At 62.5% G+C, this 56,939-nt stretch carries 51 protein-coding genes and 1 pseudogene (2 of these 52 only partly in view); 24 read left to right on the top strand and 28 right to left on the bottom strand.

The features are described 5' to 3' along the window. Positions 1-170, top strand: the final stretch of a protein-coding gene (gene glpK / locus JP75_RS01715) for a glycerol kinase GlpK (protein ID WP_051960115.1). It extends 1,360 nt beyond the left edge of the window; only the last 170 of its 1,530 coding nucleotides appear in the window; its start codon lies beyond the left edge, outside the window; its stop codon occupies positions 168-170. 3 nt (positions 171-173) lie between these two features. On the opposite strand, the gene JP75_RS01710 is transcribed toward glpK, so the two are convergent. The 12 genes from JP75_RS01710 to nrdH all read right to left on the bottom strand — a co-directional run bounded on the left by JP75_RS01710 (position 174) and on the right by nrdH (position 16,297). Further along, positions 174-2,315, bottom strand: coding sequence for a hypothetical protein (locus JP75_RS01710; RefSeq protein ID WP_051960112.1), 2,142 nt, complete (start codon positions 2,313-2,315; stop codon positions 174-176). After that, complete coding sequence (locus JP75_RS01705) at positions 2,312-3,358, bottom strand: family 8 glycosyl hydrolase (protein WP_035078163.1); 1,047 nt, start codon at positions 3,356-3,358, stop codon at positions 2,312-2,314. The genes JP75_RS01710 and JP75_RS01705 overlap by 4 nt, the downstream gene beginning before the upstream one ends. Then, positions 3,355-5,595: a cellulose biosynthesis cyclic di-GMP-binding regulatory protein BcsB gene (locus tag JP75_RS01700; protein ID WP_035078161.1), complete on the bottom strand. Its 2,241-nt coding sequence runs from the start codon at positions 5,593-5,595 to the stop codon at positions 3,355-3,357. The genes JP75_RS01705 and JP75_RS01700 overlap by 4 nt, the downstream gene beginning before the upstream one ends. Next, positions 5,592-7,763, bottom strand: a complete 2,172-nt coding sequence (gene bcsA / locus JP75_RS01695; RefSeq protein WP_035078159.1) for a UDP-forming cellulose synthase catalytic subunit — start codon at positions 7,761-7,763, stop codon at positions 5,592-5,594. The genes JP75_RS01700 and bcsA overlap by 4 nt, the downstream gene beginning before the upstream one ends. 18 nt (positions 7,764-7,781) lie before the next feature. Then, entirely contained in the window at positions 7,782-8,651 is an 870-nt protein-coding gene (gene bcsN / locus JP75_RS25005; protein WP_051960110.1) for a cellulose biosynthesis protein BcsN, read from the bottom strand. A gap of 292 nt (positions 8,652-8,943) precedes the next feature. After that, on the bottom strand, positions 8,944-9,609 hold the full coding sequence (locus JP75_RS01685) for an epoxyqueuosine reductase QueH (RefSeq protein WP_035078157.1): 666 nt from the start codon (positions 9,607-9,609) through the stop codon (positions 8,944-8,946). 199 nt (positions 9,610-9,808) lie between these two features. Then, positions 9,809-10,723, bottom strand: a complete 915-nt coding sequence (prpB, locus tag JP75_RS01680; RefSeq protein WP_035078154.1) for a methylisocitrate lyase — start codon at positions 10,721-10,723, stop codon at positions 9,809-9,811. A 15-nt stretch (positions 10,724-10,738) separates the two neighbouring features. Continuing rightward, complete coding sequence (gene prpC, locus JP75_RS01675) at positions 10,739-11,875, bottom strand: bifunctional 2-methylcitrate synthase/citrate synthase (RefSeq protein WP_035078151.1); 1,137 nt, start codon at positions 11,873-11,875, stop codon at positions 10,739-10,741. Between the two features lie 600 nt (positions 11,876-12,475). Continuing rightward, complete coding sequence (nrdF, locus tag JP75_RS01670) at positions 12,476-13,450, bottom strand: class 1b ribonucleoside-diphosphate reductase subunit beta (protein WP_035078540.1); 975 nt, start codon at positions 13,448-13,450, stop codon at positions 12,476-12,478. 17 nt (positions 13,451-13,467) lie between these two features. Continuing rightward, positions 13,468-15,642, bottom strand: coding sequence for a class 1b ribonucleoside-diphosphate reductase subunit alpha (nrdE, locus tag JP75_RS01665; RefSeq protein ID WP_035078148.1), 2,175 nt, complete (start codon positions 15,640-15,642; stop codon positions 13,468-13,470). After that, complete coding sequence (gene nrdI / locus JP75_RS01660; protein ID WP_035078146.1) at positions 15,624-16,028, bottom strand: class Ib ribonucleoside-diphosphate reductase assembly flavoprotein NrdI; 405 nt, start codon at positions 16,026-16,028, stop codon at positions 15,624-15,626. Before nrdI ends, nrdE begins: the two co-directional genes overlap by 19 nt. A gap of 47 nt (positions 16,029-16,075) precedes the next feature. Next, positions 16,076-16,297: a glutaredoxin-like protein NrdH gene (gene nrdH, locus JP75_RS01655; protein WP_035078144.1), complete on the bottom strand. Its 222-nt coding sequence runs from the start codon at positions 16,295-16,297 to the stop codon at positions 16,076-16,078. 551 nt (positions 16,298-16,848) lie between these two features. Between nrdH and JP75_RS01650 the strand changes: the two genes are divergently transcribed. From JP75_RS01650 to JP75_RS01635, 4 genes are read left to right on the top strand one after another with little or no spacing between them, the layout of a single operon-like run. Next, entirely contained in the window at positions 16,849-17,757 is a 909-nt protein-coding gene (locus JP75_RS01650; RefSeq protein WP_035078537.1) for a metal ABC transporter substrate-binding protein, read from the top strand. Continuing rightward, the gene (locus JP75_RS01645) at positions 17,754-18,650 is read left to right on the top strand and encodes a manganese/iron ABC transporter ATP-binding protein (RefSeq protein WP_035078142.1); all 897 of its coding nucleotides are present in this window, start codon (positions 17,754-17,756) and stop codon (positions 18,648-18,650) included. The genes JP75_RS01650 and JP75_RS01645 overlap by 4 nt, the downstream gene beginning before the upstream one ends. After that, positions 18,651-19,508, top strand: coding sequence for a metal ABC transporter permease (locus JP75_RS01640; RefSeq protein WP_035078140.1), 858 nt, complete (start codon positions 18,651-18,653; stop codon positions 19,506-19,508). Next, on the top strand, positions 19,505-20,350 hold the full coding sequence (locus JP75_RS01635) for a metal ABC transporter permease (RefSeq protein WP_035078139.1): 846 nt from the start codon (positions 19,505-19,507) through the stop codon (positions 20,348-20,350). Before JP75_RS01640 ends, JP75_RS01635 begins: the two co-directional genes overlap by 4 nt. Positions 20,351-20,498: 148 nt before the next feature. On the opposite strand, the gene arr is transcribed toward JP75_RS01635, so the two are convergent. Together arr and JP75_RS01625 are read right to left on the bottom strand one after the other, a co-directional pair. Continuing rightward, positions 20,499-20,885 carry an NAD(+)--rifampin ADP-ribosyltransferase gene (gene arr, locus JP75_RS01630; RefSeq protein WP_035078136.1) on the bottom strand — a complete coding sequence of 129 codons (387 nt, stop codon included), beginning with the start codon at positions 20,883-20,885 and terminating at the stop codon, positions 20,499-20,501. 112 nt (positions 20,886-20,997) lie between these two features. Continuing rightward, positions 20,998-21,423 carry a MerR family transcriptional regulator gene (locus JP75_RS01625; RefSeq protein WP_035078133.1) on the bottom strand — a complete coding sequence of 142 codons (426 nt, stop codon included), beginning with the start codon at positions 21,421-21,423 and terminating at the stop codon, positions 20,998-21,000. Positions 21,424-21,490: 67 nt separating this feature from the next. On the opposite strand from JP75_RS01625, the gene JP75_RS01620 reads away from it, so the two are divergent. Continuing rightward, positions 21,491-23,731 carry a heavy metal translocating P-type ATPase gene (locus tag JP75_RS01620; protein WP_035078131.1) on the top strand — a complete coding sequence of 747 codons (2,241 nt, stop codon included), beginning with the start codon at positions 21,491-21,493 and terminating at the stop codon, positions 23,729-23,731. Positions 23,732-23,845: 114 nt separating this feature from the next. Here the strand turns inward: JP75_RS01620 and JP75_RS27325 are convergent. Then, a pseudogene (locus tag JP75_RS27325) lies at positions 23,846-25,479 on the bottom strand (alpha-glucosidase family protein). 116 nt (positions 25,480-25,595) lie between these two features. Here JP75_RS27325 and JP75_RS25000 point away from each other — a divergent pair. Continuing rightward, on the top strand, positions 25,596-26,060 hold the full coding sequence (locus tag JP75_RS25000) for a GNAT family N-acetyltransferase (protein ID WP_051960108.1): 465 nt from the start codon (positions 25,596-25,598) through the stop codon (positions 26,058-26,060). 63 nt (positions 26,061-26,123) lie between these two features. Then, a complete protein-coding gene (locus JP75_RS01605; RefSeq protein ID WP_035078129.1) occupies positions 26,124-26,462 on the top strand; it encodes a cupin domain-containing protein in 339 nt (112 codons plus the stop codon). A 160-nt stretch (positions 26,463-26,622) separates the two neighbouring features. Here the strand turns inward: JP75_RS01605 and JP75_RS01600 are convergent, their stop codons facing one another. Beyond that, complete coding sequence (locus JP75_RS01600; protein ID WP_035078127.1) at positions 26,623-27,552, bottom strand: 2-hydroxyacid dehydrogenase; 930 nt, start codon at positions 27,550-27,552, stop codon at positions 26,623-26,625. A 224-nt stretch (positions 27,553-27,776) separates the two neighbouring features. Between JP75_RS01600 and JP75_RS01595 the strand changes: the two genes are divergently transcribed. From JP75_RS01595 to JP75_RS01580, 4 genes are all read left to right on the top strand, one after another. Next, complete coding sequence (locus JP75_RS01595) at positions 27,777-29,198, top strand: circularly permuted type 2 ATP-grasp protein (protein ID WP_035078124.1); 1,422 nt, start codon at positions 27,777-27,779, stop codon at positions 29,196-29,198. A gap of 8 nt (positions 29,199-29,206) precedes the next feature. Then, complete coding sequence (locus JP75_RS01590) at positions 29,207-30,151, top strand: alpha-E domain-containing protein (protein ID WP_035078531.1); 945 nt, start codon at positions 29,207-29,209, stop codon at positions 30,149-30,151. Positions 30,152-30,160: 9 nt separating this feature from the next. Then, a complete protein-coding gene (locus tag JP75_RS01585) occupies positions 30,161-30,961 on the top strand; it encodes a transglutaminase family protein (RefSeq protein WP_051960107.1) in 801 nt (266 codons plus the stop codon). A 112-nt stretch (positions 30,962-31,073) separates the two neighbouring features. After that, positions 31,074-31,964, top strand: a complete 891-nt coding sequence (locus JP75_RS01580; RefSeq protein ID WP_035078121.1) for a LysR substrate-binding domain-containing protein — start codon at positions 31,074-31,076, stop codon at positions 31,962-31,964. 1 nt (position 31,965) lies between these two features. On the opposite strand, the gene JP75_RS01575 is transcribed toward JP75_RS01580, so the two are convergent. Next, on the bottom strand, positions 31,966-32,238 hold the full coding sequence (locus tag JP75_RS01575) for a CBU_0592 family membrane protein (RefSeq protein WP_035078117.1): 273 nt from the start codon (positions 32,236-32,238) through the stop codon (positions 31,966-31,968). 262 nt (positions 32,239-32,500) lie between these two features. On the opposite strand from JP75_RS01575, the gene JP75_RS01570 reads away from it, so the two are divergent. Genes JP75_RS01570 through JP75_RS01550 form a run of 5 tightly spaced genes read left to right on the top strand, consistent with a single transcriptional unit; the run spans position 32,501 to position 39,457 of the window. Continuing rightward, entirely contained in the window at positions 32,501-34,072 is a 1,572-nt protein-coding gene (locus JP75_RS01570; RefSeq protein WP_035078115.1) for an ABC transporter substrate-binding protein, read from the top strand. Further along, positions 34,072-35,019: an ABC transporter permease gene (locus tag JP75_RS01565; RefSeq protein ID WP_035078113.1), complete on the top strand. Its 948-nt coding sequence runs from the start codon at positions 34,072-34,074 to the stop codon at positions 35,017-35,019. The genes JP75_RS01570 and JP75_RS01565 overlap by 1 nt, the downstream gene beginning before the upstream one ends. Then, positions 35,016-35,843, top strand: a complete 828-nt coding sequence (locus JP75_RS01560) for an ABC transporter permease (RefSeq protein ID WP_035078111.1) — start codon at positions 35,016-35,018, stop codon at positions 35,841-35,843. Before JP75_RS01565 ends, JP75_RS01560 begins: the two co-directional genes overlap by 4 nt. Next, complete coding sequence (locus JP75_RS01555) at positions 35,840-37,447, top strand: ABC transporter ATP-binding protein (protein WP_035078109.1); 1,608 nt, start codon at positions 35,840-35,842, stop codon at positions 37,445-37,447. The genes JP75_RS01560 and JP75_RS01555 overlap by 4 nt, the downstream gene beginning before the upstream one ends. A 15-nt stretch (positions 37,448-37,462) precedes the next feature. Continuing rightward, positions 37,463-39,457 (top strand): CocE/NonD family hydrolase, encoded by a 1,995-nt coding sequence (locus tag JP75_RS01550; RefSeq protein WP_035078107.1) that lies wholly within the window; start codon positions 37,463-37,465, stop codon positions 39,455-39,457. Between the two features lie 55 nt (positions 39,458-39,512). Here JP75_RS01550 and JP75_RS01545 read toward each other — a convergent pair whose 3' ends face one another. Next, entirely contained in the window at positions 39,513-40,712 is a 1,200-nt protein-coding gene (locus JP75_RS01545) for a multidrug effflux MFS transporter (RefSeq protein WP_035078104.1), read from the bottom strand. Between the two features lie 184 nt (positions 40,713-40,896). Between JP75_RS01545 and JP75_RS01540 the strand changes: the two genes are divergently transcribed. Continuing rightward, the gene (locus JP75_RS01540; protein WP_051960160.1) at positions 40,897-41,547 is read left to right on the top strand and encodes a TetR/AcrR family transcriptional regulator; all 651 of its coding nucleotides are present in this window, start codon (positions 40,897-40,899) and stop codon (positions 41,545-41,547) included. A 56-nt stretch (positions 41,548-41,603) separates the two neighbouring features. On the opposite strand, the gene JP75_RS01535 is transcribed toward JP75_RS01540, so the two are convergent. The 8 genes from JP75_RS01535 to JP75_RS01505 all read right to left on the bottom strand — a co-directional run bounded on the left by JP75_RS01535 (position 41,604) and on the right by JP75_RS01505 (position 49,498). Next, positions 41,604-42,809: an MFS transporter gene (locus JP75_RS01535; RefSeq protein ID WP_035078091.1), complete on the bottom strand. Its 1,206-nt coding sequence runs from the start codon at positions 42,807-42,809 to the stop codon at positions 41,604-41,606. 58 nt (positions 42,810-42,867) lie between these two features. Then, entirely contained in the window at positions 42,868-43,836 is a 969-nt protein-coding gene (locus JP75_RS01530; RefSeq protein WP_035078087.1) for an AraC family transcriptional regulator, read from the bottom strand. A 44-nt stretch (positions 43,837-43,880) separates the two neighbouring features. After that, positions 43,881-44,834 carry an amidohydrolase family protein gene (locus tag JP75_RS01525; protein WP_035078084.1) on the bottom strand — a complete coding sequence of 318 codons (954 nt, stop codon included), beginning with the start codon at positions 44,832-44,834 and terminating at the stop codon, positions 43,881-43,883. Beyond that, a complete protein-coding gene (locus JP75_RS01520) occupies positions 44,831-45,931 on the bottom strand; it encodes an LLM class flavin-dependent oxidoreductase (RefSeq protein WP_035078081.1) in 1,101 nt (366 codons plus the stop codon). Before JP75_RS01520 ends, JP75_RS01525 begins: the two co-directional genes overlap by 4 nt. A gap of 21 nt (positions 45,932-45,952) precedes the next feature. Continuing rightward, the gene (locus JP75_RS26405; RefSeq protein ID WP_160194626.1) at positions 45,953-46,102 is read right to left on the bottom strand and encodes a hypothetical protein; all 150 of its coding nucleotides are present in this window, start codon (positions 46,100-46,102) and stop codon (positions 45,953-45,955) included. A 141-nt stretch (positions 46,103-46,243) separates the two neighbouring features. After that, a complete protein-coding gene (locus JP75_RS01515; protein ID WP_051960104.1) occupies positions 46,244-46,606 on the bottom strand; it encodes a c-type cytochrome in 363 nt (120 codons plus the stop codon). A 64-nt stretch (positions 46,607-46,670) separates the two neighbouring features. Continuing rightward, entirely contained in the window at positions 46,671-48,113 is a 1,443-nt protein-coding gene (locus JP75_RS01510) for an NHL repeat-containing protein (RefSeq protein ID WP_035078078.1), read from the bottom strand. Between the two features lie 98 nt (positions 48,114-48,211). Continuing rightward, on the bottom strand, positions 48,212-49,498 hold the full coding sequence (locus tag JP75_RS01505) for an imelysin family protein (RefSeq protein WP_152565698.1): 1,287 nt from the start codon (positions 49,496-49,498) through the stop codon (positions 48,212-48,214). A gap of 128 nt (positions 49,499-49,626) precedes the next feature. On the opposite strand from JP75_RS01505, the gene JP75_RS01500 reads away from it, so the two are divergent. The 4 genes from JP75_RS01500 to JP75_RS01485 are packed head-to-tail and all read left to right on the top strand — an operon-like array spanning position 49,627 to position 53,921. Further along, positions 49,627-50,292 carry a Fe2+-dependent dioxygenase gene (locus JP75_RS01500; protein ID WP_035078072.1) on the top strand — a complete coding sequence of 222 codons (666 nt, stop codon included), beginning with the start codon at positions 49,627-49,629 and terminating at the stop codon, positions 50,290-50,292. Positions 50,293-50,304: 12 nt separating this feature from the next. Beyond that, positions 50,305-51,300: an iron ABC transporter substrate-binding protein gene (locus tag JP75_RS26830; RefSeq protein WP_035078069.1), complete on the top strand. Its 996-nt coding sequence runs from the start codon at positions 50,305-50,307 to the stop codon at positions 51,298-51,300. Between the two features lie 6 nt (positions 51,301-51,306). Next, complete coding sequence (locus JP75_RS26825) at positions 51,307-52,890, top strand: ABC transporter permease (RefSeq protein WP_152565697.1); 1,584 nt, start codon at positions 51,307-51,309, stop codon at positions 52,888-52,890. Next, positions 52,887-53,921, top strand: a complete 1,035-nt coding sequence (locus tag JP75_RS01485) for an ABC transporter ATP-binding protein (RefSeq protein WP_051960099.1) — start codon at positions 52,887-52,889, stop codon at positions 53,919-53,921. Before JP75_RS26825 ends, JP75_RS01485 begins: the two co-directional genes overlap by 4 nt. On the opposite strand, the gene JP75_RS01480 is transcribed toward JP75_RS01485, so the two are convergent. Together JP75_RS01480 and JP75_RS01475 are read right to left on the bottom strand one after the other, a co-directional pair. Then, positions 53,910-54,551 carry a hypothetical protein gene (locus JP75_RS01480; RefSeq protein WP_152565696.1) on the bottom strand — a complete coding sequence of 214 codons (642 nt, stop codon included), beginning with the start codon at positions 54,549-54,551 and terminating at the stop codon, positions 53,910-53,912. The two genes, JP75_RS01485 and JP75_RS01480, sit on opposite strands and share 12 nt — an antisense overlap. Before the next feature lie 119 nt (positions 54,552-54,670). Next, positions 54,671-55,525, bottom strand: a complete 855-nt coding sequence (locus tag JP75_RS01475; RefSeq protein WP_035078064.1) for a LysR substrate-binding domain-containing protein — start codon at positions 55,523-55,525, stop codon at positions 54,671-54,673. 97 nt (positions 55,526-55,622) lie between these two features. On the opposite strand from JP75_RS01475, the gene JP75_RS01470 reads away from it, so the two are divergent. Then, entirely contained in the window at positions 55,623-56,510 is an 888-nt protein-coding gene (locus JP75_RS01470) for a PhzF family phenazine biosynthesis protein (RefSeq protein ID WP_035078062.1), read from the top strand. 98 nt (positions 56,511-56,608) lie between these two features. Next, positions 56,609-56,939, top strand: the 5' end (the start) of a protein-coding gene (locus tag JP75_RS01465; protein ID WP_201772889.1) for an epoxide hydrolase family protein. 902 nt of this gene lie beyond the right edge of the window; 331 of the gene's 1,233 nt are visible here — the first part of the coding sequence; its start codon is at positions 56,609-56,611; its stop codon lies off the right edge, out of view.

Raw genomic sequence — 56,939 nt, 5'->3', positions numbered from 1 at the left:
TCTGGCCCGAGGCAGACCGGTTCGGGGCGCGGCGGGATTTTCACCAGGAGTTTTTGCCGCGCATGGCGCCGGTCATGCGCAAGGCCAAGCTCAAGGGGTGGCGCCAGGCGCTGGGCAAGACGCTGACGGGGGCGGTGGCGTTCGAGAAGGCGCGGCGGCCGTTCGGCTGATTTTTACTGGCTTTGGGCGCTGCGGAGCGAGGCGCGGGCAGCATCGAGCCCGGAGACGGCATCGCCATAGCCGGTGGCGGCGACGGCTGCGAAGATGCGCTCGGCTTCGCGGAAACGGCGCAGGTGATAGTAGCTCCAGGCGCGCAGGGTCAGGAGATCGTTGCGCTCGGCCGCGTATTGGGCGCGGGCGTCGAGCATGGCGAGGGCGAGCTGATATTTGCCGATATTATAGGCGCTGGTGGCCTTTAGGGTGAGGATGGCGGTTTGCAATTCGACCACGCGCTTGTCCGAAAGGGGGGCGGCAGCGGCGGCGACGGCGGCTTCATCGGGAAGGCCGAGGCGGACAAAGGCGAGGGCGCGGCCATAGGCGGCGTCGCTGCGGGTCGCCTGATTGGCCGAGTCGAGGGCCCGACCAAAATGATCAACCGCCTGGGCGGGGCGGTTGAGATCCATCAGACACCAGGCATGGGTGAGAGCGCCGCCGGGGGAGAGGGAGTTTGGCGGCCGGAAGGTCTGGCATCCGCCGCCGCTGCCGCCACCACCACCTCCTCCGCCGGAGGGGGCTTCGGCTTGCTTGACTTGCCTTGGGGCTTCTTGCTGGGCCACACGCACGGTCTGGACCTGGGTGAGGTGGGCCGGGCGCGGTTTTGGCAGCGGGACGACGGAAGGGGGTGCGGTCAGCGAAGTCAGGTTGCCGAACTGGGCGATGCGAACGGAGCGGCCGCCCCAGGTGCGGCGGATTTCCTCGACGCGGGCGGCGTCGCCAAGAGCGTTGGCGGAGACCATGAGGCCATAGGCGGCGGGTTCGAGATCGGCCTGCCAGCCGAGGGCGGTCTGAAACCATTCGAGCGCGGTCTGGGGCTGGTTGAAGGCATAGGCGTACCAACCAAGTTCCTGGGCAAGGCCCGCGTCGCGGGTGGCGATCGTGGTTTCGACAATGCGGCCCAGAATGGTTTCGGAAATGGCGAGGCGGGGTTCGCGGGCGAGGGTTGCTGCGGCGGCGTCGCGATAGACTTTGGCGATGTCTTCGTTGTCATCGCGATATTCGGCGAGGGCCGCTTCGGCGGCAGCGGGATCGTTCAATTGCACGAGGGCGACGCCGAGGCCCTGGGCGGAGGCGGCGGAGGGGTCGGTGGCGTTGGCGGCTTCGAAGAAGCGGCGGGCTTCGCTCGGGCGGTTGCGGTCCAGTTCGAAATAGCCGAGGAGGCGCAGGTCTTCGGCATTCTTGTCGGCCATGGCGGATTTGGCGAGGAGGTCGACATCATCACTTGCCGGGGTGGCGCCGTCCTCTTCGAGCGCGGCAGCGACGGCGCGGCGGGCGAGATCGAGGCGGAGGGTCGTGAATTCGCCGTCCTTTTCGAGCGCGAGGAGCGGCGTCAGGGCGGCGCGGTCGAGAAGGTCGGTGGCCTTTTGCATGGTGGCGAAGCGCTCGGGCGCATCGGTGCAATTGGTGAGGATATAGGAATAGGCGTCGGTGCCGCGCTGGGTGGCATCAGTCTTGATGAAAGCTTCGGCGAGCCGCCAGAGATTGTCGACGCTGGCGCAGGTCAGGAGCTGCGGCGCATTGGCAGCAATGGAGATGACTTCGTCATATTGACCGGCGTCGGACGCGGCGCGGAGGCGCGTGCCGGCTTCGCCGCGCGCGATGGTTTCGGTGAGATCGGCGGTGGGCACGAAGCTGGGATCGGCGGCTTTCTTTTCGGCGATGGCGGCGCGGGCGCCGGCATAGTCGCCGGCGGTGACGAGATCCCAGATGCGCACGATGGACTGGTCGGGCACGAAATCGGTGGTCAGGGGATCGGCGGGCGGCTGCCAATTGGGATAGAGGGCGCGGAGGCGCTCGATTTCGCGTTGCAGGCGGACGGTGTCGCCCTGCTGGGCGAAATAGCGCAGGGCGGTTTCGTCGGGGCCGGAAGCGGAGGGCTGGGCGGGCGCCTGGGCGGTGAGGATGGGATCGGGGAGCGTGGTGCCGATCTCGGTCTGAACCGGCATTTCGGTCGCGAAGGGAGGCGGCGCGGGGACGGTGGAGGGCGCGGGTCCGGTTTCCGATACGGTCATGGGGTCGACGCCGAAGGGGGCGACGGACTGAGCCATGGCGGGCAGGGAGATGCCGATGAGGCAGAGGGTGAGGGCGAGGCGCTTCATGATTGCGCCCCAAGGCCAAGGCAGTTTGGGCGCTGGCGGCGCAGGTTGTCGAGCATCAGCAATTGCAGGGTCGCGGCGTAGTAGCTGGTGGTTTGCAGGGTGCGCAGCTCCTCGGGTACGGGCTGGCCGGTGGCGACGCATTCCATGGCAGCCTGAATGAGACGATAGCCCGGTTCTTCAATGGGCTCTATGGCATTGCCGGTCGCGAGATCGATCTTGAAGAGGCCGGCCGAAGAGGCCTTGGCGCGGAAGGGTTCGAGAAAAGCGGGATCGAGCCCGGCGCGCATCAGATAGAGCGGAATGCGGATGCCGTTATACCCGAACTCTGCGGGAAAATCGGGGGCTGGGCCGATGGCGCCGCCGGCCATGACGACCCAGTCGCCGGGAATGCCGGCGGGTGTCGTGGAGGCGCGACGGAGGAGTTCGAGACCGGTTTCGGCTACGGCATTCCAGTCGATGACGGGATCGAGGCTGTCGAAACGCGGCAGGGTTTCGAAAATCCAGTAGGAGGGATTGAGGATGGGCTGACCGGCGGTCGCGTCATTGCCGGCAAAGCCCTCCGTGCCGGGAAGAATGGCCGGCAGGCCATCGGCGGGGACGAGGAGATTGCGGCCCATGGTCCCGACCATGGCGGCGGCCTCGGTGAAGAAGGCGGTTTCGCCCCAGAGGTCACTGGCGAGCAGCAGGCCATAGGCGATGAGCATATCGCCGTCAGTGGCATTGTTCGTGTCGGTGACGTGCGGGTCGGCATCCGGCTCCCAGCGCCAGGCGGCAAGGCCATCGTCGCGGATCATGAGCTCGGTTTTGGTGAAATTGAGGATGCGGTCGAAACTGGGCCGGTCTTCCGCCAGTGCGGCAAGGACGAGACCATAGCCCTGGCTTTCGCTATGGCTGATATTGCCATTGCCGGTGTCGATGACCCGGCCTTCGGGGCTGACATAGGCATCGAGATAGCTCTGCCATTCCTCCGGCGTGATGGCGGGCGCGGCAAAGGCGGGAACCGTCATGAGGCCTCCAAGGAGGAGCGTTGCCAGGCGCTTCATGGCGAGGGTCTCCCGATCTTGGTCAGGACGCGAGAGGTGATCAGCATCAGGAGCACGGCACCGACCACGATGGCGAGGGCGAAGTACAAGATGTTGCCCGAGAACCAGTTGGCGGCGACGCGGCGCAGGTTGAAGGGGGAGGCGGGTTCCGGCGTGACGATGGACACCGCATTGGCGGGAACGACAGCGATGTCGTCTTCGCCCGGCGCCAGGGCGCTGACGCGGCCGGCAATGCTGCGCCATTTTGGGGTATCGATCAGTCTCTCGGTGCCGGCGTGAAGGGCCGGAGCGGTGGTGGAGGTCAGGACCGTCCATATGCCGCCCTCGGGCTGGCGGACCTGCGAGACGACGAGCGCTTCGGCGGCCGGGGCATAGGGCAGGTCGGGGGCGGGGACGAGCCTGAGATCGGCGAGGTCGAGTCCCACGGTCTCCTGGAGCCAGTTGGAAATGCCGGAAAGCGGGCCCTCGGGGCGGCTATTGCCGAACTGGTCGAGCAGGGTATCGTCGCTGCCCTGGACCGAAGAGGCGGTGCCGATGCCGGTACGGCCGAGATTGAGCGGCGACAGAGCCGTGGTGGGCATGACGAGGATGGCATTGGCCTCGGGGGCCAGATTGTCCTGCGGCACGATATCGAAGGTGATGACCCGGCCCGATGCCGTGGCGATACGGGCGGCGAACATCATGGCCGCGACCAGCGAATCCTGGTCCTGGCCGAGGGCCAGGGGCACGGCTTCATCATCGGCATAGGGCCAGGCCGAGCCGGTAAGCACCTGAAGATCGGGCACGGCAGTGGCGCGGGCGTAATCGGGCAGGCGCAGATAGCTGTTGCTGGAGAGAACGAAGCGGGCGGGCGCGGCGCCGGTCCAGCCGGGATTGCAGACCGCGTCGGACCGGGTCAGAAGGTTGACGGCCAGCGTTGCCTCATTGCGGCCGGGGCGCAGATTGGTCATGGGGATACGGATGCGCGTATCCTTGAGCGTGCCGCCATCGGTGCGCAGCAGGGGCGTTGCGGAAGCGATCTCGCCATTGGTGTAGATGTCGATCTCGCTGCCGGGCAGCACGTCGCTCGAATAGGCCGCATCGAGCACAAGTTCCAGTTCGCCATAGCGATAGGCGTAGAAATCGGGCGGCAGTTCGAACTGTAATTGGGTGGTAAAGCGCCGGCCGTTGAATTCGAGCCGGTCGATGCCGAGGCTGGCAAGGGTCGCCGTGGCGCCGCCTTGCAAGAGGGGCAGGGGATTTGGCAGGTCGAAGCGCGGCCGCTCGGGCGAGACGGGAGCGGCCGTGAGCAGGGCGTCGCCGGCGCGCACAATGGTGTCCCAGGTGGGGCCCGAAACCACGAGCGTATCGGCGCCGGAGGGCATGGGCAGCATGGCGGCGAGCGGGCCGGCGCTGGCTTGGGCTTGCGCGGCCTCAAAGGCAGGCGGCAGTTCTGCTGCGGGCATGATGGCGACATCAAGGACGCCGGGCAGGCGTTCCTCGGCGGGGGCCTCGGCGAGGATCACGCTGAGTTTTGGCGTGCGCAAAGCGAGGCCGATCTGCTGGACCAGATGCAGGGCCGCTGCCTGCGCCGCGGGGTCGGCCATGTCGGGCGCGATGAGACGCAGTGTGGTATTGCCGGTTTCATCGACGCCGACGGCGCCGATATCGGTCAGTTGCGTGATACGCTCTAGGTTTTCGCCCTCGAAGACGAGTTGGGCACTGTTGCCGGCTATTTCGGTCCAGAGCTGATAGGTCGATTCCACCGTGCAGTCGGTGCGGTGGCGCTGGGTGGCGCGGAATTCGACGATATTGGCGCCGGGGCGGAGGACGCCCGCGGGAACAGCGATGCTGACGGGGGTAGCGCCGGACGAGGAGGCGATGGGGGTTGCCGCGATCTCGGTCTGGTTGATGCGGACGCGCAGGCTTGAAATTTCGGGCGCGACGACGAGGGCATTGAGGAGCGAGAAATTAAGGGTGGCGGGGGCAGCGGCCTGGGCGTCGGTGAGATAGACGACGACGCCCTGCTGGGCCTCTTCGCCCACAAGGCGCAGACTGGCGCCGGGCACGAGAAAGCGCGAAAAGGCCGATGGCGCGACCTCTTCAACCGGCGCCGGAACGGTTTCGCCCGGCTCTGCCGGCGCCGGGGCGACGACGCGGTTGCTTTCGGGCGACATGTCGAAGGGGGCGGGCTGGGCCAGGACGGGGCCGAGCGTTGTGAGGAGCGCGACCGAGGCGAGAAGGGTGTGCCGCTTCATTTGCCGAGCACCCTTCCCGAACCGAAACGGAGCAGATAGCCGAGGCCGCGGCCGGTCTGGTAGAGGGCTATGCCGAGGAAGCGGATGGTGCCGCGGATGATGCCGATATTAACCTGACGGGCGCTCTGACGCGCCTGCCAGTTGCCCGAATTGGCATAGATGAGGTCGGCGATCAGACGATAGTGCTGACCGCGCTCGGGCATGTAGCGGCAGCCGAAGATGACGCCCTTGTTCTCCTGGGTGACGGAGCGGATGAAGACGGGCATTTCATCGATGCCGATATTGTCGGCGAGCGGGGTGAAGCGGACGGTGGTGGGCATGCCGCGGCCGAGGCCGGCGGCGCCATTGGGCATGCGCACGGCGACGCCGCCGCTCGAGACATTGACGAAGCCGGCCTTGACCCAATTGCCATCGGCGCCGCGCACTTCGCAGCGCCGTTCGACGGCGACCCGGCGGCTGCCCCAGCCCTCGCGGCGCTCGGAGACGACGCCGAGGGCGCAGCCGGCGAGGATGAGATTAAAAATGTTCCAGCCGCCGACGACCATGGTCACCTCGGCCTGATAGGGCTCGGCGCCGATCTTGTAGATGGTCATGGCGACGGCGAGGATGAGGAGCAGGAAGATAAGGTAAAAGGGGCGGGCGAGTTCGGAGAGGCGCGCGGTTTCGACGCTCTCGTCCTTGGCGGTGACCTTGAAGCTCGGTTTGTAGGGATTTCTCGCGACTGAAAAGAGCGCGCCCAAGAGGTGCACCGACTGGATATATTCGTAGAGTTCGGAAATCCACGGCCAGCGCCAGCGCCCGAAGAGCGAGTTCTGCATGACGAGATTCACTACCACATAGGTGAGGGTATAGGCGGCGAATTCGCCGGCCGAGGCGGTAAAGATTTGCAGGTCGAGGAAGAGATAAAAGAAGGGCGCAAAGAGAAAGATCATGCGCGGCAGCGGGAAGAGCCAGAACAGCGTCGAGGAAAGATAGCAGAGGCGCTGGGGGAGGCTGAGGCCGGACTTGAACAGCGGGAAGCTGAACAAGAGGATCTGCATCATGCCCTGGGCCCATCGGGTGCGCTGGCCGATGAAGCTGGCAAAGGTGACCGGCTGGAGGCCGGCAACGAGAGGCTTGTCGATATAGATCGAGTTCCAGCCGCGGCTATGGAGCTCGATGGCGGTTTCGCAATCCTCGGTGATGCTCTTGCCGGAAAAGCCATTATTGGTGGCAAGGGCCTCGCGGCGGAGGAGGGCGGCGGAGCCGCAGAAGAAAGCGGCGTTCCAGCGATCGAGCCCGCGCTGGATGATGCCGTAGAACATCTCGTTTTCCGACGGCATGACTTCGAAGGTTCTGAGGTTCCGTTCGAGCGGGTCTGGATTGAGGAAGAAGTGCGGCGTCTGGACGAGGAAGAGCTGATTGTCGCGGGCGAAGTGGGGAACCGTTTCCTGGAGGAAATCGCGGGCCGGGGCGTGGTCGGCATCGAAGACGGCGACGAATTCGCCCGTTGAATTGGCAAGGCCATTGTTGAGATTGCCGGCCTTGGCGTGCTCGTTGCGGGCGCGGGTGAGGTAGCGGCAGCCGAGTTCTTCGCAGAGCTGCTGGAGCTGTTCGTGCCGCTCCTGGGCCGATGCGGCCTGTTCGGGATCGGGGTGGTTGCGCTTGGCTTCGGTCGAGCCGTCGTCGAGCAGCCAGACGGTGAAGCGATCCTCGGGATAATCCATGTCGCGGGCGGCGGCGAGCGTGCCGGCGAGGAGCTCATAATCCTCGTTATAGCTGGGGATGAAGACATCCACCGTGGGCACCGGCTCGTCCTTGTTGAGGCGGATCGAGACGTGGCTGGGCATGGGCCGCACGACCACGAAGAGGCTGAGGAAGAGCATGAGAATGCAGTACATCTCAGCGAGATACAGGATCAGGCCGGGGATGAAGTCCATCCATTGTTCGATCGGCGGCAGGGTGCTGGTGGTGCGCCAGAAGGCATAGCGCAGCACGATGATGGTGCCGAAGGTGAGGAGCAGGAGGCGCCAATTGCCGTCGAGCCGCAGAATCTTGATGACCAGCATGGCGCCGAGCAGGATGGCGCCCATAACCAGATGTGCCTGGAGGCTCACGGGCACGGTGACAAGGAGCAGCACGATCGCCGAGATGGCGATCCAGATGACGACGGTGAGCGCCTTGTTCATCCTGGGCTCCTCTGGGCGTCAGTTTCCGCTCGCGCTCGGCGAGGGAACGATGACGGACGTGGTGGGCGGGCGCGGCACGATGGGTCCGGACTGGCCGCCGGTGCCGGTTGGGCCGGGGACGATGGGCGCGCCGGGGGGCGGTACGGGCATGGTGGTGACGGCGGGCGTTGCGACCGGGGCTGGGCGCGGCTGAGTGGCTGCGGGGCGGGGCGCGGGCTGGCTCGTGGGGATGACTTCGGCAAAGCCGGCGGCGCCGATGGGCTTTATCGGGGCTGCGATCCGGCCGATGGCGGCGGGGGCCTTTAGGGCGGGGAAGGCCTCTATGTTGAGGCGTAGATTATACATGGTGCTCAGCAGCGCCTCTTCAGAGACGCCGCGGCGGCAGAGCTGCAGGCGGATGATGATGGCGCCGCGATCCACAGCGCCGGAGGGTTTCAGGGCCGGCTCGATGCGCTGCCAGGCATAGAGGCAGCTATCGCCGTTGGGCGGCTTGGCGATGGCATAGCCGAAGGGGCCATAGGCGTTCTGCACATAATAGGGCGAGACGGCCATGCCCGAATTGGGCCAGGCGGCGAGCGCCTCCTCGGTCAGGTTGACCTGGGTGAAGGGAATGTCCTTGAGCGCCGCGTCGCTGCCATCGCCGCCTTTCCCAGTGAAGCGGATGATGCTGATCTTGTTTTCGCCGACGCTGCGCGCTTCCGTTGCGAGGGAAATGTCCTGGCGGATGGCATTGGGGAAACGCGTTTCGACCACGGTGACGATGGCCGGGCCGCCGGGCGGGGGCAGGATGAAGGAGGAGGAGGCGCGGACGATCTGGGCTTCGGAAGCCGGCATGTCGCTGGTGGTAGAACAGGCGGCAAGGAGGCACGCCGAAAGGCCGGCAAGCATGCCGTTTCGCAGCAGGTGGCCGGCTGCGCGCCAAAGTTTTCTCGTGTCCCGCATATGAGGTCAAACCCGATTCTAGCCCAGAAACGCTAGCAACGGCCCTCCGCCTGCTGATTAGCGATCACCAAGCTAGGCAATACAGGGTTAACGAAAACCTAATTTCATACCTTGTTAATTCACCAAGTCCGGTAACATTTTCAGTCAAATGTCCGAAGGGTGAATTAATGGTGCATATCCGCAGTGTTTCACTGCGGAACATCTTTTGGCCACAATTATTGACTTGCCGACGCCGCGACTATTCGGACGTCGTGTCCTTGCCATAGTAGTTCTGGCCAAGAACGATGCGCTCGCGGCCGGTCGAGACGCGGTGCTCGTTGGTATCGCGCAGCGAATAGACGCAGCCGCAATATTCCTGCTGGTAGAATTCTTCGCGCTTGGAAATCTCGATCATGCGGGCCGAACCGCCGCCCTTGCGCCAGTTGTAGTCCCAATAGGAGAGGCCCTCATAGGGCGCGACGGCGCGTTTGCCGCTCTCATTGATCTGAGCCATGTTTTTCCAGCGCGAAATGCCGAGCGAACTCGTCATCACCGGAAAACCGTGCTCATGGGCGTAGAGCGCGGTGCGCTCGAAACGCATGTCGAAGCACATGGTGCAGCGGATGCCGCGCTCGGGCTCGTGCTCCATGCCTTTGGCACGGGCGAACCAGTTGTCGCGGTCATAGTCCGCGTCGATGAACGGCACGTTGTTCTTCTCGGCAAAGCGCACATTCTCGTCCTTGCGCAGGAGATATTCGCGCTTGGGGTGAATGTTGGGATTATAGAAGAAGATCGTATATTCGACGCCCGAGGCCAGCATTGCCTCCATCACCTCGCCCGAACAGGGGGCGCAGCAGGAATGGAGCAGCACTTTTTTCTCGCCGGTGGGGGGCGTCAGGACGGGACGTTCAAATTCTTCGCTCATGGGCGGGTGCATAGCAAAAGCTGGGTGGGATTTCCAGTTTTTATGGCCGGGGATGTGCGCGCCAGCATCATCACAACCACCGTGCTGCCCTCGGGCTTGACCCGAGGGCCATTTGCCACACCCAAGTTGGGGGGCTCCCAAAGTGACCCTCGGGTCAAGCCCGAGGGCAGCGCGGTGGGTGGGGTAGGATGAGCGCCAACTAGTTAATCGGCTCCGGCACAATCGTCGCCACGATCGACGCATCCAGCGCCTCATAATCCGCCAGCCCGATGGTGGCATAAAGTTCTGCGCGGGTCTGCATTTCGGGGACCATGGCTTTGGTCGAGCCATCGGCGGCAAGGGTGGCGTAGAGCTTTTCCTGGGCCTTGTTGGCGACGCGCAGGGACGACACCGGCCAGATGACCATGCGGTAGCCCATGTCTTCGAACTCGGAGGCGGTAAAGAAGGGAGTCTTGCCGAATTCAGTCATGTTGGCGAGGAGCGGTACGCCGGGCATTCGGGAAGCGAATTCGCGGAACATTTCGGCGGTGTTCAGCGCTTCGGGGAAAATCGCGTCGGCGCCGGCTTCCATATACATCTTGGCGCGGGCGACAGCGCCATCGATGCCTTCGCTGGCGGCGGCATCGGTGCGGGCGATGATGTAGAGGTTTCTGCGGGCCTTGGCGGCGGCGTTGACCTTGGCGGCCATGTCGTGGGCCGTTGCCAGTTTCTTGTCGTTGAGATGGCCGCACTTCTTGGGGAGGAGCTGGTCTTCGAGATGCACGGCGCCAGCGCCGGCTTCTTCGAAGGCGCGGACCATGTGCATGACATTGAGCGCTTCGCCATAGCCGGTATCGCCATCGACCAGCACGGGAAGGCCGGAGGCGCGGGCCACCTGTTTGATGAAGAATGACACTTCATCGACGGTGATGATGCCCAGATCGGGCAGGCCCATGGAGGCGGTCATGGCGGCGCCCGAGAGATATAGGGCTTCGAAGCCGGCGGCTCTGGCCTGGAGCGAGGCCATGCCATTGTGCGCGCCGGGCAGGCGCAGAATGCCGCCGCGCTCGATCAGCGCGCGGAAACGCAGGCCTGCGGGTTCGGTCGGAAGGTCCGAGGAGAGGAGATAGGGCATGGCTGTTTTCCTGGATTAGCGCTGATCGATCGGCACGAAAGCCAGATCGTCGGGGCCGGTATAATTGGCCGAAGGGCGGATGATCTTGTTGTCTTGGCGCTGCTCGATGACATGGGCCGACCAGCCCGAGGTGCGCGCGATGACGAAGAGGGGGGTGAACATGGCGGTGGGCACGCCCATCATGTGGTAGGAGACGGCGCTGAACCAATCGAGATTGGGGAACATCTTTTTGGCATCCATCATGGTGCATTCGATGCGCTCTGCGATGTCGTACATCTTGGTCGAGCCGGCTTCTTTCGACAGCTCTTCGGATACGGTCTTGATGACCTCGTTGCGCGGGTCGGAGACCGTATAGACGGGGTGGCCGAAGCCGATGATGACTTCCTTGTTTTCGACGCGCTGGCGAATGTCGGCCTCGGCTTCGTCGGGATTGGCATAGCGCTTCTGGATGTCGAAGGCGACTTCATTGGCGCCGCCATGTTTGGGGCCGCGCAGGGCGCCGATGGCGCCGGCAAGGGCGGAATAGATGTCCGAGCCCGTGCCGGCGATGACGCGGGCGGTGAAAGTGGAAGCGTTGAATTCGTGCTCGGCGTAGAGGATCAGCGAGACATGCATGGCCTTGACGTGGCTCGGGCTCGGGGCCTTGCCGTGCAGCAGGTGGAGGAAGTGGCCGCCGACGGAGTCATCGTCGGTTTCGACCTCGATGCGGCGGCCGTTCTGGGAGAAATGATACCAGTAGAGCAGCATGGAGCCCTGGCTGGCGATCAGGCGGTCGGCAATGTCGCGGGCGCCGGCGTGGTTGTGGTCGTGCGCTTCGGGGAGAATGCAGCCGAGGGCCGAGACGCCTGAGCGCAGCACATCCATGGGGTGGGTGGCAGCGGGGAGGAGTTCGAGCGACTGGCGGACGGCGGCGGGGAGGCCACGCAGGGATTTCAGTTTGGCCTTGTAGGCGGCGAGTTCCGGGTGGGTGGGCAGGGTGCCGTGGACGAGGAGATGGGCGACTTCCTCGAATTCACAATTGCGCGCCAGGTCCAGGATATCGTAGCCGCGATAGTGCAGGTCATTGCCGCTGCGACCGACGGTGCAGAGCGCCGTATTGCCGGCGACGACGCCCGACAGGGCCACGGATTTCTTGGGCTTGAATTCGGCCATGCAGAGCTCTCCCGGCGCTTTTCTGTCAACAGATTTTTGTGTTTTTATTCCTTTGTGTCGGACTTTGCCCCAAATGGCATCAATGTGTCGACAGAAAAGTGGAGATGGCGGGGTGCTGGATTGTTCTGCCTTGGGCGCGAAACCCTGGGGGTGGCGACTGGAGGATTTGGGGGCACGCCTTCGTCCTTCGAGGCTACGCTGGCGCTTCGCACCTCACCATGAGGACTACTGGGACAGTCCACGGAACAATGGATTGCGGCAATTGGGAGTTTTGCCGAGTTGCGATTTTCCCCGAGCCCTCATCCTGAGGTGCGGAGCGCAGCGTAGCCTCGAAGGACGAGGGCGGCTTGCCGTGGTGCCTTGGCGGGCATCCGGGCACACCCTCGTGGTTCGAGGCTTTGCTTTGCAAAGCGCCTCACCATGAGGGTTACTGAGGGGTATTGGGGTTGCTGGGGGCCATCAGCGCTACTGGGCTATGAGGGGCCTGAGCTATGAAGATACTGGGCTATGAAGATACTGGGCTATGACGGGTACTGGTGCGAGCGCTAGAAAACAAAAGGGCGCCTTGTTGCGCCCTTTTGTATTCGATGGATCAAAAAATCAGAAATTCCAGTCTTCGTCTTCGGTCGCAATCGCCTTGCCGATGACGTAGCTTGAGCCTGAGCCCGAGAAGAAGTCGTGGTTTTCGTCGGCGTTGGGCGACAATGCCGAAAGGATGGCCGCGTTCACCTTGCAGGCTTCGGGCGGGAAGAGGGCTTCGTAGCCGAGGTTCATCAGCGCCTTGTTGGCGTTGTAGTGAAGGAATTTTTTGACGTCTTCGGCGAGGCCCACGCCGTCATAGAGGTCTTCGGTGTAGCGCGCTTCGTTGTCGTAAAGTTCGAGCAGGAAGTCGAAGGCAAAGTCTTTGATTTCCTGCTTGCGGGCCTCGGTCAGGCGCTCCAGCTCGCGCTGGAACTTGTAGCCGATATAGTAGCCGTGCACGGCCTCGTCCTTGATGATGAGGCGGATGAGGTCGGCGGTATTGGTCAGCTTGGCGCGGCTCGACCAGTACATGGGCAGGTAAAAGCCGGAATAGAACAGGAAGCTTTCGAGGAAGACGGAGGCGACCTTCTTTTTCAAGGGGTCGGCGCCGTCATACTGTTCCATGATCAGCCGGGCTTTTTGCTGCAGGAACTCGTTTTCTTCCGACCAGCGATAGGCGTCGTCAACGTCCGGCGTCAGGCACAGGGTCGAAAAGATCGACGAATAGGAACGGGCATGCACCGCTTCCATGAAGGAGATGTTCGAGAGAACGGCTTCTTCATGCGGGGTCTGTGCGTCATTCATCAGGCGAACGGCGCCCACGCCATTCTGGATCGTGTCGAGCAGGGTGAGACCGGTGAAGACGCGGATGGTCAGCTTCTGTTCGCTCGGCGTCAGCGTTGCCCAGGACGGGATATCGTTGCTGAGCGGCACCTTTTCAGGCAGCCAGAAGTTGGAGGTCAGCCGGTTCCACACTTCCAGATCTTTTTCGTCCTGAATGCGGTTCCAGTTGATCGCACGAATGCGGCTCAAGGGCTTTACGTGAACGTTCATGTTTGGCTTGCCCTTGGTCACAGCGCGCAGGAGACGCAGCCCTGCACTTCAGTGCCCTCAAGGGCCATCTGACGCAGGCGGATGTAATAGATGGTCTTGATGCCCTTCTTCCAGGCGTAGATCTGCGCCTTGTTGATATCGCGGGTGGTCGCGGTATCGCGGAAGAACAGGGTCAGCGACAGGCCCTGATCGACGTGCTGGGTGGCCGCCGCATAGGTGTCGATGATCTTTTCGGGACCGATCTCGTAGGCATCCTGGTAATAGTCCAGGTTGTCATTGGTCATGAAGGCAGCCGGATAATAGACGCGGCCGATCTTGCCTTCCTTGCGGATCTCGATCTTGGACACGATCGGGTGGATCGAGGAGGTCGAGTGATTGATGTAGGAGATCGAGCCGGTCGGCGGCACGGCCTGCAGGTTCTGGTTATACATGCCATGGGCCATGACCAGATCTTTCAGCTCCAGCCAGTCTTCGCGGGTCGGAATGTGGATGCCGGCTGTGTCGAAGAGGCCCTGGACCTTCTCGGTCGCTGGCTTCCATTCCTGCTGGATGTATTTGTCGAAATATTCGCCATTGGCATATTTCGACTTTTCAAAGCCCTTGAAGGTCTGGCCACGCTCGGTGGCGATCAGGTTCGAGGCACGGATGGCGTGATAGGTCACCGTGTAGAAATACATATTGGTGAAATCGACGCCTTCTTCCGAGCCGTAGAAGATGCGTTCGCGGGCGAGATAACCATGAAGGTTCATGGCGCCGAGGCCGATGGCATGGCTGTCGTCATTACCCTTGGCGATCGAGGGCACGGACGAGATATTGCTCATGTCCGACACGGCGGTCAGGGCGCGGATCGAGGTCTCGATGGTCTTGCCGAAGTCGCTGGAATCCATGGCGGCGGCGATATTGAGCGAACCGAGATTGCAGGAAATATCCTTGCCCATCTTGGTGTAGGAGAGGTCTTCGCTGAACTCGCTGGCTTCGCTGACCTGCAGGATTTCCGAGCAGAGGTTCGACATGGTGATGCGGCCGTCGATCGGGTTGGCCTTGTTCACCGTGTCTTCGAACATGATGTAGGGGTAGCCGGACTCGAACTGGATCTCGGCGATCACCTGGAAGAATTCGCGGGCCTTGATCTTGCGCTTGCGGATACGGCCGTCGGCGACCATTTCGCGGTACTTTTCGGTGACCGAGATTTCGCTGAACGGCACGCCATAGACGTTCTGCACGTCATAGGGCGAGAACAGGTACATGTCCTCGTTGTTCTTGGCCAATTCGAAGGTGATGTCGGGGATCACGACGCCGAGGGAGAGCGTCTTGATGCGGATCTTTTCGTCGGCATTTTCGCGCTTGGTATCGAGGAAGCGCATGATGTCGGGGTGGTGGGCATTGAGGTAGACCGCACCTGCGCCCTGGCGCGCGCCGAGCTGGTTGGCATAGGAGAAGGAGTCTTCCAAAAGCTTCATCACCGGGATGACGCCGGAGGACTGGTTCTCGATATGCTTGATGGGCGCGCCCATTTCGCGAAGATTGGTGAGGCTGAGGGCCACGCCGCCGCCGCGCTTGGAAAGCTGCAGGGCGGAGTTAATCGAGCGGCCGATCGATTCCATATTGTCTTCGATGCGCAGCAGGAAGCACGAGACGAGCTCGCCGCGCTGGGCCTTGCCGGCATTGAGGAAGGTCGGGGTCGCGGGCTGGAAGCGGCCGGCCATGATTTCGTCGACGAGATCGCGGGCAAGCTGTTCATTGCCGCGGGCGAGGGTCATCGCCACCATGCAGACGCGGTCTTCGTAGCGCTCGAGATAGCGCTTACCGTCGAAGGTTTTCAGCGTGTAGCTGGTGTAATATTTGAACGCGCCCAAAAAGGTTGGGAAGCGGAACTTCTTGTCATAGGCGTGATCGTAGAGATCCCTAACGAAGTTGAAGGAATATTGGTCGAGCACGTTCTGCTCGTAATAGCCTTCGACGGTCAGATATTCGAGTTTTTCCCGCAGGTTATGGAAGAAGACCGTGTTCTGATTGACGTGTTGCAGGAAATACTGGTGCGCAGCCTGCTTGTCCTTGTCGAACTGAATCTTGCCGGCCTCATCGTAGAGGTTCAGCATCGCGTTGAGCGCGTGATAGTCCAGGCTCTGGTCCTGGACCTGACCCTTGGAGGCCGGGCGATCTTCCGTGCGGTCTAGTGTGAGCGTGTCCAAAACCGTTCGAGTCCTTGCTTGACGTTTTCTACGTCCTCTTCCGTGCCGAGAAGCTCGAAACGGTAGAGGAGAGGCACGGCGCATTTCTGGCTGACGATCTTGCCCGCCTCGCCATAAGCTGCGCCAAAATTGGTGTTCCCGGCCGCAATCACGCCTCGAATGAGGCTGCGATTGGCTGGATTGTTCAAAAAGTGAATGACCGGCTTGGGTACGGTACCCTTGCCATTGGCGCCGCCATAAGTGGGAACCACCAGAACATAGGGTTCGTCCACCTGTGGTGGCTCGCTGCCGGCATCGACCGGCAGCCTTACGCTTGCAAGCCCAAGTTTCGCGACGAAACGATGGGTGTTTTCCGAGGTGCTGGAATAATAGACGATCTGGCCCATGCCTGCACCTCGTTCCTGTCGCGCGGCGCACCGCGCGACTTCGCTCCTCAGGCGAGGCTGCCGATCATGTCGGGACGGAAACCGGCCCAGTGCTGATCGCCGGCAACGACGACCGGAACCTGACGGTAGCCCATTTCTTCGACGCGCGCATAGGCGTCAGCGTCTTCGGAAATGTCGACCACCGTGTAATCAATGCCCTTTCGGTCAAGCGCGCGCGTGGTTGCGGTGCACTGGACGCAGGCAGGCTTGGAATAGACGGTGATAGTCATCGGATCCTCACGAGGGATGGTTCTAAAAACGGGGTTCAACGCTTTAAAACTACTAGAAACGCGCGCCGGTCTGTCGCCAGATATAACGGTTTCGACCGGCCTTGGGCTCCATCCCACTCTTTCGAATCGAACAAGCCCTGAACGCTATATGTAGTATGCGGCACCAATCCTTACTGCAAGGTATATGGTTTGTGTCAGTCCTGTCATCAATGGCTTGACAGGGCAATTGTGATCAAAAAATGCCGGAATTTAGCGTTTTTTAAGCCTGTCAGATTCGCGGGTCGCAGCGCACGCCCCCCAGTGTCAAAAATCGTTCAAATTTTGCTCTTGTGGAAAATGCTGGGGATGCTCCCCACGGTCAAAAGGGATTCGTCGTGGAGATATAGGGACATAGGCGGGGGAGAGGTTTTGTCCCCGTCAAACACACTTTGTTAACTGCCGCAAAGTGCCTCTTCGCAACCATGCTTTTTGCAAACCATTCCTACTTGCAACTTTTCCGGCGATCGATACATTGAGTGAAAATGCAAATCATTCGCAACAAGGATCGCTTTATGCTCTTCGGTACACGACGCCAGGCCCTTGGGACGCTGCTTGCTGTGGGTCTGTCGGTCGCGCTTCCCGCCCTGCCGGCCTTCGCCCAGGACAAGTTCAAGGCTGTCACCAGTTTTACCGTCATTGCCGATATCGCGCAGAATGTTGCCGGTGACGCCGCGGTGGTTGAATCCATCACCAAGGCGGGCGCCGAGATTCACAATTACCAGCCGACCCCGGGCGATATTCAGCGCGCGCAGGGTGCCGATCTTGTGCTTTATAATGGGCTCAATCTCGAACTGTGGTTCGAGCGCTTCTTTGCCAATCTGCATGATGTGCCCAGCGTCGTCGTGTCCGACGGTATCGAACCCATGGGCATTGCCGAGGGGCCCTATCAGGGCAAGCCCAATCCGCATGCCTGGATGTCGCCCAGCATTGCCATGATCTATGTCGACAATATCCGCGATGCCTTCGTGGAACACGATCCGGCCAATGCCGAGACCTATAAGGCCAATGCCGAGGCCTATAAGGCGAAAATCTCCGCGATGATCGAGCCGATCCAGGCCGAGCTCGCGTCCGTGCCCGAGGAGAAGCGTTGGCTCGTTACCTCGGAAGGCGCGTTTTCATACCTCGCGCGCGATTTCGGTTTGAAGGAGCTTTACCTGTGGCCGATCAATGCCGACCAGCAGGGCACGCCGCAGCAGGTGCGAAAGGTGATCGACGCCATGCGTGAGCATTCCATCGGCGTCATCTTCTCGGAAAGCACCATTTCCCCGGCACCGGCCGAACAGGTCGCCCGCGAGACCGGCGCCAAATATGGCGGCGTGCTCTATGTCGACTCCTTGACCGAAGCCGATGGTCCGGTGCCAACCTATATCGATCTTCTTCGCGTCACCTCCGAAACCATTGCCAAAGGCCTTACGGAATGAATGCCCCACTTCGCCATGCCGAGGTTGAGACCGGCACTGGCATCGCCGTGTCAGGCGCGACCGTCACCTATCGCAACGGCCTCACCGCCATTCGCGATGCGAGCTTTGCCATTCCCACTGGCACCATTGCGGCGCTGGTGGGCGTCAATGGCTCGGGCAAGTCGACCCTCTTCAAGGCCATCATGGGTTTCGTGCGGCTCGCCCGCGGCGACATCACCGTGCTCGGCATGCCGGTGGCGCAGGCGCTGCGAAAAAACCTCGTCGCCTATGTGCCGCAGGCCGAAGAGGTCGACTGGAATTTTCCGGTGCTGGTCGAAGATGTCGTGATGATGGGCCGCTATGGCCATATGGGCATGCTGCGCATTCCCAAGAAGGCGGATCATGACGCCGTGGAAGCCGCCCTTCGCCGCGTCAACATGAGCGAATTCCGCAAGCGCCAAATTGGTGAGCTTTCGGGCGGGCAGAAGAAGCGCGTCTTTCTCGCCCGCGCACTGGCGCAGGATGGGCGCGTTATTCTCCTCGACGAGCCCTTTACCGGCGTCGATGTGAAGACCGAGGACCAGATCATCACCCTTCTTCGCGAGCTGCGTGACGAGGGCAGGGTGATGCTGGTGTCCACGCACAATCTCGGCTCCGTCCCCGAATTCTGCGATCGCACCATTCTCATCAAGGGCACGGTGCTGGCCTATGGTCCGACCGAGGAAACTTTTACGCAGGAAAACCTCGAAAAGGCTTTTGGCGGGGTGCTCAGGCATTTCGTGATCAATCATGCGCCCAATGGCGGTGCGGATTCTGGCGTCCGCGTCTTTACCGATGACGAGCGTCCACTGCTCTTCGAGGGCGGCAAAGCGCGGCGGCATTCGCCCGACGAGAGCAAAGAGGAGCAGCCATAAATGGAGCTGCTGCTCGAACCCTTTTCCTATGGCTATATGACCAATGCCATGTGGGTCTCGGCCCTGGTTGGCGGGGTCTGTGCCTTTCTCTCCTGTTATTTGATGCTCAAGGGCTGGTCACTGATCGGCGATGCGCTGAGCCACTCCATCGTGCCCGGCGTGGCCGGCGCCTATATGCTGGGCCTGCCTTTTGCGGTGGGGGCGTTCTTTTCGGGCGGGCTGGCTGCGGCGGCCATGCTGTTTCTCAATCAGCGCACCAAGCTCAAGGAAGACGCAATCATCGGCCTCATCTTCTCGGCCTTTTTCGGGTTGGGGCTCTTCATGGTCTCGGTCTCGCCGGTCTCGGTGAATATCCAGACCATTGTGCTCGGCAATATCCTCGCCATCACGCCGGAAGATACGCTGCAGCTTGCCATTATCGGCTTCGTCTCGTTGGCGATACTCCTCGCCAAGTGGAAAGACCTGATGGTCACCTTCTTTGATGAGAACCATGCGCGGTCCATCGGGTTGAAGCCGACGGTTCTGCGGGCCGTGTTTTTCGTGCTGCTCTCGGCTTCGACGGTTGCGGCCATGCAGACGGTGGGGGCTTTCCTCGTCATCTGCCTCGTCGTCACCCCCGGCGCCACCGCCTATCTCCTCACCGACCGCTTCCCGCGTCTGCTTGTCATCGCCGTTGCCATCGGCACCGTGACAAGTTTCGTGGGCGCCTATGCCAGCTATTTTCTCGATGGCGCCACGGGCGGCATCATCGTGGTGTCGCAGACGGCGATCTTCCTGCTCGCCTTCTTCTTTGCGCCCAAGCATGGACTCCTTGCGGCCCGTCGTCGTGCCGCCGAAGCTCTGGAGGCCGGCCAATGAATTTTTGGGACTTTCTCATCCTCCCCTTCCAGTTCGAGTTCATGAACAATGCGCTCATCATCTCGGCGCTGGTCGCCGTGCCGATGGCGTTGCTGTCGTGCTTCCTGGTGCTGAAGGGCTGGTCGCTGATGGGCGACGCGATTTCCCATGCCGTGTTTCCCGGCGTGGTGATCGCTTACATTCTCGGTATTCCGCTCGCCATCGGCGCCTTTGTTGCCGGCATGTTTTCGGCCGTCGCCACGGGCTTTCTCAAGGACAATAGCCGTATCAAGCAGGATACGGTGATGGGCGTGGTCTTCTCCGGCATGTTCGGGTTGGGGCTGGTGCTCTATGTCAAAATCCAGTCGGACGTGCATCTCGACCACATCCTCTTCGGCGACATGCTCGGCGTCAGCATGGTCGATATCGTCCAGGCGCTGGTGATTGCGCTGGTGGTCGCTGGCATCATTGGCATCAAGTGGAAGGATTTTCTGCTGCATGCCTTCGATCCCGGACAGGCGCGGGCCGTGGGGCTGCGGGTCGGTCTGCTGCATTATGGGCTCTTGGCGATGATTTCGCTGACCATTGTGGGTGCGCTACAGGCGGTGGGGATTATTCTCTCGATTGCCATGTTGATTGCGCCGGGAGCGATCGCCTTTCTGCTGACCAAGCGGTTTTCGACCATGCTGGTGCTGGCGACGGTGATTGCGCTCGTGGGGTCGCTATTGGGCGTCTATCTGTCCTTCTTCATGGATAGTGCGCCGGCGCCGACGATCGTGCTGTTGCTGACGGTGGTTTTTGTCTGCGCGTTTATCTATTCGACGGGCAAAGCGGCGCGGGTGGAAAGTCAGGAGATGGCTTAGCCATTCGCTCCCAGTCCGCCGGTCACCCCACCCTCATTCCCTCCCCATCAAGGGGAGGGAGGCGCAAGCCACAGTCGTCACGGTTCCTTCGTCTCCCTCCCCCTTGTGGGGAGGGAACAAGGGTGGGGGTGAGATGCGTCAACGAGATCTAGTCTATCGCCTCGATGCCCGCTTGCCGCATTCGCTCCACGCCGTCCTTCATGGCTTGCAGTTTTTCAGGCGGATGCCCCACCCATTCCGCCACTTCACCGACAATCCGCAGCGGCTGCCGGCTGCGGTAGGATTTGGTCGGATTGCCCGGAAATTTCTTGTCGGTGAGGTTGGGGTCATCGAAAAATTCCCCGGTCGGCTCGACGATGTAGATGCGTTGGTGGGCTTCGCCTTCGGCCAGTTCGGCGCCCCAGATGGCGACGTCCAGCGTGGCGGCGAAGTAAATCCATGAGGCTGGCTTGCGCCGGCCGAAATTGGAATTGTAGCCGGGCGACAGCAGGTCGCCGGTTTTGAGGTCGGCGCGGGTGCCGTGGTAATAGGTCATCCAAAACTCCCTTGGCTCGGTGGGAGTGCGGTTATAGTGGAGCCGGCCGGGCTTGAAGCAAGCCCCTTGTGCTCCATATCTAAGAAGTGCGGGGCAGACTTGTTCGCGGCGACTAGTCGCCGTGGAACCTGCATTTTCCGTGATCGGCTAAAATGTCGATGACCTTGCAGGTCTCGACGCGGCCATGCGAGCAGCCTTCCACCATTCGTTCCAGTTCATGCTGCAAAGCCGTCAGGCTTGCGATCTTTTGCTTCACATCGGCCAGGTGCCGGCTGGCGATGGCGTCGGCGTCTTCGCAGGAGACGGTCGGCTGATCCTGCAATGAGAGCAGCGTGCGGATTTCATCGATTTCGAAACCGAGCTCGCGCGAGTGGCGGATGAAGGTCAGGCGTTCGAGGTCCGTGTGGTCATAGCTGCGCCGATTGCCCTCGGTGCGGGGCGGAGAAGGGAGGAGGCCGATCTGCTCGTAATAGCGGATGGTGGGTACTTTTACCCCGCTTGCCTGCGACACATTGCCGATGGTGATGCCCTGCTGCATTTTGCGCTTGCTCCTCTAGTCACTAGAGGATGTACGCCGGTCCCAGATAAAATCAAGGAGCCGAAAGATGAGCGCCGAGGAAACCAGCACACGCTTCCGTGTCGAAGGCATGGATTGCGCCGGCTGTGCCAGCAAGATCGACACCGCCGTGCGGCGTCTGCCTGGTGTTGAGGATGTTTCCGTCTCGGTTGTGGCCGGCACCATGACTGTTGGCCATAAGGGTGCTGATCTCGCGCAGGTACAGAAAAAGGTGACTGATCTCGGCTACCGCATCGCCCCGCTGGCCGGCGCCGCGCCAAAGCCTGCGAACAAACCGCACGATCACAATCACGATCATGGGGATCATGACCACGACCATGATGATGATCGTGGTCATGATCACGCGGACAAAAAGCCCGACGCGCTTGAGGGCATGCATGGGCATGACCATGGCAGCGAAGACGGGCCTTGGTGGAAGACCGCCAAGGCGCAATTGACCATTTTCTGCGGTATCGCTGTTGCCTCCGCCTTTGCGCTCGAGCGCTTCTTTCCCCAGTGGCACAATGAACTTTTCATTCTCGCCATGCTGGTTGGACTGCTGCCGATTTTCCGCCGTGCGCGGATGGGGATGATGAATGGCAGCCCCTTTTCCATCGAAACGCTGATGACGGTGGCGGCGGTTGGCGCCGTGTTCATCGATGCGGCGGAGGAAGCGGCCATCGTTGTGCTGCTCTTCCTTGTCGGCGAGTTGCTCGAGGGCATTGCCACGGGGAGGGCTCGCGCCAGCATCAAGGCACTGGCCAATCTCGTGCCGCGCAAGGCGCAGCGGGAGGTCGAGGGCAGGATCAGCGAAGTCGATGCGGCGGAGCTGGCTCTTGGCGATGTGGTTCTGGTGCGGCCCGGCGACCGTATTCCGGCTGATGGCCTGGTGCTGTCGGGCGAAGGCGCGGTGGATGAAGCGCCGGTGACGGGCGAATCCGTGCCGCGGCACAAGGGGCCGGACGATCAGGTTTTTGCCGGTACGGTCAATCAGGACGGGGCGCTGCGTATTCGTGTGACTGCTGCGGCAGCGGACAATACCATTGCCCGCATTGTCTCGCTGGTTGAAGAGGCGCAGGAATCCAAGGCGCCGACCGAGCGGTTCATTGATCGCTTTTCCAAATATTACACGCCTGGCGTGCTGCTGGTTGGTGCCCTTGTCGCCATTCTGCCGCCGCTTCTCACCGGGGCTTCGTGGGATGAGTGGGTCTATAAGGGGCTAGCTATCCTTCTCATCGGCTGCCCCTGTGCGCTTGTTATTTCCACGCCGGCGGCCATTGCCGCGGCGCTTTCGGCCGGTGCCCGGCAGGGTCTGCTCATGAAGGGCGGCGTGGTGCTGGAGCAGTTGGGCAAGATCAATATGGTTGCGCTCGACAAGACCGGTACGCTGACCGAAGGTCGTCCGCAGGTGACCGACGTCATCGCGGTGGGCCGTTCGGAGGCCGAAATGCTGCGTCTTGCGGCGAGTCTCGAAGTCGGGTCCAGCCATCCCCTGGCCACCGCCATTCTGGCCAAGGCGAAGGCGGCTGGTGTCGAGCCGGTTGCGGCCGGCAATGCCGGCGCGCTGGGCGGCAAGGGCGTGGTCGGTACGCTCGATGGGGTCGAGCTTTTCCTTGGCTCGCCCAAGGCGGCGGCTGTTCGTGTGCCGCTCAGCGAGGACTTTTCGATCCGCATCGGGGCGCTCAATGACGAGGGCAAGACGGTTTCGGTCTTGCTGGCGGGCAATGAAGTGGCGGGCCTTATCGCCATGCGCGACGAGCCGCGGGACGATGCACGGACTGGCCTTGCAGCGCTCAAGGCCCTTGGTGCCGATGTGGTCATGCTTACGGGTGACAATGTCCGTACCGCCAAGGCGATCGGGGCTGATCTCGGCATCGCCGTGAATGCCGAATTGCTGCCGGAGGACAAGCAGCGCATCGTCCTGGGCCTCAAGGCGGAGGGGAAGCTGGTCGCCAAGGTCGGTGATGGCATCAATGATGCGCCGGCGCTTGCGGCTGCCGATATCGGCATCGCCATGGGCGGTGGCACCGATGTGGCGCTGGAGACGGCCGATGCGGCGGTGCTGCACGGGCGGGTGATGGACGTCGCCAACCTGATCCGCATCTCGCGGGCGGCGATGTCGAACATCTGGCAGAACATCACCATCGCGCTTGGCTTGAAGGCGGTGTTTTTGGTGACGACGATCATTGGCGTCACCGGATTGTGGCCGGCGATTCTGGCGGATACCGGGGCGACGCTGCTGGTGACGGCCAATGCGCTGCGGTTGTTGGCGTGGAAGGGGCAGCGATAACGCCCGCATACCCCCACCCTTAATCCCTCCCCACAAGGGGGAGGGAGACGATGGAGCTGGGAGATCGAGGCAAGCGCCTCCCTCCCCCTTGTGGGGAGGGAATGAGGGTGGGGGTTAGCCTGCCTTGTAGCGCACCTTCCCTTCGCCGGCTGGGGCTTCGACGATGGCAAAACCGTTCGGGCCTAGTGTGAGCGCCTTGCCTTCGAGATTGGCATTGTGGCTGACGGGTTCGAGTGTGGTGCCGGTCTTGCTGACCGTTACCACGCGCTCTTCGGCCGAGAGGTTGAAGATGCAGATCAGGTCCTTGTTGCCGGCGGAGCGGCGGAAGGCGAGGACGGGTTCGTCGGTCTTGAAGAACGCGATGGAGCCCGTCAGCAGGGTCGGGTGCGATTTGCGCCAGGCGATGAATTTGCGGAAGAAATTCAGCGTCGATTCCGGATCGGCATTTTGCGCATCGACGCTGAGCGCCAGATGCGCTGCCTTTACGGGCAGCCAGGGCGTGGCGGTCGAAAAGCCGCCATGGGCAAGGTCATGTTGCCACGGCATCGGCGTGCGGCAGCCGTCGCGGCCCTTGTCTTCCGGCCAGAAGCGAATGCCGCGTGGGTCGGTCAGTTCCTCATAGAGAATATCGGCTTCGGGCAGGCCTAGTTCTTCGCCCTGATAGAGGCCGACCGAACCTTTTATGGTCATGACCAGGGCTGCGGCCTGGCGCGACAGATCGGCCGGCGAGGCGCTGAATTTGGCCCAGCGGGTCATGGGGCGGATGACGTCGTGGTTGGAAAAGCTCCAGCAGGGCCAGCCGGTTTCGTCTTCCGAGAAGAAGCGCGCGACCTTCGAGCGGAAGTGGTCGGCGCTGAATTTGGGCCCGAGGAAATCGAATGAATAGCACATGTGCAGCAGATCCTTGCCGGACGTGTACTGCTTCATGAGCTCCAGGCCGCGCTCGTCGTCGCCGACTTCGCCGACGGTGGTGGCGCCGGGATAGGCGTCCATCATCTTGCGCACGCGCTTGAGCCAGCCGACATTTTCGGGCTGGCTTTTGGAATATTTGTGGCTCTGCATGTCGTAGGGGTTCACCGCCGGCTTGCCTTTGAGGGACTTCAGCGGCGGGTTCGAGCGCAGTTGCGCATCGTGGAATAGTAATTGACCGTGTCGAGGCGGAAGCCATCGAGACCGCGATCGAGCCAGAAGCGCATGACTTCGAGGACGGCTTCCTGCACGGCCGGATTGTGGAAATTGAGGTCCGGCTGCGAGGTCAGGAAGTTGTGGAGGTAATATTGTTTTCGCGATGTGTGCCATTCCCAGGCCGAACCGCCGAAGACGGAGAGCCAGTTGTTCGGCGGGGAGCCATCGGGCTTGGCATCGGCCCAGACATACCAGTCCGATTTGGCGTTATCGCGGGAGAAACAGGATTCGCGGAACCAGGGGTGCTGATCCGAGGTGTGGCTGACGACCTGATCCATGATGACTTTTAGGCCCAGCGCATGGGCCCGCTCCATCAACTGGTCGAAATCCTGCAGGGAGCCGAAGAGTGGATCGACCTGCATATATTCGGAGACGTCATAGCCCATATCGGCCTGGGGCGACTGGGTTATGGGCGAGAGCCAGATGCAGTCGACGCCGAGGCTGGCTATGTGGTCGAGCCGGTCGATAATGCCGGGCAGGTCGCCGACGCCATCGCCATTGCTGTCCTGAAACGAACGCGGATAGACCTGATAGATCACTCCGCCGCGCCACCACTCGGTCATCGCCTTGCTCCTCGCTGGCCAAAGGGCCAAATCAGTTTGAAGCTATCGGGTTCTGGTGAAACTGTTAATCGGGGTCGCGTGCAGTTTGGTGCAAAGCGGGCATGCCTGGAGGGCCTATGAGTGTGATTACCACGGGTTTGCTGATCGATCATGACGAGGTGCTGAGCGATCTCGTCGATCTCTTCGAGAGCGAATGGGCCGATTGGTACAATCCGCGCGGTGCTTCGGCACGGGCGGACCTGTCAGAGCGGCTGGAGCGCAATCGGCTGCCGCTGGGGATTGTGGCTTTTGTCGACGGCAAGCTCGCCGGGACCTGCGCGCTGACGACGAGTTCGGGCGGATTGGTGACGGAGCGGTCGCCATGGATCGGCGGCTTGCTGGTCGAACCGAACCTGCGGCGGCAGGGCGTGGGACGGACGCTGGTCGAGCGGGCAAAGGTTGAGGCGCGGCGGCTTGGCTTTGCACGGCTCCATGCGCTGACGGCGGAAGCGCGCGAATTGTTCGATCATGCCGGCTGGCGGCTGGCAGAGAATGTCGAGGTGGGCGGCAAAGTGCACGGGATTTACGTGACGGCGCTCTAGGGTAAGTGGGCTGTCGAAACGAGGCGCTCTTGTTCGTCGTTGTGACAACAAGAGGAGATTGTCATGGCCTATGTTTTGCGTGCTGCCGATCGGCCGGTTTCACCCAGCCGCACCATTCGTTTCGAAGGCGGCGGCTATGGGACGCCGATTTCGTTCTTTTCGGTCGACAATGAGCCGGGGCAGGGCCCGGGGCTGCATATCCATCCCTATCCCGAGACATGGATCGTCAAGCGCGGGCGGGCGCTGGTGGTGGCGGGGGACGAGACGTTTGAGCTCGGCGCGGGCGATATCGCCATCGCGCCGGCCAATGTGCCGCACAAGTTCACCAATATGGGACCCGATCGCCTAGAGATCGTCTGCATCCATGCGGCGGGGGAGATGGTGCAGGAGGATTTGGAGTAGGTGATGCTCGGGCGTCTGAGCAACCCCTCACCCTAGCCCTCTCCCCAAAGGGGCGAGGGGACGATGGGGTGAATAGCGGTGCAAGAACCGACACAGATATTGCGGCTCCTGCGTACCCTCGCCCCTTTGGGGAGAGGGTCAGGGTGAGGGGATTTTCAGCCTAAACCACCGCCGAGATCAGCGGCTCACCGGCAAAATGCCGTTCGAGATTGGCTACCAGCAGTGCGCCCATGGCGTCGCGGGTCTGGTTGGTGGCGCTGCCCTGGTGGGGAGAGAGGACGACATTGTCGAGGCCGAACAGGGCTTCGGGGACCTGCGGTTCCTTTTCGAAGACGTCGAGCGCGGCGCCGCCGAGACCGCCATTCTGCAGCAGTTCGACCATGGCGGGCTCGTCGATCAGCGTGCCGCGGGCGACGTTGACCAGCATGCCCTGGGGACCGAGCGCTTCCAGAACCTGGCGCGAGACGATGCCTTCGGTGCCCTTGCCGCCGGGGGCGATGATGACGAGCCAATCGCTGTCGCGGGCCATGTCTTCGAGATTGTTATAGTAGATATAGGGCACGGAGGGCTGCTGATGGCGGCCGTAATAGACGACGCGCATCTTCATGGCCTGGGCGCGGGTGGCGATTTCCTTGCCGATGCGGCCGAGGCCGAGAATGCCGACGGTCTTGCCAGTCAATTCGGAAAAGAGACCGAAATTATTGCCGGGCCACTTGCCGGTGCGCACGAACTGGTCGCCCTGCGGAATGCGGCGGGCGAGGGAAATCATCAGGCCAATGGTGATTTCCGCGACGGCGTCGTTGAGAACGTCGGGCGTATTGGTGACGCGGATGTTTTTCGCCTTGGCCGTTGCCGTATCGATATTGTCGTAACCGACACCGAAGCTGGCGATGATTTCGAGATTGGGGAGTTTTTCCATCAACGGTTTCTGGACGCCGGAGCCGGCATGGGCGCGGATGCGGGCGCCATTGGCGGCAAGCCAGGCGTCCTTATCGGCAATCTCGTGCAGCTTGTGGACGGTATAGCGCTCGGCCAGGGCCTTTTCGCAGGAGGCCAGAAGCGGGCCGGTCTGCAGAATCTCGATGGTCATGGGAATTTCCTCTCTCGGACCAAGACTAGCGGCTGAGGCCCAGGAGGCAAGGCAGGATGAGCACAAATCGTCCCGCGCGAATGAGAGCATTTTGTGCGGGCTTTGCGCAAGGCTGACCTGCACTAAAAAGCGGCAAGCGGCGGCTTTGATCGTCTGGACGGCAGCGGCCAATTGTGTAGCAATGGTTTGGCGATGGGAAAGCCGTATCAAACCTGCGAAGAGTAATGGGCGAAAACACGCCGTTTGACGAAATGTACAATGCGGATGGAAGCGTCCGCGAACCTTACCGCGCTCTCAGCGAATGGCTGGGGGAACAGCCCGAAAAAGGGCTGGCGCTGATGCAGGTCGACGCGGAGGCGATCTTCCGAAAGCTCGGCATCACCTTTGCCGTCTATGGTTCGGAAGAGGGCACCGAGAAGGTCATTCCCTTCGATGTCATTCCCCGCATCATTGCCGCCAATGAGTGGCGCAAGCTGTCGCGGGGCATCGAGCAGCGGGTCAAGGCGCTCAATGCCTTTCTCTATGACATCTATCACCGCCAGGAGATTTTGAAGGCAGGGCGGATTCCGGAAAAGCTCATTCTCAACAATGCGGCCTTCTGCCCGCAGATGATGGGGCTGGAGCCGGCGCGGGGCGTTTATGCGCACATTATCGGCGTCGATATCGTGCGCGTCGGGCCGGACGAATTCTATGTGCTGGAGGATAACCTCCGCACGCCTTCGGGTGTCTCCTATATGCTGGAGGACCGCGAGGCGATGATGATGCTGGCGCCGGACCTGTTCCAGCGCTCTAAGGTGGCGCCGGTCGAGACTTATCCGGAAAACCTCAGGCGGACGCTTGAAAGCGTGGCGCCGGCGGGGGCTGGGCGCAATCCGGTGATCGCGGTGTTGACGCCGGGCATTTATAATTCGGCCTATTTCGAACACTCGTTCCTTGCCGACCAGATGGGCGCGCAGCTTTGCGAGGGGCAGGATCTCTTCGTTGATGGCGGTAAGGTCTATATGCGGACCACGACCGGGCCGGAGCGGGTCGACGTCATCTATCGCCGTATCGACGATGATTACCTCGATCCCTTGACGTTCAGGCCGGATTCCATGCTGGGCGTGCCGGGTATTTTCGATGCGTATCGGGCGGGGAACGTCACGCTGGTCAATGCACCGGGGACGGGTATTGCCGACGACAAGGCTGTTTACACCTATGTGCCTGAAATCATCGAATTCTATCTCGGCGAAAAGGCGCTCTTGAACAACGTGCCGACCTATAATTGCACCGATGTGGACCAGCGGGCATGGGTTCTCGAAAACATCGGTGATCTCGTGGTCAAGGAAGTCCATGGTTCGGGCGGCTATGGCATGATGGTTGGGCCGACCTCGACCAAGGCGCAGCACGAGGAATTCAAGAAGAAGATCATCGCGCGGCCGGACAATTACATCGTGCAACCGACTTTGGCGCTCTCGACCTGTCCCACGCATATCAACAACGATGTCGCGCCGCGGCACGTCGATTTGCGGCCCTATGTGCTGGTGGGGGACGAGGTGCGGATTACGCCCGGCGGGCTGACGCGCGTGGCGTTGAAGAAGGGTTCTTTGGTCGTGAACTCGTCGCAGGGCGGCGGGACCAAGGATACCTGGGTGCTGGAAGACTAGTCATGAGAATGCTGGGACGTACCGCACAAAACCTTTTCTGGCTTTCACGCTATGTGGAGCGCGCCGAGAACATGGCGCGCCTCTTGGAAGTCGGCTACCGCATGTCGCTCACCAGCCGCCGCGAAGGCGGGGCGAGCGAGCATCTCGTTTCCATGCTGAAGGCAGCGGAAATGGACGAGGCCTTTGCCGAAAGGCATGAGGTCGCCGATGTCGACACCGTGGCTCATTTCATGATGTTCGATCCGGCCAATCCCTCGTCGGTCTATTCGTGCCTCTTGGCCGCGCGCACCAATGCGCGTTCGGTGCGCACCGCGATCACCACGGATATGTGGGAGAGCATGAACGGGGCCTGGCTCGAATTCTCGCAGATCAAACCGCGCGACGTGCGCGGGGCGAAGCTGCTGGGCCTGCTGCAATGGGTGCGGCAGCGCAGCCATGAATTTCGTGGGGCGCTGCTGGGCACCATTTTGCGCGACGATGGGTTTGCGTTTTTGCAGGCGGGCAATTTCGTCGAGCGGGCCGACAATACGGCGCGGATTCTCGACATGAAATACTATGTGCTGCTGCCGCGCTCGAGCCTTGTCGGCGGCGAGATCGATATCCAGCAATGGACGCTGATCCTACGGGCGGCCTCGGCGCATCGGTCTTATGGGCATGTCTATCATGACCGCTACAAGGCCCATAACATTGCCGACTTCCTGATCCTTCGGACGGAAATGCCGCGCTCGCTGGTCTATTGCGCGCATTTCGTGCGGGACAATCTCAATCTCCTCGCCAGGCTCTATGGGCGGCGGGAGGCGTGTCACGAGGCGATGGATGATCTGCTCAAACTTGTCGAGGGCACGAACATGGATCAGATCTTTGCCCATGGCCTCCACGAATTTCTCAACGATTTCATCGACGGCAACAACCGGGTGACCGACACCTTGTCGGCCAGCTACAATTTCTACTGAGCCTTCTCCATGCGGATTGCCATTGACCATCGACTGAGCGTGACGGTGCCGCAGGGCACGGTGCAGGCTGTCTTTCACCTGCTGCTCACCCCGCCGAGCGGGCCGACGCAGACGGTCGAAAGCTGGAGCGTCGAGGGCACGGGTATCGGCAATGCCGGACGCTTCACCGATGGCTTCGGCAATGCGGCGCATCTGGTCAATCAGTTGCGGCCGGAGGGCGAAATCACCATCCATGTGCGCGGCGAGGTGACGACGCGCGACACCCATGGCGTGCTGGGGCGTCCGGCAGGCGAGCCGGTGCCGGCGCTTTATCGGCGGCTGACGGAACTGACCAAGGCGCCGGAGGCGCTTTATGAGCCGTTTCGCGACAGCAGGGACAACCGGCTAAGCATTTGCCATGCCCTGATGGCGCGGGTTGGCGACGTGCTTGGACTGCCCGAAGAGCCGGAAGCGCCAAAGCAGATGCAGGCCGATGGCGGCCAGGCACAGGTGCAGGAGGCGGGCGAAGTGGCCGAGCGGCCGGCAGCGGCGGACTATGCGCATCTCTTCATCGGCGCGGCGCGGGCGCTCGATATTCCGGCGCGTTATGTGGTGGGCTATCGGCTTGTCGATGGCGAGGATGGACTCCATGCCTGGGCGGAGGCCTTTGACGAGGGCCTCGGTTGGATCGGGTTCGACCCCCACATGCAGATCTGTCCGACAGACCGCTATGTGCGCCTTGCCATTGGGCTCGACGCGGAGGCGGCGCCGACCCTGCGCACAGTGCCGGTTGCCGAGGTGGTGCAGGTGGCCAAGGTTGCGGCCGCCTGACTTTGACCGGACGCTGGGGCAGCTGAAATAAGATGCACGCCTGGCTGCGGTGCGATAAGCCGGAGCCTGTTGCTGTCAATCGGCCGGTCATCGGCGCGCGTCGAAGTTTTCAATGGCCAAATTGCAAAAATTGCCGCCGCTCAATGCGCTCGTCGTTTTCGAGGCGGCGTCGCGTCTGGGCAGTTTTTCGCGGGCGGGGCTGGAACTGGGGCTGACGCAGAGCGCGGTCAGCCGGCAGATCGGCAAGCTCGAGGCCTTTATCGGTTCAAAACTTTTCACCCGCGCGGTGCATGGGGTGCATCTGACCCAGGTGGGCGAGGCCTATGCCGCCGATATTTCGCGCGTGCTCGGCGAAGTGGCGGCGGTGACCGAGGGGATACGCAGTTGGGTTGGGCCGCGGCAGGTTACCATCGCCTGCTCTCGCGGCATTGCCGATCAGTGGTTCATGCCGCTGCTCAAGCGGATGCAGCTCGAAATTCCGGGGCTGGAACTGCGGTTGAAGGTGACCGACGACATCGTGCATCTGCGGCTCGATGAATTCGATCTCGCGGTTTTTTACCGCAGCGAGCGTCCAGCCGGGGTCAATTTGATCGTGCTTGGCCGCGAAGAAATCGTGCCGGTCGCCGCGCCCGGTTCGCCGCTTCTGCTGGATGTGCCCGACCCGGTGATCATCGGCATCGAGGACACAATGCGCGAATGGCAGGATTGGCCGCAATGGTGGCGCAGCGCCGGGCTGACGCCGCCGGAGGGACAGCGCCGTTGGCTCCTGGGCGACTACGGGCTCTGTGTAGCGGCGGCGATGCAGGGCGGGGGCTATGTCCTGGGCTGGACCTGGCTGATCCGCGAGCAGTTGGCCGCGGGCACGCTGGTCCCCATGCATGAGCATATGATGCAGTCCGAGGGGCGCTTTTATCTGATGCGTCCGGCCGACCGGCATCAGCGCCGCATCGTGCGCGAAGTCAGCGATTGGCTGATCGCGCATAATGTGGGCGGCGACAGCTAGGCTATTGATTGGCCTCGGAAGCCGCGCCGGCCTTGCGGCGCTGATGGCGGCTATGGACATAGCCGACGACGGTGAAGATCAGCCAGGCGACCTGGGTCAGGAAGGAACCGAGATTGAAGTTCCAGAGCAGCGAATAGATGAGGGCAAGGCCGCCGAGGATATTGAGCGCGGCATAGCGACCATCGTCGATGGTGAGCACGCGCATCTGGATCAGGGCATAGCCTGCCAGATAGGCCACTGCACCGATCAGCCCTATGGCAGTCGCAAGCTCCATCTCAAATGCTCCCAAGTGCGCCGAGAGGGCGCCGCATTGCCTATAATGAAACCGGGCTGGCGTGCCGCTTTCTAGCAGCGACGCCCCTCCCAATAAGCGCCATCTATCCTCAGTATCGACCAAGCCATGCACGCCGGATTTTGATAGGGGTATGATTTTAAATCATGCCAAATGCCATCATTTGCCCACTAGTATTCCGGCCATAGGGGACCGCCTCCGCTGCCCTTGCGGATGCGCGGCAAGAAACAAGCAAGGTAGGAATATGCCGCAGAACAAGTCGTCATTCGACCTGAGCCGCCGCCAGTTCATCGCTGGTGCAGCAGGGCTCGGTCTCACAACTCTCGCCAGCGGCCTGATCGTGCCGTCCGCATTCGCGCAGGAAGCAACGCCCAAGCGCGGCGGCGTCTTGAAGCTCGGCATCGGCGGCGGTTCCACCACCGACAATTTCGACATTCGCGTTTTGCGGGACTGGGTGCCGGTCAACCAGGCTTACATGACCTTCAACGGCCTTGTCGAAATCGACAAGGACAACATGGTCCAGCCCGAGCTGTTCGAAAGCTGGGAACCCTCGGTCGACGCCAAGGAATGGACTTTCAAGATCCGCCAGGGCGTCACCTTCCACAATGGCAAGACGCTGACTGCCGAAGACATCCTCTATTCGCTGAACCTGCACCGCGGCGAGGCGTCCACTTCCGCAGCGCGTTCCACGGCCGGCCAGTTTGCCGACGTGGTCAAGGTCTCGGACAGCGAGATCAAGATCGTGCTCGATAGCGGCAATGCCGATCTGCCGTATATTCTCTCCGACTATCACTTCCTCATCGTGCCGGAAGGCTTTGAGGACTGGACCAAGCCGATCGGCACTGGTCCGTTCGTGCTCGAAAGCTACGAGCCGGGCGTGCGTGCACGCTTCATCCGCAACGAAAGCTACTGGAAGCCGGATACGGCCTGGGTCGATGCTGTCGAAGTCATCGTCATCAATGACATTGCGGCGCGCACCAATGCGATGATGAGCGGCCAGGTGCATGCCATCAACCAGCTCGACTTTAAGACGGTCGATCTTCTGAAGCGCAATCCTAACCTTGAGGTGGTGCAGTCGGCCGGTGGCCAGCACTTCACCTTCCTGATGGATTGCACCCAAGGCGTTTATGCCGACAACAATGTCCGCATGGCCATCAAGTACGCCATCGATCGCGAACAGCTTCTGACGACGGCCCTGCGCGGTTACGGCAAGCTCGGCAACGATCACCCGATCCCGGTGACCGATCCGTTCTATGCCGCCGACCTGCCGCAGCGCGCCTATGATCCGGAAAAGTCCAAGTTCTATTTGAAGGAAGCCGGTCTCGACTCGCTCAATATCGAGCTGTCGGCTTCGGATGCTGCCTTCTCGGGCGCTGTCGACGCCGCCGCGATCTTCCAGGGCACGGCCGCTGCCTCGGGCATCACGCTCTCGATCAAGCGCGAACCGAGCGATGGCTACTGGTCCAATGTCTGGATGAAGGCGCCGTTCTCGATGGGCTATTGGGGTGGCCGCCCGACCGCGGACCAGATGCTCACCATCGCCTATTCCTCCACCTCGGCGCAAAACGACACGCATTGGAAGAACGAGGCGTTCGACGCCAAGCTCATCGAAGCGCGTGCGCTGCTCGACAATGCCAAGCGCAAGGAAATCTACGCTGAACTGCAGCAGATGATTTCTGACGATGGTGGTGCGATGATCCCGATGTTCGGCGACTATCTCGACGCTGTGTCTACCAAGCTCGGCGGTGTGACCACCCATCCGATGTTCAACTTCATGGGCGCACGCCTGGCCGAAAAGGTCTGGCTGGAAGCATAATGATCCAACTCATCCTTAAGCGTGTTGCGCTTGGGATCCTGACGCTCCTGCTGGTGTCCGCGTTGATTTTCGCGGGCACCCAGCTTCTGCCGGGCGACGTCGCCTCGGCAATTCTCGGACAGAATGCAACGCCGGAATCGCTGGCGGCACTCCGACAGGATCTCGGCCTCGATCTTCCCGCCTGGCAGCGTTACTTCTCCTGGCTCCATGGTTTCGTGACCGGCGATCTCGGCATGTCGCTGGCCAATCGCCAGCCTGTTGCAGACCTCCTCTGGCCGCGTTTCGGCAATACCATGGCGCTCGCCGCCTATGCCGCGATCGTCTCCGTGCCGATCGCCGTGCTGCTTGGTCTTGCCGCGGCCGTGCGCCGGGGTGGTGTCTTCGATCGCGGCATCAATATCGTGGCGCTCGCCTTCGTGTCCTTGCCCGAATATTTCCTCGGTCTCCTGCTCATTCTCTTCCTCTCGGTGCAGTTCAACCTGCTGCCAAGTCTTGCCGATACCTATTCGGGCATGAGCTTTGGCGATTGGCTGCGGGCGACGACCCTGCCGGCTTTGACGCTGGTGCTCGTCACCGTGGCGCAGATGATGCGCATGACGCGCACGGCCGTGCTTTCGGTCATGGATCAGGCCTATGTGGAAACGGCGTTTTTGAAGGGTCTGCGGACCAAGCGCGTCGTCTTGCGCCATGCGCTGCCCAATGCGGCGGCGCCCATCGTCAATGTGGTGGCGTTCAACATCGCGTACCTGATTACCGGCGTCGTCCTGGTGGAAGCCATCTTCAATTATAACGGGCTCGGGCGCTTCATGGTCGATGCCGTCGCCAAGCGCGACCTGCCGCTGGTGCAGGCTGCCGCCATGGTTTTCGGGGCGGCCTACGTTATCCTCAATTCCATCGCCGATATCGCCGCCATCGCCCTCAATCCGCGTCTGAGGCACCCACGATGAGAGCCAAGCTCAAGGCAATTCCCATTTCCGCCTGGCTGGGCCTCTCCATCGTGACGCTCAACCTCCTGGTCTTCGTCTTCGGGCCGATGCTGGCGCCCTATGGCATGAACGAGATCGTCGGCGCGCCCTTCGATCCGCCTTCAGGGCAGTTCTGGTTCGGGCTCGATCAGAATGGCCGCGACATGTTTTCGCGCCTCTTGGCCGGGGCGCAGATGTCGATCGGCGTGTCGCTGGCGGCCTCGCTGATTTCGTTCTCGATCGGCATTCCATTGGGGTTCGTTGCGGCGCTGTTTGGCGGCTGGGTCGATACGGTTCTCTCGCGCGTGGTCGATACCGTCATGTGCATTCCGGTACTGATTTCGGCACTGGTAGTGCTGCAGGCTCTTGGCTCGTCGGTGCCGGTGCTGATCTTCACCATTGCGCTGCTCGACAGCACCCGCGTGTTCCGTCTGGCCCGTGTCGTTGCCCAGGGTATTTCCGTCCTCGAATATGCCGAAACGGCGCGGTTGCGGGGCGAAAGCCTGGGCTGGTTGATCACGCGCGAAATCCTGCCCAATGCGCTGCCGCCGCTGATCGCGGAATTCGGCATGCGTTTCTGCTTCACCTTCCTCTTCGTCGCCGGCCTTTCCTTCCTTGGCCTCGGCATCCAGCCGCCCTTCGCGGATTGGGGTGGCATGGTGAAGGACAACCAACAGGCGATCTTGTACGGCCTCTACGCGCCGCTCTTCCCGGCAGCCGCGATTGCGCTTCTTACGATCGGGGTCAATCTCGTGGTCGACTGGCTGCTCAATTCCGGCAACGCAACCCAGGGAGTCGATCGATGAGCAACGTCCTCACTATTCGCGGCCTGAAGGTCGCGGCACCCAATGGCAACCTGTTGGTCGACGGGATCGATCTCGACCTCGCGCCCGGCGAAGTGCTGGGGCTGATCGGTGAATCCGGCGCCGGCAAGTCGACCATCGGGCTTGCCGCCATGGGCTATGGCCGTGGTGGCTGCCGTATTGTCGGCGGCACCATTGAGATCGGCGGTACCTCGCTGATGGAAGGCAATCGCGCCACCCGCGAAAAGATGCGCGGCGCCCGCATTGCCTATGTGGCGCAATCGGCTGCGGCCGCGTTCAATCCGGCCATCCGTATCGGCGAGCAGATCGTCGAAGGCGCGCTCTATCATGGCAAGATGAACCGGCAGGAGGCGGAAGCCTGGAAGCTGGAGCTGCTGAAGACCTTGCAGCTACCGAACCCGGAGACTTTCGGCGAGCGCTATCCGCATCAGGTTTCCGGTGGCCAGTTGCAGCGCGCCATGGTCGCCATGGCCATGTCCTGCCGGCCCGATATCATCGTGCTTGACGAGCCCACCACGGCGCTCGACGTGACGACGCAGATCGAAGTGTTGGCGCTGCTGCGTAGCCTGATCCAGCGCTACAATACTTCGGCCCTCTACATCACACATGACCTTGCGGTCGTGGCTCAGATCGCTAATCGCATCATGGTGCTGCGGCACGGCAAAATGGTGGAAGAGGGGACGGCCGAGCAGGTGCTTGAGACACCGCGCCAGGACTATACGCGCATGCTCGTTGCCGAGCGACAGGGCAATCTGGTTGGTGAGACTGCGAACCGTCAGCTTGGCGATGTCCTGCTCGATGTCAGCGGCGTGCACGCCTATTACGGCAAGACGCCGGTGCTCGACGATATCTCGTGCAACCTGCGTCGCGGCGAAACGCTGGCAGTGGTCGGTGAGTCCGGTTCGGGCAAGTCGACGCTGGCTCGCGCTATTGCAGGTCTTCTGCCGACTTCGGCGGGCATGATCAGCTTTGATGGGCGCCGGCTCGACCGCTCGTACAAGAGCCGGAGCCGCGAGGAATTGCGGCGCATCCAGCTCGTCTATCAGTTGCCCGACGTAGCGCTCAATCCACGCCAGACGGTTGGCGAGATCATCGGGCGGCCGATGAAATTCTACTTCGGCATGCATGACGTGCCCAAGCAGAAAGAAGTTTCCCGCCTCCTCGATCTCATCGGCCTGCCACAGGATTTTGCCTCGCGCCTGCCGGGCGCCCTGTCGGGCGGCCAGAAACAGCGCGTCTGCATCGCCCGCGCGCTTGCCGCTAAGCCTGACCTGATCATCTGCGACGAGGTCACGTCGGCGCTCGATCCGCTGGTGGCCGAAGACATCCTGAAACTGCTCAAAAGCCTGCAGCAGGAACTGGGTCTGTCCTACCTCTTCATCACCCATGATCTCGGCGTCGTTCGGCGCCTCGCCGACCGCACGCTTGTCATGCAGCGCGGCAAGATCGTCGAGCAGGGACCGACGGCGGAAATCTTCCAGCCGCCATTCCACCCCTATACCGAAGAGCTGGTGACGTCGGTGCCGGAGCTGCGCCGCGACTGGCTCGATACCGTGCTGGCCAAGCGCCAGCAGGCGACCGCCTAGAACTGGACTTTTTCCATGACCATTCGCATCACCGAACATATCTGGATTCCCATGAGCGACGGCACGCGGCTCGGGGCGCGGCTGTTCCTGCCCGCGGACGATGCCAAAGTGCCGGCTGTGCTCGAATATATTCCCTATCGCAAGCGCGACGGCACCCGTGGTCGCGACGAGCCCATGCACGGCTTCTTCGCTGAGAACGGCTATGCCGCGATCCGCGTCGACATGCGCGGCACGGGCGAGAGCGACGGCCACATGGCTGACGAATATCTCAAGCAAGAGCAGGATGACGCGCTCGAAGTCATCGCGTGGATTGCGGCCCAGCCTTGGTGCGACGGCAATGTCGGCATGATGGGCAAGAGCTGGGGCGGGTTCAACGGCCTGCAGGTTGCCGCCCGCCGTCCGCCGGCGCTGAAAGCCATTATCACGGCCTATTCGACCGACAATCGCTATACCGACGACATCCACTATATGGGCGGCTTGCTGCTCAACGATAATCTGTGGTGGGGCACGATCATGCTGGCCTATCAGTCGAGGCCGCTCGACCCCGAGATCGTCGGCGAAGGCTGGCGCGAGGCCTGGCTGAAGCGCGTGGAAAACCTGCCGTTCTTCCCCGCGCTCTGGCTCGAACACCAGCGCTATGACAGCTACTGGAAGCATGGTTCGGTCTGCGAGGACTTTTCGGATATCGAAGTCCCCGTGCTCGCCATTGGCGGCTGGGTGGACAGCTATACCAATGCCGTGCCGCGTCTCCTCGAAGGGCTCAAGACTCCGCGCAAGGCAATCATTGGCCCCTGGGGCCATATCTATCCGCAGGACGGTGTTCCAGGTCCGGCCATCGGCTTTCTTCAGGAAGCCGTGCGCTGGTGGGATCATTGGCTCAAGGGCAAAGATACTGGCGTCATGAACGAGCCGGATCTTCGCGCCTATATCAATGACAGTGTCGCCCCCACCGGCACCCGCACCGATTCACCCGGTCGCTGGGTCGGCGAGGCGAACTGGCCGTCTGCGTCCATTGCCCACAAACTCTTCCAGCTCGGCGGTGACCATGGCCTTCATCCCGGCAGTGCTCCTGCCGGCATGCTGACCATTTGCTCACCGCAGAGCCACGGCAAAGCCGGCGGCGAATGGATGGGCACCGGCTGCGTCGGCGAACATCCGACGGATCAGCGTCTCGATGACGGCAGCGCTCTCGTCTTTGACTCCCTTGTGCAGACAGAGAGCTTTGACGTCCTCGGCGCGCCGGTGCTGAAACTCCGTCTGGCTTCGGACAAGCCAGTGGCGCAGGTCTCGGTGCGTCTCTCGGACGTGCGGCCCGATGGCACGGTGACCCGTGTCAGCTACCAGGTGCTGAACCTGACGCATCGCGATAGCCATGAGCAGCCGGAAGCATTAGTGCCCGGCCAGTTCTACGACGTGGTGGTCAAACTCAACGACTGCGGCCATCGCTTTGCCGCCGGCCACGCCATCCGCGTCGCCATTGGCACCTCGTACTGGCCGATGGTTTGGCCATCGCCGGAACTGGCGACCCTGACCATCGATACGGCGAACTGCTCGCTGTCTCTGCCGGTGCGCAAGGCCGATGCTGCAGAAGTGCAGTTGCCGCCGCCCGCACACGGCCCTGCGACGCCGATCACCCAGCTCGATCCGGGCACCGTGCGCCGCTGGTCGAGCCAGGATCATGTGGTCGGGACAACGACCTATGTCACCGAAGGCATTGGCGGTCTCTTCGGCGAAGGTATTTTGCGCTTTGACGATATCGGCACTGAATTGAGCCACAGCCTCAAGCGCGAACTGACCATTGCCGACAATGATCCGACTTCGGCCGAATATGTTCTTACCCAGAGCTATGAGATGGGCCGCGAGGGCTGGCGCATTCGCATCGATACGGTCACGAAGATGCGCTCCGACCGGGACACGTTCTACCTGACCGGCGAGTTGTCGGTGGAAGAGAACGGGCTGTTGCGGGCCGAGCGGAACTGGGACCAGTCCTTCCCGCGCGACCTGATGTAGAGAGTGACTATCGGCCTCGCCTGTTTTGGCGAGGCCGAGACTAGACCGCCCTGGACTATTCGGCCGCAACTGGCTGCGGATCGATCCTGAGTGTCAGGCGGGTCAGCACGAAGGCGATGGCGGCGCAGGCGGCGATGCCGATAACCATGGGCTGGGCCGTGCCGTCGAAGAAGCTCCCGACAACACCCATGACCACGGCTGCCGTGACGAGCTGGAGCGTGCCCATCAGTGCCGAGGCGGTGCCGGCGATTTCGCCGTGACCATCAAGCGCAAGCACGGCGGTGGTGGGGATGACGAGGCCCAGGAAGCCGTAGCCGACAAAGAGCAGGGTCGCGAGCACGGGCAACTGGTTGAAGCCGGCGAGGTAGACGACGACCAGAGCCAGCATGGTGACGACATAGCCGGTCACAGCCGTGCGCACGATGGCATTGAGGCCATAGCGGCGGGTGAGGACGCCGGTGAGCTGGGAGACGCCGATGAAAGACACGGCATTGATGGAGAACATGACGCTATAGAGCGTGGGGTTGAGCCCATAGTGTTCGATGAGCACGAAGGAGGAATTGGCGAGATAGGCCATGAAGCTCGACATGCCGAAGGCGCCGATCATGGAAAGGCCGATAAAATTCCAGTCGCGCAGCAATAGGCCATAGCCGCGCAGGGCCGAGCCGACGCTGCTATCGAGCCGCAAATGCTTGGGGCGGGTTTCCTTGAGAGTGAAACCGACAAGCAGGAGGCCGAGCACGCCGATGCCGGCGATGACCCAGAAAATATCGCGCCAGCCGCCGAATTCGACGATCAGGCTGCCGGCGAGCGGGGCCAGAATCGGGGAAACCGAAAAAACCAGCATGAGCAGGCTCTGCAATTGGGCGGCATCGGCACCGGTATAGCCGTCGCGCACGATGGCGCGGGGCAAGGCCATGGCGGCGCAGGCGCCGACGCCCTGGAGGAAGCGGGCGGCAACCAGCCACTCGATGGAGGGCGCAAAGGCGCAGCCGACGGCGCCGATGGCGAAGAGCGCCATGCCGAAATAGAGCGGCGGCTTGCGGCCGACCATGTCGCTGATGGGGCCGTAAAAGAGCTGGCAGACCGCAATGGCGGCCATGAAGGCCATGAGGCTCATCTGGACGCCGGCGGTGTCGGCGCCGAGATCGGCGCCAATGGCGGGCAGAGCCGGCAGATACATATCGATGGCGAAGGGGCCGATGGCCGATAGCAGGCCGAGCACCAGCGCAGCGCGCAGGATGGTGGGGTTCATTTGGCAATACCTCTCCGACCCGCGTCAAGGGCGGGCGGTCAGCGTGTTTTCGAGCAAGATTCAGGGCGGCAGGGAGGTGCCGCGACACCTTGATTTGGACACAAGTGTAAAGCTTGGTCAAGCGGGCGTGTCAAAAAATTTGGACACTGTTGTCTAATTTTACTGGATGGGCTATGGTTTCTGCATGTCCACGATCGACTTCGCCCCGCCGCCCTTTGTACCGCAGGCTACTGGAAAGCTGCGTGCCATTCTCGACGCGGCCAAGCGTGCGGTGGTGCGCGATGGGCTCAATGCCATCAGCATCGACGCCATCGCGGCCGATGCGGGCGTTTCCCGCCAGACGGTCTACAACCATCTGGGCGACAAGGAACAATTGGTCATCGCTGTTATCCGCGACGTGACGGCGCGCTCCAGTGCCTCATTGATGGCGGCGGTGGCGACGTTTCCGGATCGGCCGGATGATGTCGAGGCGGCGCTGACCGAATTTGCGGTGCGGCTCTTGGATCCGTGCATGTGCGACATTGATGGCCGCGCGCTGCGTTGGCTGCTCGAACGCGAATCGGGGCGGTATCCGGAATTGCTGCAGACCTGGCAGGCCTATGGGCCGGGGCAGGACTGGCCGATCATTGCGGGCTGCTTTGCCCGTCTCGCGGCCAATGGCTATCTTGAACTCGACGATGCCAGTGTGGCGGCCCGGCATTTTGTGGCGCTGATTTCGGCGGATCTGCCGACGGCCCAGGGGCCTTGCGTGCGTCCGTCGCGGGAGGCGGTGCAGAAGGCCGCCGCGACTGGGGTTCGCACCTTTTTGCGGGCATTTGCTTCAAGGCAGAGATAGGCACTGGTGACGTGCACGTTTGAAAAAGCCGCCCTTTGAGGGGCGGCTTTGTTTTGTCAGCGCTTGGGCTTGGGCTGGAGCAGTGCCAGGACCAGCGTGAGCCCGGCCAATAGGGCCGTGACCATGAGGTTGGCAACCGCCGAATAGGTGTCGACGATATAGCCGCCGACCAGAGCGCCGGTCATGATGGCGACCTGGAAGGAGACCACCATCAGGCTGCCGGAGCTTTCCAGCGCATCGGTGGCCGAGCGCGAAAGGTTAGCTTGGAGGGCGACGGGCGCCATGCCGAAGGCAAAACCCCAGAGCGCTGCGAAGGTGAAGGCGGCGGCGATCTGATTGCCCCAAAGGACGAGGGCGAGCGCGGCCAGGGCCATGATGCCGCCGGTGGTGGCGAGGGCGCGGCTGGCGTCGATATCGGCCAGTTTGCCGCCGGCAACCGTGCCCAGCACCGCGGCGGCGCCGAAGCCGGCGAGCACGAGGGCGATCATGCCGGTTTCAAGGCCGGTCACCTGTTCGAGGAAGGGGCGCACATAGACCGAACCGGTCATGTGGCCGGCCATGAGCAGGATAATGGCGAGCATGCCGAGCTGCACGCCGCGGCGTTTTAGCAGGCGAACCATGTCTCCCATGCTGTTGCCGGCCGAGGCAGGCATGCTGGGGAGGCCGATAAGCTGCAGGACGAGGGCGAGGCCAGAGAGGGCGGCGGTGAGACCCATGGCGCTGCGCCAGCCGAGCCAATCGCCGATCAGGGCGCCCATGGAGGGGGCGGCGATGGTGGCGAGGGAAACGCCAAGGCTGACCATGGCGGTGCCGCGGCCGATGGCGCCGGTGCCGACGAGCCGGGCGACAACGGCGACGGAGAGGGCCCAGAAGGCGCTGAGCGCAATACCGAGGCCGGCGCGGCCGATCAGCAGTACCCAGAAATCGGTAGCAAAAGTGGCGAGCAGGTTGGAGGCGATGGCAAGGGCGCTGAGCCCGACCAGCACCGCCTTGCGGTTGATCCGGCCGATGAGGACATTGCTGAAGAGGGCGGCGAGGGCGCCGACCATGGCGGTGACCGTGACCACCTGGCCAGCAGTTCCTTCGCTGATGCCGAGGTCGCGGGCCATGGGGGTGAGAAGGCCGGCGGGGAGGAATTCGGCCGAGACCAGCGCAAAACTGGTGGCGAGCATGCCGAGCATGGCGAGCCAGGTCTTGGCGCTCCAGCCGGTCGAGACGGATGTGTCGGCGGCGAGGCCCGCTGAAATCGAAGTGTCAGTCATGAAGAGGTCTCCAAATCGGGAGACGTTCATAGACAGGATCGAAAAGACGATATGTGTCCTAAAATCCGAATTCCATATCAGTTCGTCCGGAAGCGCTGCGGCGGACCGCGCCGGGAGAGGCGCTGGTGACGCGCTTGAAGGCGCGGGCGAAACTGGCTTCGGATTCATAGCCCAGTTTTGAGGCCACTTCGGCGACAGGCATGCCGTTTTGCGCCAGCCATTCCTGCGCCAATTGCATGCGGAGGCGCGTCAAATAGCGGGCGGCGCCTTCGCCGAGGATGGCACTAAAACGCTCGGCGAAAATGGAGCGCGATTGGCCGGCGGTGCCGGCAAGAGTTTCCAGCGTCCAATTGGCGCCGGGTGCGCGATGCATGGCGACCAAAGCGCGGCCGATATGGGGATCGCGGATGGCGGCGAGCCAGCCGGTGGCGGAGGTGTCGTGGCTTTTCACCCAGCAGCGGATAAGCCTTGCGGTGAGCAGGTCGGCCATGCGCGAGAGAATGGTGGCGCTGCCCATGCGGGGTTGGCTCGCTTCAATGGCCATGGCTTCGAGCAGCGGATTGACCATGGGGTCGTGGGTCGCGACATCGCAGCCGCGGATGATCGACGGCATGAGGCTGATCAGCGGATGCAGCGCATAGGCGCCGAGCGCCATGGAGCCGCAGAAGATCATGCTGATGTCACCATCGCCCTCTTGCACCACCTCGCAGACATTGCCGCCGTGGCCGGTGACCTGGCAGGCCGACAGGGAATTTTCGGTGACGTTGGGGGAGCTCGCGAGACGATGCTCGACGCCCTGTGGAAGCAGGATGAGGTCGCCCGCGCCGAGTTCCTGCCAGCCCTCGGCCTCCGTATGCACCCAGCAGGGGCCCTTGCTGACGAAATGGAACCGCAGCAGGGGTTGCTTGGGGAAGCTGATGCTCCAGGGATGGCGCAGTTCGCAGCGGCCATAATTGACGCCGCTCAAGCGAAAATCCTGCAGGACTTCGCTCAGCGCATCGGAGGTGACGGACGAATTGTAATTCATGCGAGAAATTTACAGTCAATTCGTCCGGCAGGCAAGCCGCGGAACTACTCCGCGGCTTCAGCCTTTGCTGCGCGCAGGGAGAGCAGGCGACGCGCATTGCCGCCCGCGACCAGGCGCTGCTCGGCCTCGTTGAGCCCGGCTTCGGCGAGGCTCGTGGCAAGACTTTCGGCTTGCAGGGCCGGCAGGATCGGCCAGTCGGTGCCGGCCAGCACGCGGTCGGCACCGAAAAAGCCGGTGAGGGTACGGACGATGGCGGGATCGGCGCCCATAGTGTCGAAGTAGATGTTCGGGCGCGGCTGCTTCTGGCGTTCCGTGCGACCATAAATGCCGCCGCGTGCCGCCTGGACGATGCCGCCGAGGCCGAGGGTGGCGAAGATCAGGTGCAGGTCCGGCAGGTCATCGAGGATGCTGGACTGGATGATGGAGAGGAAAGCGACGCCATTCATCAGGCCGCGGCCGAGCGAATTGCCCAGCATGCCAGCGCCTGCGATCAGCACCTCGGAATTGGGATGGGCGACCGGATGGACGAATACCGGGACGCGATGACGGGCGGCGACTTCAAGGGTTGGCCGGGCCGAAGGATCGGCGAGGAATTTCCCATTGCGCGAGGAGTCGATGACGAGGCCGGAAAGGCCGAGTTCCACGATAGCGCGTTCGGCTTCTTCGGCGCCTTCTTCACCCGCAAAAACATCGGTGACGGCGAAGGCTGCCAGTGAGGGTTCGGCTGCTACGAGACGCGCCAGCCAGTCATTGGCTTCGCGGAGGCCGGCAAAATCCACCGGGCCCTCGGCGCCAAAAAGGCTTTCCACGGTGGCGGTGACGACGGCGAGCGAAACGCCGGCGGATTTGAACTCATCGACCAGCGCCGCGGGCGTGGTGATCTTGCGGTAGATTTCCGGCGAGAATCCGCCGGCAGGTTTTGCGAATTTGCCACCGGGGCCCCAAGCAGGTGGCCAGAGATGGGTGTGGATGTCGACGATATCGAGGGGAGTGCTCATTCTGCTGCAACCTTGCGGGCTTCGCGCTCTGCAATGCCGGCCTTGACCAGCGGCACGACATCGCGGCCATAGGTGACCGTGTCTGCCGTGGGGTAGAAGCCGCGGACGAGGAAATTGGAAATGCCGGCGTCGTAATAGTCGAGCATGGCTTCGGCGACCTGTTCGGGCGTGCCGACCAAGGCGGTGGAATTGCCGCCGGCGCCGCTCGCTTCCGCCACTTCGGTCCAGAGCCGCTTGTCGAGCACTTTTCCGCGCTTGGCGGCCTCGCGCAGGCGCACCGAGCCGACATTGCTTGGGAGTTTTTCGCCATTGCCGCCGGCCTGCCGGGCGACGCCTGCCTTCACCTTTTCGAGGATATCGGCAGCATTGGACCAAGCCTCATCCTCGGTTTCGGCGACGATGGTGCGGAAGGCGAGGGTGAAGCGGATTTCCGATGGGTCGCGGCCATTGGCGGCGGCGGCGGCGCGGACCTTGGCGATGGTTTCGCGGGTGCCGTCGAGCGGCTCTCCCCAGAGCGCATAGATATCGGCATGTTTTCCGGCGACAGCAATCGCCGCATCCGAGGAGCCGCCGAAGGAAATGGGAATGCACGGCTTCTGGAACGGCTTTACCTGGCTGAAGGCGCCCTTGAACTTGTAGAAGCGCCCTTCGTGGTCGAAAGGGGCGTCGCTTTCCCAGACCTTCTTGAGCACTTCGATATATTCGTCGGTGCGGGCGTAGCGGGTATCGTGGTCTTCGAAATCGCCGTCGCGGGCCTGGTCGGCATCGGAGCCACCGGTGATGATGTGGACCCAGACGCGGCCTTCGGAAAACTGGTCGAGCGTCGCCAATTGCCGTGCGCCAAGCGTCGGCGCCATCAGACCGGGGCGGTGGGCAAGGAGGGCGCCAATGCGTTCGGTCTTGCCGAAGACATAGGCGGCGATCTGGTTATTGTCCGGCCACTGGGCGAACTGTCCGATCAGCAGGCGATCAATGCCCGCTGCCTCGGCTGCCTGTACGTGGTTGCGAATATAGGTCTTGTCGATGACGGGACCCGTCGTGGGGACGATGTCGGACCCCTCGCGATTGGAGGTGTGACCGATGAATTCCGCTGCCATCCAAAACTCCTGGAGACTGGCTCAGCCGCTGATGAGGCCGAAGGCGATGCCGAGTGAGAAGAGGAACGCCACGCTCGCTGCCGCGAGCACGAGCCACTCGACCGCGCGCCGATGAAAGGCCGAGCGGGCGCTGGTGAGAATTCGGAGATTACCGGTCTCGATGGCTGTCATGGGGATCACCTCGGTTTGAGAGATGAAACCCTAGTCAATTTATAGACATTGTCGATTGCGTTTTCAGCACCGATTCTGCAGCCTCTTTTCGACAATGATGGAGGATAGAGAAAATCCTTCGCCTTTGCCCGAGGGCAGCCGTCACTCGGTGAACGCGCCGAAGCTGTTGTCCCAGGAATTGCGGACATAGGTGCCGACGGCCAGAAGTTCTTCCGGGGTCAGGCGCTTGCCGAAGGCGGGCATATCGGCGCTGCCATTGGTGATCTGGCGGATGACGAATTCGGCATTGGCGAGGCGCTGGTTGCCCGAGAGCTTTGGGCCGACGAAGCCGCCGCCTTTGGCGCCATGGCATTCCTGGCAGCGGCGGATATAGATCGGCTCGCCAAGGGCAATGGTTTCGGCAAGCGATGTCGGGGTGGACGGGGCCGTGTCCTCGGCAAAGCCCGGCAGGGCCGGGGCGAGAAGAGTGGCAAGCACCAGGGCCAGGCGCTGATATGTCTTCATGTTCTCTCGTCCAAATATGAAATGGGCGGCCAAATGGCCGCCCACCTTGTCAGATCTTATTGGCTTATTCCTGCAGGTCGAGGACCACGAGACGCGCGCCACCGGCATTGTTGTTGGTGGTGAGGGCCACATGCTTGCCATCGGGCGACACGGCAGCGCCGAAGAACTGGGCGGAGACGGTGTCGTTCGGGAGAGCCAGGATGCCGTCTTCGCTCACTGATGTATCGAGCTTGCCGGCGCTATCGAGCACGACGGCAGACGGGATGCCGCCGAAATAGCCGACATGCAGGGTGCGGTCATTGGGCAGGCCAACGAGGAGACGGCCGCGTTCTTCGGCGGACTTCAGGCCAGTCAAGCCTTCGGACTGCACGACGGCAGAGCCATTGCTGCCCCAGGTGGTGTCGAGTTCCTTGCCCTTGACGCGGAAGGAAACGAGATCGGGCGCCTCGGTGGTCTTGAAGCCCAGGGTCGAGGGCGTGGCTTCGGCGGTGGCACCGCCATAACCGGTCGTCACCCAGCTACCGTCGGAAAGCTGCACCGCGGCATAGCCTTCGGCAAAGCCGCCATCGGCCACCAGCGGATTGAAGATGGCAATGCCGGGGGTGGCGGCGAGGCCAACGGCTTCCGCCGAGGACTGCGGAGAGACAAAGCCGCCAAAATTTTCGTCGAGCGAGCCATCGGGATTGAGATGGATCAGGATGATGTGGTTGCGCAGCGCTTCACCGAGATTGGTGTAGCCGGCACTCATGATCGAGCCATCGGCGCCGAGGGTGACGCGGCGGCCGCCTTCGTTAAAGGTCTGGGCCGACTGATAGGTGAAGGGCTTGCCGCCATTGAAGGAGGCATCGACCGAACCGTCGGCAGCGAGGAGGCGAACCACATAGCGGTCGGCATCGGTGCGGCCCGAGCCTTCGGCGGCCGAACCGTGGCCGGCGACGATGAGCTTTTCTTCGCCGCTCGAATTGTCGACCTTGAGGTCCCAGGCCGTATCCTGGGGCGGGTTCTCGACGCCGGGGAAGGCGTCGTTATTGGCATTGGGCCAGCCGAAGACGACCTCGAGGGCGCCGGTCTCGCCGCCCCAGGCATCGCCGGTCACCTGCTTGCCGGTGGCGTCGAAGCGCACGAGATAGATCGAGATGCCGCCGTCTTCTTCATTGGCATTGATGGCGGCAACCACGTCGCCATTGGCGAGCGGGGCGACGGCAAGGGACTGTTCGATCGTGCCGCCGGGCAGGTCGACTTCGGCGAAACCGTCTTCGCCAAAGGCCGTATCGGGCGTGCCATCGGCATTGAAGCGGCCGACGATCACGTGCGAAGCCGGATCGGTTTCGGCGCTGGGATTGCCCACATGGCCCGAGACATAGATCTTGCCGTCGACGCCATAGGCGAGGCCGCGGAAGTCATTGGCCTTGTCGGTGGTGAAGTCGACCGAAGAGGTGATATCCTGCGCCATGGCGGTGCTGGCCATCAGCGCGGTGCCAAGGATGATGAGGCTACGGGTAAGCATTGAAGTCCTCCAATTAAGCCGGGAAGGCGATCTGATACATCCGGGCCTGTGTTTTCTCCGGCGGGCCAATGCCCGACGGCCGAAATCTGTTCTTCCGGCTACATGCCGGGTACGACGACGAGCACGCCAAGCTGGTTGGCGGCCTGGCGCAGGTCGCGCGCGAGATCCGTCAGGGCGCGGGCCGCTTCCTCTCCCGCGGCGCGTTCCGGGCTGCCGGAAGCGGGGGCGAGGAACCGCGCATAGGGCGCGTCCATGGCGCCCAGAGCCTTGGAGGCGCGGGCAAAGCCTGCCTCGATCTTGGCGGCGAGGTCGGCATTGGTTGCCTTGACCAGGGCGTCGAGCCCACTCTCGAAATAGACCGCCTGTGCCCCGGCAAAGGAGGCTGCATTGTCGACTTCGGACGTGTCGCTGAAGGGAGAGGCTTGAAAGTTCTTATTGGCCGGGAAGAGCGCGGCACCGATGCGGCGGAGCGGGATTTCGTAGCCGATCAGCACCGTCATACCGTTAAAGGCCCGGCCAAGCGCATTGCGCTGGTCCATGCTTTCGACCGAGGCGCGATAATTGTTGCCGACATCGGGCGCCCACGCCGCGACGAGGGCGCCGGTATCATTGACGAAGAGCCGGGTCACCGAAGCGAGGTATTCGCCGCGGCGCGTGCCCTCGTCTCCAGCAAAGGCCGATGCCGGCAGGGCGCCATCGGCGCCCCAGAGCAGGTATTCGGCGACATGGAGGCCCGTCGTGATATTGACCGTCGGTTCGACGGTGTTGAGCCGGGCAATGGCGCGGAAATTGAGCGATTGCGCCGTGTCCGCGAGGATAGCGTCGATGACGGCTGGGTTGACCGGCCAGCCATTGAGGCGCGGCAGCGGGCCGCCGGGGGCGTCGGCCGAGATGGCGGGAATATCCACCGGGCCGGCATAGAACTGATAGGCTTCTGTCTTGAGATAGGCTTCGCGCGCTGCAAGCCAGGCGGCGCGGGCGGCGGAGAGCGTCTCGTCGGTCGGGGAAGCCTGCAGGGCCGCCACGGCGTCATTGAGCGCCTGGGCTGCTGCATTGGTGGCGGCATAGGTGTCATGGACCAAGGCTGCATAGGCTGACACCTGGCTCTTGGCATCATAGGCAAAGGCCGTGGGGTCATTGGTCGAGAGGCGGAATTCGGTGATCGTGCCGAGCACGGCGCCGCCGCCTTCGCCCGGACCACCTTCGCCTGATGCTTCCGCCTGGGCGACGAGCATGCGCGGCCGGGTCGGCTGCAAGGCGGGAGCCTGCTGGATTTCGGATTCCAGGCCGGGATTTTGCCGCGCAATTGCAGGGGTATTCGCGCCTGCGCCGCCTACGAGCAAGGCTGTGCCCAGACCCATCCAAATCCGCGTGCGACGCTCCACGACAAACCCTCCAGGCCCTGTTTTTGGCGGCTTGCGGACCGCTGAGCCAAGGGGTAGATAAACTGACAGTTAGTGTCAACTATGTAACTGACACTGAGTGTCAACTTTTGTCTGCGGGGGACAGTTGCATGATCCTGTGTATCGGCGATGTGCTCGATCGCGACGCTCTGGCGGACCTGCGCGAGACGGTTGCCGCAGGCGTTTTCGTCGATGGCGTGCTGAGCTCGGGCTGGGCCTCGCGGCTGGTCAAAAACAATGAGCAGCTCGGGGCCGGGCCGGCGCTTGCCGCGGCGCAGGACAAGGTCATCGCGGCGCTGAAGGCCAATCCGGTCTTTGCCGGTGCCGTGCTGCCGCGCCGTTTCGCGCCGCCGCTTTTTGCCCGCTACGAACCAGGCATGGAATTCGGCACCCATATGGACAATCCGCTGATGGGGCCGGACCACATGCGCGCCGATATTTCGGTGACGATTTTCCTCGTCGAGCCCGACAGCTATGACGGGGGCGAACTGGTGATGGAAACGACGGGCGGGGAAGCCGCCTATAAGCTCGCCGCCGGTTCTGCTGTGGTCTATCCGACGACGGTCCTGCATCGCGTGGAGCCGGTGACGCGCGGTCGCCGCGAAGTGGCTGTCACCTGGGCGCAAAGCCTGGTACGGCGCGCCGATGAACGGGAAATCCTCTTTGACCTCGATCGCGTCGCCCGCTCGATTTTCGAGCGTGACGGCAAGAGCGAGGAATTCGAACTGATCAACAAAAGCAGCGCCAATCTCAAGCGCCTGTGGGTGGAATCGTAAGGGACCAATCGCATGACCAGGACTTTTCTCGCGACGCTCGCATTGACGCTGACCTTGGCTGCACCAGCCTTGGCGCAGGACAATGGGCTGACGGTCTATACCTCGCAGCACCAGGCCCTGACGCAGGAATGGGCCGATGCCTTTACCGCCAAGACCGGTATTCCCGTGGCGATCCGCAAGGGCACCGACGTGCTGATGGCCAATCAGATCGTGCAGGAAGGGCTCAATTCTCCCGCCGATATTTTCCTCACCGAGAATTCGCCGGCCATGATGATGGTGCAGGATGCCGACCTCTTCCTGCCGGTGGCGCCGGAAACCCTCGCCAATACGCCCGAGCAGTTTCGGCCACAGAGCGGCATGTGGACCGGCATTGCCGCGCGCACGACCATGCTGGTCTATAATACCGAGATGATCAGCGAGGATGAGCTGCCCGTTTCCATGCTCGATCTTGCCAAGCCCGAATGGCAGGGCCGCTGGGGCGCGGCACCGGCCGGTGCCGATTTCCAGGCCATCGTTTCGGCACTGCTGGAATTGCGGGGGACCGAGGAGACGGCAAACTGGCTCGTCGGGCTCAAGCAGAATGCGCTGCCCTATCGCGGCAATTTCGAAGCCATGCGCGGCGCCAATGTGGGCGAAGTCGCAGCGGCGCTGATCTACAATTACTACTATTTTGGCGACCAGGCCGGCACCGGGGAAAGCTCGGACAAGCTCAAGGTGCACTATTTCGCCAACAAGGATCCCGGCGCCTTCGTCTCGGTTTCGGGTGGTGGCGTGCTGAAGGCTTCGGACAATCCGGAAGCCGCGCAGCAGTTCCTTGCCTTTGTCACTGGGCCCGAGGGTCAGGCGATCCTCCGCGATGGGCATAGCTATGAATATGCCATTGCCAGCGGCATCGAGCCCAATCCGGCGCTGCCCCCGCTTTCGAGCATCGATAGCCCCGATGTCGATCCTTCCCTCCTTAATGCGCAGGAAGTGGTGCAGTTGATGACCGCGGCCGGGGTGATCTGACCGCCCATGCACCAGGCATTGCCGAGTAAGGGCCGCGTCGGCGCGCCAATGCGCCTTTATCGGCATCGCCGTCGCGGGGCGTCGCCTTTTGTGTTTGCCGCCGCGATAGCCGTTGCGGTGCTGTCCTTGCTGCCGGTTGGCTTCGTTCTGGTCGTTTTGGTCCAATCCGGTTGGGATACGGCAAGCGCGCTGCTCTTTCGTCCGCGCATCGGCGAATTGCTCATCAATACGATGCTGCTTGAAGTGCTTGCCGTGCCGCTCAGCATCTTGTTGGCGCTGGCCCTGGCATGGCTCACGGAGCGCAGCGATTTGAAGTGGCGGGCGCTTTGGCGCTGGCTGGCTGTGGCGCCTTTGGCCATTCCCGCCTTTGTTCAGGCCTATGCCTGGGATAGTGCCATTCCGGTGCTGCGCGGCCTCTGGCCGGCCGTGCTTGTCTCCGTCCTTGCCTATTTTCCGCTGGTTTACCTGCCCGTCATCGCGCAATTGCGCCGGCTCGATCCGGCCATGGAGGACGTCGCGGCAACGCTCGGCACCAAGCCGCCTGCGATCTTTGTGCATGTCGTCCTGCCACAACTGCGCCTGGCCATTTCGGGCGGCGCGCTGCTGATCGCGCTGCATCTCCTCTCCGAATACGGACTCTATGTGCTGATCCGCTATGACACGCTGACCGTCGCCATCGTCAGCCAGTTTCAGGCGGTCTATGACGGTCCGGCGGCCAATCTGATGGGGATCGTGCTGGTGTTTTTGGCCGTGCTTTTCCTCGCCGGTGAGGCCTGGCTGCGGGGCGAGCGGCGCTATGCACGAGTCGGTGGTGGCGCGGCGCGGCAGGTTGCTCTCGTCAAACTGGGTGCCTGGTGGCCCCTGTTCATGGCGCTGCCCGCGCTGGTTGCGGCGCTTGCGATAGGTCTTCCCGTCGTGACGCTGCTGCGCTGGCTGCTTATCGGCGGCATTGAGGCCTGGCATCTGCCCCAGCTTGCCGTCGCGACCTGGCAGACGGCAGGCTATGCCCTGGCCGGCGCGGTGACCGTTTGCGTCATGGCCTTGCCCATTGCCTGGCTCGCCGCCCGAGCGCCCGGTCCCTTGCAGAAAACGCTCGAAAATATTCATTTCCAGGTGGGCGCGCTTCCCGGCGTCATCGTCGCCCTGGCGCTGGTTGCCGTGACGGTGCGGGTGGCGCTGCCGCTCTATCAGACCGTCGCGACACTGCTCCTCGCCTATGTCCTTCTCTACCTGCCGCGCGCCATCGTTTCGGTGCGCGCGAGTCTCGCGCAGGTGCCCATCGAACTCGAGCGGGCGGCAACGGCGCTCGGCCGACCGCCGCTCGCGGCCGTTGTCGGCGTCACGCTGCGCCTCGCCTTTCCCGGCATCGCCGCGGGTATGGCGCTGGTTGCAATGGGCATCACCACCGAACTTACCGCAACCCTTATGCTGAGTCCCATCGGCACCGAAACGCTGGCGACACAGTTCTGGGCCCGCACCGGCGAATTCGACCATGTCGGAGCGGCGCCCTTTGCCCTTGCCATGGTGGTTCTCTCCTTGCCGCTCTGCATCATCCTCCATAGCCAGGCCACCGGAGCCCGTTTGTCTTGACCGTTCTTCGTATCGCCAATCTGGGCAAGACCTACGGGACCGCGACGGCGCTGGCTGGTGTCAGCCTCGATGTTGCCATGGGCTCCCGCACCGTGATCGTCGGTCCCTCGGGCTCGGGCAAGACTACATTGCTGCGCCTGATCGCCGGCTTTGAGGCGCCGGATACGGGCCGGATAGAGCTGAACGGCGAACTGCTCGCCGATGCGGAGGCCGGCGTGCCCGCCTATCGGCGCAATATCGGCCTCGTCATGCAGGAAGGTGCGCTCTTTCCGCATCTGAGCGTGCTCGACAATATCTGTTTCGGCATTCGCTCCGAGGCCGATGCCAATAAGCGCGCACTGGCGCTTATGGACATGACCGAGCTCGATCGCGGCATGGCGCAGCGCCAGCCGCATCAACTCTCGGGCGGCCAGCAGCAGCGTGTGGCCCTGGCCCGGGCGCTGGCGCGGCAGCCTCGCCTCATGCTGCTCGACGAACCGTTTTCGGCGCTCGATGCCGGGCTGCGCGAACAGATGCGCGACGCGACCGCAAACATCCTGGCGCAGGCCGGTGTCGCCACGGTGCTTGTGACGCATGATCGCGACGAGGCCATGGGCTTTGCCGATCAATTGGTGATTTTGCGCGATGGCAGGCTGGTCCAGGCCGGCAGTCCCAAATCCCTCTATCGTCGGCCTGTCGATGCAACTACCGCGGCCTTCCTTGGTGCGGCGATCATCCTGCCCGCAGATTTCTCCGTCCGGACAGCCGAATGTGCCTTGGGCGCACTCCTCGTTCCTGAGACCGATGCCGCAGAGGGCGCCGGAAAAGTGCTCATCCGCCCCGAGCAGTTGAATATCGTGGCAGCACCGGAAGGCGAGTGGCACGTCGTGTCTGCGCTTGACCGCGGCAACAAGAGCGCCGTGACCATCGAGCGGGTTTATCGCGGTGATCGGGTGGTGATCAGCTTCGACGACGTCTCCGTGCATGGTCTGGAGGTCGGGCAAGCGGTGCAGGTCGAGATCGCGGGGACCGTGCGCCCCCTAAAAGGCTGAAGCGGCCTCTGTGCCCTGCTTTGCCTGCAGCATGCGATCAAAGGCATTGCGCACGGCCAGCGACAGGTTGAAGAAAACCAGGCTGACCGGATCGGTCTTTTCCTGTGTGCCGTGCTCATGGGGCGGAAAGCCCAGGCCATCGAGGCTCAGGACAATGCCACGATCGAAATAAGCGCGCGCCTCGAAATCGAGGCGTCCCGTGGTCAGGGTGTTGCCATTTTCGATTTCGATCAGGATGTCGCCTTGGCGCGACCTGCCGGGCGAATAAAGATCGGGCCGTGTAAAGAGATGGGCATGGGCCTCATAGAGGCTGGACCCCACCTCGACATCGGGGAAATTGGCAAGATTGCCGTTCTGGCCGAGATTGTAGTGGTCGACCAGCATGGCGGCCAGTCGGGCGGCGACGAGCAGTTCGAGCCCGGCGTGATGAATGCCGCTGATCACGGCGGCGTGGCTGAGGCCATCGCTGCAGAAAAGACGATGGCCGCCGCGCCCCGGCACTTCCTTGAGCGGCTCGGGGGCGACGCCTCTGGCGAGCAATAGCGAAAACTCGCGCGGTGACAAAGCCGAAGCGAGGGCAACATCGCGTGTCGTGAAGAGGCCGGGGGGTGGGGTTGTGGGGCGAGCCAAGGTGGGAGCCTGATATGATCGAAAGCTTGTAGCGCAGATGCCGGCGGTGCAAAACCCCGCGGTTGTATCTTGCGCTGGTTGCTAACTGCCTGGCCGATCCTCTACGCGTCAGAGAAAATCTATTTCATGCTTATCTGCTTTTGCAGCCACTCGCAAAAGCCGCGCGGGGCAGGGCGATTGTCGTCTTCCCGAATGAGCGCAAAATACCAGTCCGGCCCCTTGAGGACGGTGTCGAGCGGCGCCACCAATTGACCGCTCTTGATGAGCGGATGGAATAGCGTGGGCGATAGCAGAGCGACGCCGAGTTCTGCCACGGCCGCATTGGCGATCAGCTCGAAGATCGAATAGTCGACACCGGCAAAGCGCAGATTGGCGGGCATGTTGAGGCCCGCGCGCGCGAACCACTTGCCCCAATCGGGATGGGGCAGGAGATCGAAGCCGGTGAGATCTTCCGGCGTGGCTAGACGGCGCGCGCCCAGAAGTGCGGGTGCGATCATCGGCGTCACATCCACCGGCATGAGCGGAAATTCTTCAAGACCGTCCCACCCGCCGCGACCGGTGCGGATGGCGACGTCGAAGGCGGCGGGATCTCGGAGGTCCGAGGAGATGTCGAGTTCGATGGCGGCATCGCCGGGCGCCTCGAAATCCGACAGTCGCGGTGCCAGCCAGCGACCGGCAAAAGTGGGCGGCACGGTCACCCGCAGTGGCGCGGCCGCTACCTGAAACTCGCCAATGGCCTCGGTGATCCCTTCGAGCGCCTGGCGAATCCGGCTTGCCAGCGTTGCGGCCCCGGGCGTCGGCACCACGCGCCGGCCGACACGGGTAAAGAGTTGCTGGCCCAGCTCTGTTTCAAGTGTCCGGATGCGCAGACTGACGGCCGCTGGGGTCAGTGCCAACCGGTCGGCCGCGGCGGCGAAGCTGCCCGCACTGACGCACACTTCGAAAATGCGCAGCGATTCAAGCGACGGCCGAATGATAAGTTCTCCTTGTCATATGGACAAAGAATGCGCGTTTTGCCGCGCCATTGCGCCGGTGCACACTCGCTCCTGTCAGAACGATAGGAGCTCCGCAATGACATCGCAATCGACCAATCCGGTTTTGACGGCCGGCCTCATCGATGTCTTTGCCGAAACCTCATTGAGCGGCAATCCGCTGGCGGTAGTGGAGGATGCCGACGATCTCTCCGAGGCGCAGATGCGCAGCATAGCCCGTGAATTCAATCAGGCCGAAACCACCTTCATTATGAAAAGCGATCGGGCCGACTTCAAGCTGCGTTCGTTTACTGCCGCGGGCGCGGAAGTGGCCGGCGCTGGCCACAATGCCTTGGGCGCCTGGCTGTGGCTGGCCGAGAGTGGACGGCTCGGGCAACTCCACGGTACGCATCGGTTTCGCCAGGAAATTGGCAACGAAGTGCTTGGCGTCGAGCTGCGCGCGGCCGACGGCCGGATTTTCGGCCATATGAGCCAGTCGGCCCTGACACTGGGGCCATTGCTCGACGATGTCGTGCCGCTGGCGGCGGCCCTGGGGCTGTCTCCCGATGATCTCGACGACAATCTGGCGCCGCGGGTTGCCGACACAGGTGTTTCCCACCTGCTGGTATGCCTTCGCGATGCATCGACGGTGGATCGGGCAGAGCCTTCGGCCAAGGTGCTTCTCAAGGTATTGGCCGGGGCTTCTGCCGAAGGCTGCTACGTTTATGCGCTCGACCCCGAGAGGCCGGGCCACGCCTATGCGCGGTTTTTCAATCCCACTGTCGGCCTCTGGGAAGACGCGGCAACCGGTACTGCCGCCGGTCCGCTGGCTGCCTATCTCGCCAGTCGAGGCCTGATCGCCGATAGCCTCGTGGTCGAGCAAGGGACGCGCATGGGGCGGCGCAGCATCATCCATGTCCATTCCGGTCTGGTGCCGGAAATTTCGGGCGCCGGCGTCGTGGTCATGCGGGGCATCATCTCGCTCTAGCCTCGCCTCGCCACACGGCTTCACTCGTGACTTCGCATCCAACCTCGAACGACCACCGGTCGGGCGCCAGCCCGCTCGTCTCAACAAAGGACCTTGTCATGACCCTTAATCGCCGCAGCTTCAACACGGCCATGCTCTCGTTTGCGGCCGCACTCGCCACGCCATCCGCCTTCGCACAAACCAGGGAGAACGAAGACATGCTCGCCATCACCCCGTTCAAGATCGACATTTCCGATGCCGACCTGGCCGATCTCAAGGAACGCCTTGGCCGCGCCCGGTTCCCCGCCGTAATCACCGAAGACTGGTCGCGCGGCCAGCCCCTGAGCCTCGTCAAGGAGCTGACGGACCAATGGCTCAATGCCTATGACTGGCGGCAGCATGAACAGGACCTCAATCGCTATCCCCAGTTCATCACCGAAATCGACGGCC

It is taken from the genome of Devosia riboflavina, from assembly GCF_000743575.1.
Lineage (GTDB): Bacteria > Pseudomonadota > Alphaproteobacteria > Rhizobiales > Devosiaceae > Devosia > Devosia riboflavina.
Note: the sequence above shows the minus strand (reverse complement) of the source record. Positions and strands in the feature narration are given on the sequence as shown.

What these genes read in the sequence shown, in the direction of transcription:
- prpB (WP_035078154.1), bottom strand. Translation starts at nt 10,723, where the DNA reads ATGCCCTATCTCCTCTCCTCGGACCTTCCGACCGAACCCGCAGGCCTG.
- JP75_RS01590 (WP_035078531.1), top strand. Translation starts at nt 29,207, where the DNA reads ATGCTGGGACGTACCGCACAAAACCTTTTCTGGCTTTCACGCTATGTG.
- JP75_RS26405 (WP_160194626.1), bottom strand. Translation starts at nt 46,102, where the DNA reads ATGACAGCCATCGAGACCGGTAATCTCCGAATTCTCACCAGCGCCCGC.
- JP75_RS01570 (WP_035078115.1), top strand. Translation starts at nt 32,501, where the DNA reads ATGCCGCAGAACAAGTCGTCATTCGACCTGAGCCGCCGCCAGTTCATC.
- JP75_RS01580 (WP_035078121.1), top strand. Translation starts at nt 31,074, where the DNA reads ATGGCCAAATTGCAAAAATTGCCGCCGCTCAATGCGCTCGTCGTTTTC.
- nrdF (WP_035078540.1), bottom strand. Translation starts at nt 13,450, where the DNA reads ATGAACGTTCACGTAAAGCCCTTGAGCCGCATTCGTGCGATCAACTGG.
- JP75_RS01705 (WP_035078163.1), bottom strand. Translation starts at nt 3,358, where the DNA reads ATGAAGCGCCTGGCAACGCTCCTCCTTGGAGGCCTCATGACGGTTCCC.
- JP75_RS26830 (WP_035078069.1), top strand. Translation starts at nt 50,305, where the DNA reads ATGACCAGGACTTTTCTCGCGACGCTCGCATTGACGCTGACCTTGGCT.
- JP75_RS01550 (WP_035078107.1), top strand. Translation starts at nt 37,463, where the DNA reads ATGACCATTCGCATCACCGAACATATCTGGATTCCCATGAGCGACGGC.
- prpC (WP_035078151.1), bottom strand. Translation starts at nt 11,875, where the DNA reads ATGGCCGAATTCAAGCCCAAGAAATCCGTGGCCCTGTCGGGCGTCGTC.
- JP75_RS01540 (WP_051960160.1), top strand. Translation starts at nt 40,897, where the DNA reads ATGTCCACGATCGACTTCGCCCCGCCGCCCTTTGTACCGCAGGCTACT.
- JP75_RS01700 (WP_035078161.1), bottom strand. Translation starts at nt 5,595, where the DNA reads ATGAAGCGGCACACCCTTCTCGCCTCGGTCGCGCTCCTCACAACGCTC.
- JP75_RS01530 (WP_035078087.1), bottom strand. Translation starts at nt 43,836, where the DNA reads ATGAATTACAATTCGTCCGTCACCTCCGATGCGCTGAGCGAAGTCCTG.
- JP75_RS01560 (WP_035078111.1), top strand. Translation starts at nt 35,016, where the DNA reads ATGAGAGCCAAGCTCAAGGCAATTCCCATTTCCGCCTGGCTGGGCCTC.
- JP75_RS01500 (WP_035078072.1), top strand. Translation starts at nt 49,627, where the DNA reads ATGATCCTGTGTATCGGCGATGTGCTCGATCGCGACGCTCTGGCGGAC.
- JP75_RS01605 (WP_035078129.1), top strand. Translation starts at nt 26,124, where the DNA reads ATGGCCTATGTTTTGCGTGCTGCCGATCGGCCGGTTTCACCCAGCCGC.
- JP75_RS01510 (WP_035078078.1), bottom strand. Translation starts at nt 48,113, where the DNA reads ATGCTTACCCGTAGCCTCATCATCCTTGGCACCGCGCTGATGGCCAGC.
- JP75_RS01575 (WP_035078117.1), bottom strand. Translation starts at nt 32,238, where the DNA reads ATGGAGCTTGCGACTGCCATAGGGCTGATCGGTGCAGTGGCCTATCTG.
- JP75_RS01645 (WP_035078142.1), top strand. Translation starts at nt 17,754, where the DNA reads ATGAATGCCCCACTTCGCCATGCCGAGGTTGAGACCGGCACTGGCATC.
- JP75_RS01545 (WP_035078104.1), bottom strand. Translation starts at nt 40,712, where the DNA reads ATGAACCCCACCATCCTGCGCGCTGCGCTGGTGCTCGGCCTGCTATCG.
- arr (WP_035078136.1), bottom strand. Translation starts at nt 20,885, where the DNA reads ATGACCTATTACCACGGCACCCGCGCCGACCTCAAAACCGGCGACCTG.
- JP75_RS01555 (WP_035078109.1), top strand. Translation starts at nt 35,840, where the DNA reads ATGAGCAACGTCCTCACTATTCGCGGCCTGAAGGTCGCGGCACCCAAT.
- nrdI (WP_035078146.1), bottom strand. Translation starts at nt 16,028, where the DNA reads ATGGGCCAGATCGTCTATTATTCCAGCACCTCGGAAAACACCCATCGT.
- JP75_RS01520 (WP_035078081.1), bottom strand. Translation starts at nt 45,931, where the DNA reads ATGGCAGCGGAATTCATCGGTCACACCTCCAATCGCGAGGGGTCCGAC.
- bcsN (WP_051960110.1), bottom strand. Translation starts at nt 8,651, where the DNA reads ATGCTTGCCGGCCTTTCGGCGTGCCTCCTTGCCGCCTGTTCTACCACC.
- JP75_RS01585 (WP_051960107.1), top strand. Translation starts at nt 30,161, where the DNA reads ATGCGGATTGCCATTGACCATCGACTGAGCGTGACGGTGCCGCAGGGC.
- JP75_RS01640 (WP_035078140.1), top strand. Translation starts at nt 18,651, where the DNA reads ATGGAGCTGCTGCTCGAACCCTTTTCCTATGGCTATATGACCAATGCC.
- JP75_RS25000 (WP_051960108.1), top strand. Translation starts at nt 25,596, where the DNA reads ATGAGTGTGATTACCACGGGTTTGCTGATCGATCATGACGAGGTGCTG.
- nrdH (WP_035078144.1), bottom strand. Translation starts at nt 16,297, where the DNA reads ATGACTATCACCGTCTATTCCAAGCCTGCCTGCGTCCAGTGCACCGCA.
- JP75_RS01685 (WP_035078157.1), bottom strand. Translation starts at nt 9,609, where the DNA reads ATGAGCGAAGAATTTGAACGTCCCGTCCTGACGCCCCCCACCGGCGAG.
- JP75_RS01595 (WP_035078124.1), top strand. Translation starts at nt 27,777, where the DNA reads ATGGGCGAAAACACGCCGTTTGACGAAATGTACAATGCGGATGGAAGC.
- JP75_RS01635 (WP_035078139.1), top strand. Translation starts at nt 19,505, where the DNA reads ATGAATTTTTGGGACTTTCTCATCCTCCCCTTCCAGTTCGAGTTCATG.
- JP75_RS01620 (WP_035078131.1), top strand. Translation starts at nt 21,491, where the DNA reads ATGAGCGCCGAGGAAACCAGCACACGCTTCCGTGTCGAAGGCATGGAT.
- JP75_RS01625 (WP_035078133.1), bottom strand. Translation starts at nt 21,423, where the DNA reads ATGCAGCAGGGCATCACCATCGGCAATGTGTCGCAGGCAAGCGGGGTA.
- JP75_RS01565 (WP_035078113.1), top strand. Translation starts at nt 34,072, where the DNA reads ATGATCCAACTCATCCTTAAGCGTGTTGCGCTTGGGATCCTGACGCTC.
- JP75_RS01515 (WP_051960104.1), bottom strand. Translation starts at nt 46,606, where the DNA reads ATGAAGACATATCAGCGCCTGGCCCTGGTGCTTGCCACTCTTCTCGCC.
- JP75_RS01600 (WP_035078127.1), bottom strand. Translation starts at nt 27,552, where the DNA reads ATGACCATCGAGATTCTGCAGACCGGCCCGCTTCTGGCCTCCTGCGAA.
- JP75_RS01470 (WP_035078062.1), top strand. Translation starts at nt 55,623, where the DNA reads ATGACATCGCAATCGACCAATCCGGTTTTGACGGCCGGCCTCATCGAT.
- JP75_RS01525 (WP_035078084.1), bottom strand. Translation starts at nt 44,834, where the DNA reads ATGAGCACTCCCCTCGATATCGTCGACATCCACACCCATCTCTGGCCA.
- JP75_RS01535 (WP_035078091.1), bottom strand. Translation starts at nt 42,809, where the DNA reads ATGACTGACACTTCGATTTCAGCGGGCCTCGCCGCCGACACATCCGTC.
- JP75_RS01710 (WP_051960112.1), bottom strand. Translation starts at nt 2,315, where the DNA reads ATGAAGCGCCTCGCCCTCACCCTCTGCCTCATCGGCATCTCCCTGCCC.
- JP75_RS26825 (WP_152565697.1), top strand. Translation starts at nt 51,307, where the DNA reads ATGCACCAGGCATTGCCGAGTAAGGGCCGCGTCGGCGCGCCAATGCGC.
- JP75_RS01650 (WP_035078537.1), top strand. Translation starts at nt 16,849, where the DNA reads ATGCTCTTCGGTACACGACGCCAGGCCCTTGGGACGCTGCTTGCTGTG.
- bcsA (WP_035078159.1), bottom strand. Translation starts at nt 7,763, where the DNA reads ATGAACAAGGCGCTCACCGTCGTCATCTGGATCGCCATCTCGGCGATC.